The following is a 55,051-nucleotide window of genomic DNA, read 5'->3' on the forward strand; positions in this document are numbered from 1 at the left end:
CGCGCGAGGAGCCGGTGCCGTATTCCTTGCCGCCGAAGACCACCAGCGGCACGCCCTCGGCCTTGTACCTCATCGCCACCGTGTAGATCGGCGCGACCTCGCCGGACGGGTAGTGCTTGGAGACGCCGCCCTCGGTGCCCGGCACCATCTCGTTCTTGATGCGGATATTGGCGAAGGTGCCGCGCATCATGACCTGGTGGTTGCCGCGGCGGGCGCCGTAGCTGTTGAAGTCGTCCTGGCGGACCTGGTGTTCCATCAGGTACTCGCCGGCGGGGCTCGACTTGCGGATGTTGCCGGCGGGCGAGATGTGGTCGGTGGTGATGCTGTCGGCGAGCTCGGCCAGGATGCGGGCGCCGTGCACCGACGTCACCGGCGTCAGTTCGGCGGTCATGCCCTCGAAGTAGGGCGGGTTCTGCACGTAGGTGGAGCCCGAGTTCCAGCGGTAGGTGTCGCTGTCGGCGTCCACGCGGATCGCCTGCCACTGCGCCGGGCCCTTGAAGACGTCGCCGTACTTGTCGAGGAACATGGCGCGGGTGACGCAGTCGTGGACGGTGTCGTTCACCTCCTTCTGCGTCGGCCAGATGTCCTTGAGGTAGACCGGCTGGCCGTCCGAGCCATTGCCGATCGGCTCCTTCGTCAGGTCCTTGGTGACGCTGCCGGCGAGCGCATAGGCCACGACCAGCGGCGGCGAGGCCAGGTAGTTCGCCCGGACATTGGCGTGGACGCGGCCTTCGAAGTTGCGGTTGCCGGACAGCACGCCGGCGACCACCAGCTTCTCGTTCTCGATGGCGTCGACGATCGGCTCCGGCAGCGGGCCGGAGTTGCCGATGCAGGTGGTGCAGCCATAGCCGACGGTCTGGAAGCCGATGGCGTCGAGGTCGGCCTGCAGGCCCGAGGCCTCGTAGTATTCGGTGACCACCTGGCTGCCGGGGGCGAGCGAGGTCTTCACCCAGGGCTTCGGCATCAGCCCCTTGGCCCGCGCCTTCCGGGCGACGAGCCCGGCGGCGATCATGACATAGGGATTGGAGGTATTGGTGCAGGAAGTGATCGCGGCGATCACCACGTCGCCATGGCCGAGGTCGTAGTTGGCGCCCGCGACCGGGACGCGCTTGTTGGCCTGGTCGCCCGGGACGCCCATGGTGCCGGCGGCAAGGTCCTTGGCGAAGGATGCCGCGGTGCTGGCCAGCGCCACGCGGTCCTGCGGCCGCTTCGGCCCGGCCATGGACGGCTCGACCGAGCCCATGTCGAGCTCGAGCGTGTCGGTGAAGACCGGGTCGGGCGTGTTGGCATCGCGCCACATGCCCTGGGCCTTGCAGTAGTCCTCGACCAGCTTGACCCGGTGCTCGTCGCGGCCGGACAGGCGGAGGTAGCCGATGGTCATGGCATCGACCGGGAAGAAGCCGCAGGTCGCGCCGTATTCCGGGGCCATGTTGCCGATCGTCGCGCGGTCGGCCAGCGGCAGGTCGTCGAGGCCGGCGCCGAAGAATTCGACGAACTTGCCGACCACGCCCTTCTTGCGCAGCATCTGCGTCACGGTCAGCACCAGGTCGGTGGCGGTGACGCCCTCGCGCAGCTTGCCGGTCAGCTTGAAGCCGATGACGTCGGGGATCAGCATGGCGATCGGCTGGCCGAGCATGGCCGCCTCCGCCTCGATCCCACCGACGCCCCAGCCGAGCACGCCGAGGCCGTTCACCATGGTGGTGTGGCTGTCGGTGCCGTAGCAGCTGTCGGGGTAGACGAAGGTGTCGCCGGTGTCCTGCGCGGTCCAGACCACCTGCGCCAGGTATTCCAGGTTCACCTGGTGGCAGATGCCGGTGCCCGGCGGCACGACGCGGAAATTGTCGAAGGCCGACTGGCCCCAGCGGAGGAACTCGTAGCGCTCGCCGTTGCGCTCGAACTCGATGTCGACATTCTGCTTGAGGGCGGAGGCGGTGCCGGAGACGTCCACCATCACCGAGTGGTCGATGACCAGGTCGACCGGCAGCAGCGGGTTCACCTTGCGCGGGTCGCCGCCCAGCTTGATAATGCCGTCGCGCATCGCGGCGAGGTCCACCACCGCAGGCACGCCCGTGAAGTCCTGCAGCAGGATGCGGGCCGGGCGGAAAGGGACTTCCTTCTCGGAATGGCCGGCGGGCAGCCAGCCGGCGACCGCCTTGGCATCCTCCACCGTGTAGCTCGCGCCGTTCTCGTAGCGCAGCACGTTCTCAAGCAGCACCTTCAGGCTGTAGGGCAGCCGGCTGATGTCGCCGATGCTCTTGGCTGCCTCGGGCAGGCTGAAGTAATGGTAGGTCTTGCCGTCCACCGAAAGGGTACGGCGGGTCTTCAGGCTGTCCTGCCCGATCATCCGCATGATCCGGAACCTTCTCCGTTCGTCGCGCGCCGTTGCGGCGCACCACTGGGCCGGGTTTAAGCATGATGCCGCGGGATGGTCCACGGGGCGCGCAATTCCAAGGGGCTAGGTCGGATAATGCTGGAGGCGCGGGACCTCGCCTGCCTGCGGGGCGAGAGGGTGGTCTTCGCCGGCCTGTCCTTCCGGCTGGAGCCGGGCGGTGCCCTGCTGCTGGTCGGCGCCAATGGCGCGGGCAAGTCGACCCTGCTGCGGCTGCTGGCCGGGCTGCTGCGGCCCGAGGCCGGCGCGCTGCTGTGGGACGGCGCCGACGCGCTGGCCGACCGCGCGGCGCATGCCGCCCGCATCCGCTACCTCTCGCACCAGGATGCGCTGAAGCCGGCGCTGACGGCGCGGGAGAACCTGCTGTTCTTCGCCAGGCTCTGGGGCGGGGAGGTCGATGCGGCGCTGGCGGCGCTCGACCTGCTGCCGCTGGCGGAACTGCCGGCCCGCGTGCTGTCCTCCGGCCAGAAGCGGCGGCTGGCGCTGGCGCGGCTCGCGCTCGGCACGTCCCCGCTCTGGCTGCTGGACGAGCCGACGGTCGGGCTGGACACCGCCTCGGTGGCGCGGCTGGGCGCGCTGCTGGCGCGGCACCGGGCGGCCGGCGGGATGGTGCTGGCGGCGACCCACCTGCCGCTGCCCATGCCGGGCGCGCGGGAGTTGCGGCTGTGAAGCCCTGGATCGCGCTTCTCGCCCGCGAACTCCGCCTCGCGCTCCGCCACCCGGCCGATACCCTGGCCGCGGTGCTGTTCTTCGTCCTGGTCGCGGCCCTGTTCCCCTTCGGCGTCGGGCCGGCGCCGGAGACCCTGGCGCGGCTCGCCCCCGGCGCGCTGCTGGCCGCCGCCCTGCTGGCCGCGCTGCTGCCGCTGGACCGGCTGTTCGGCGCCGATGCCGAGGACGGCACGCTGGACCAGCTGCTGCTGTCCGGCCTCGGGCCCGCCGCCGTGGCGCTCGCCAAGGCGGCGGCGCATTGGCTGACCACCGGCCTGCCGCTGTTGCTGGCCACCCCGATTGCCGCCGCCATGCTGAACCTGCCGGTGGAGGCCTGGGGCGCGGCGATGGCGGCGCTCGGCCTGGCGACCGGGTTCCTGTCCCTGCTGGGCACCACGGGCGCCGCGCTGACGCTGGGCGCCCGGCGCGGCGGGGTGCTGCTGCCGCTGCTGGTGCTGCCTTTGGCGATCCCGGCCGTCATCTTCGGCGCCGCGGGGATCGAGGCGGCGGCGGCGGGGCTGGAGGTCAGGCCCTACCTGCTGCTGCTGGCGGCGCTGCTGGCCGCCGCCCTGCCGCTGGCGCCGCTGGCCGCCGGCGCGGCGCTGCGGGTGGAGTAGGGCTGGCGGCCCCGCTGCCCTGCGTCCAGGGTGGCGCCAACCAACCGGGAGGATGACCACCCCATGCTGCCCCAGGCCCTGCAATGGATCAGCGAGCACCGTACCGGGATGGTGATCCTCGTCGGCGTCATGGTCCTGACGATGCTGGCGAGACGGCGCTGACATCCCCCTTGGCCCTTGCCGGATCGCCGGGGCATGCTTCCCGAAAATCCCCGGGGAGCAGACGACCCATGCCCGAAGCCACGCCCCTCCACCCGTTGTTCGCCGCCCAGGTCACCGGGATCGACCTGCGCCGCGGCGTGACGGCCGAGGACGCCGTCTGGCTGCGCGCGGCGCTCGACCGCCACGCCGTGCTGGTGCTGCCGGGCCAGGCGATCGACGACGCGCAGCAGGTCGCCTTCGCCGAGGCCTTCGGGCCGTTGGAGGCGACGCGGCCGGGCGCGCGCGGCGCCGGCAGCCCGCTGATCGTGCTGAGCAACCTCGGCCCGGATGGCGATATCGTGCTGCCCAGCGACCGGCAGGTGCTGAACAACCTGGCCAACCGGCAGTGGCACCACGACAGCAGCTTCAAGCCGGTTGCCGCCCGGGCCTCGGCGCTGTCGGCCCGCGCCATTCCGGCCTGCGGCGGGGAGACCGAATTCGCCTGCATGCGCGCCGCCTGGGCCGCGCTGCCGGAGCCGCTGCGGGCGCAGGTGCGCGGCCGCGTCGCGCTGCACGACTTCGGCTGGTCGCGCAGCCGCGTGGCCCCGGACCTGGTGACCGATGCGGAGCGCATGCAGCACCCGCCGGTGCGCCAGGCGATGCTGCTGGCGGAGAACCCGCACGGGCCGGCGCTCTATCTCGGCGCCCATGCCCGCAGCGTGGAGGGCATGGACGAGGCCGCGGGGCGGGCGCTGATCGAGGCGCTGATGGATTTCGCCACCCAGCCGCGCTTCGTCTACCGGCATGCATGGACGCAGCATGACCTCGTCGTCTGGGACAACCGCGCGGTGCTGCACCGGGCGACGCCCTTCGACAGCCATGCCGAGCGGCGGGTGATGGTGCGGACGACCATCGCGGGCGAGCGGCCGACGCTGGCGGCGGCGGCGTAGCGCCGCCGCCCCGTAACCTACAGCGGCAGGATGCTGGCGTGCGCCAGGTTGGACAGCACGTCCATCCGCTGGTTGTGGAACAGCTCCGTCTGCCGGCAGTTCGAGAGATAGGCGAAGCTGACGCCGCTGGTCGGGTCCGCCCAGCAGTAGGAACTGCCCACGCCGCCATGGCCGAAGGTGCGCGGATGGGCGATGGCGCCCAAGCCCCGCACGACGGGGAACTCGCCGCGCGAATGCGGGCCGATGCCGCGGTTCATCGGCAGGCCCATGTATTCGTCGATGCGGTCGCCGGTGAAGTTGCGCGTCACGAACTCGATCATCCGCGGTGACAGCACGCGGGTGCCGCCCAACTGCCCGCCTTGGGCCAGCATCTGGTAGAAGGCCGCCATGCCGCGCGCGGTGCCGTAGCCGCCGCCGCCCGGGATGCCCGCGGCGCGGCCGGCCGGGGTGTTCTCCGGCATGCGGGCGGTGAATTTGCCGTCGACCGGTACGTCGTAGATATCCGCCGCGCGCGCCTGCTGCGCGTCCGGCAGCCCGACGAAGATCTCGTCCGCCAGGCCGAGCGGCGCGATGACCCGGTCGGTGATGAAGCGGCGGAAGTCCTGGCCGGTGATGGCCTCGATCAGCACCGCCGTGGTCCAGTGCGCCGAGGCCGGGTGGTACTGCACCTTGCTGCCGGGGGTCCATTCCAGGCTGAAGTCGGAGACCGTCCGGCGCAGCAGCGCATGGTCCGTCCAGCAGGCTTCCGGCACCACGGCGCCGGGGAAGCCGGCCTGGTGGGTCAGCAGCTGGAGCACGGTGATGCCGGCCTTGCCGTTCGCGGCGAATTCCGGGACGTGCTGGGCGATCGGGTCATGGAAGCGCAGCAGCCCGTCCTCCACCAGCATCCAGACCGCGGCGGCGGTGACGACCTTGGTGTTGGAATACATCAGGAAGACGCTGCGCGCGTCGGCCACGACATCGGGCGCCACGCGGGCGCGGCCGAAGCTGCGGAACAGCGCCAGCTTGCCGTGCCGGGCGATCGCCACCTGGGCGCCGGGATGGTGGCCCTCCGCCACATGCCGCTCGATGGTGGCGCAGAGCCGCTCCAGCGGGCGCGGGTCGAGGCCGAGGGCCTCCGGGTTGGATTCGGGCAGCGGGACGCTCATCGGACATCTCTCCCTTGGGTTGGTCAAGCAGCCTCGCGGTATTCTTCCGCCAGCGCCGGCATCACCTCGCGCGCGAACAGCGTGGCGGAACGCAGCATCTCGGGATGGCTCTGGTCGCCGAAGGCGAAGCGGCTGACCAGGTAGTTCACCCCCGTCGCCGCGACCTGCGCCCGCAGCGCGTCGCGCACCTGCGCCGGCGTGCCGGCGAAGGCCAGGCCGGCGACCTCGGCATCGGCGAAATCCTCGCTCATCACCGCATTGACCGGCGCCGCGCCGTGCTTGCGCCAGAGCCTGAGGAAGCTGACGGCATGCACCCGCCAGGCGCGCCGCGCGACGGCCTGCGCCTCCTCGGCCGTCTCGGCGAGGACCATGGCGCGCGACAGGCCGATGCAGGGCAGCGGTGCCGGCCGTGTCCATTCGGCGCGGAAGCGCGCGACGATCTGGGCGACGCGCGCCGTCGGCCCGTTGCAGACCGTGGCGAAGCCGCCCTGCGCGGCGCGCGCGGCGTGCTCCACCGTGGCGCTCGGCATCCAGAGCGGCGGGTGGGGGCGCTGCTTCGGGCGCAGCACGATGGGCACGTCGCGGCATTGCCAGAAGCGGCCCTCGAAGGTCACCTCGTCCTGCGTCAATGCGCGCAACAGCAAATCGAGTCCTTCGCGCAGCATCGCCGGGCTCTCCGCCGCGTCGACGCCGTGGTAGCCGAGTTCGAAGGGCGAGACGCCGCGGCCGACGCCCAGCTCGAACCGCCCTTGGCTGAGGTGGTCGAGCAGGCAGACCTCCTCCGCGATCTGCAGGGGATGCCGCAGCGGAAGGATATAGACCAGCGGGCCGAGCCTGATGCGCGCGGTGCGCTGCGCGACCGCGCTCAGCCAGGCGCCGGTGGCGGGCGTCGCCGACAGCGGCGTCGCATGGTGCTCGCTGACATGGTAGCGGTCGAAGCCGGCCTGGTCGTAGAAGGCGGCGAGCTGCAGGCGGGATTCGTAATGCGCGGTCAGGTCGGCCGCGCCGAGGTCGTTCTGGTCGAAGATGCCGAACTGCATGCCAGGCTCCTCCCGCCCTTTCGGGGGAGCCTAGCAGGTGGGGTGCCTACCGCTAGTCCGGCTGGATGCGGGCGCGGCGGACCACTTCGGCCCAGCGCTCGGCATCGGCGCGGATCACCTGGCCCAGCGCCTCGGGCGGCGCGTCCACCGGCTCCAGGCCGAGGGCGGCGACGCGTTCCGCCACCTCCGGCCGGCGCAGCACGCCGGACAGCGCCGCATTCACCCGCGCCAGGATCGCCGGATCGGTGCCCGCAGGGGCCACGATGCCGTGCCAGCCCACCGCCGTGGCGCCCGGCAACCCGGCCTCGCCGAGCGTCTGCACCTCGGGCAGCGCGGCGGTGCGCTGGCCGGAGGAGACGAACAGGCCGCGCATCCGCCCGACCTTCACATGGTCGGTCACCGCGCCGATGTTGATCAGCACGCCCTGCAGGGTGCCGCCCAGCAGGTCGTTCACCGCCAGCGCGCCGCCCTTGTAAGGCACATGGGTCCAGCGGATCTCGGCGGCGCCCTGGATCTGCTCGCCCAGCAGGTGTGCCAGGCTGCCGTTGCCCGGTGTGCCGACCGCGACCGGCCCGCGCCGCGCGAGCTCGACGAAATCCGCCAGGCTGCGGGCCGGGCTGTCGGCGCGCACCACCAGGATCTGCGGCACCCGCACGCCCTGCGCCACCGGGGCGAAGCCGGTCACGTCGAAGCCGAGCTTCGGGAACAGCGTCCTGTTGATCGACAGGCTGTCGGACCCGGCCAACAGGGTGTAGCCGTCCGGCTTCGCCCGGGAGACATGCTCGTAGCCGATATTGCTGCCGGCGCCTGGCATGTTCTCAACCAGCACGTTCTGGCCGAGCGCATCGGTCAGGTGCCGGGCGAACAGCCGGGCGACGATGTCCTGGCTGCCGCCGGGCGCCACCGGCACGACGTAGCGGATGGAACGCTCGGCCGGCCAGGCCTGGGCGAGCGCCGGGCGCGCCAGGATGGCGGCGCCGAGCGCGAGGAGGGAACGGCGGTGCATGTCAGACCCTTTCCAGCCGCCGGCGCCGCAGGCCGAGCGGCGCGCCGGCATCGAGCGCGGGCTGGTAGGCGATGTCGACGATATCGGCCGCCTGCGTCCAGACCGAAACATCGGCGCCGTCGGGCAGCTGCACCGTGCCGACGCCGCAGCGGCGCAGCATGCGGTACTGGTCGGGCAGCACATGGCCGGTGGCGCGGATCTCGCACCGGAAGCCGAGATGCTCCCGCAGCGCACGGGCCTGGGTGAAGGCGCGGCCGTCCTTCGACTTCGGCAGGGTCACGGTGATGAGCGACAACCGCGGCAGCAGGTCGGCGATCGCCTCCGGCTGCGTCGCCGGGTCGAGCGCCAGGCCGAGCGGGGCATTGCGGCCGGCCAAGTCCTCGGCCCGCAGCCGCGCGAGGCTCAGGATCGCCGGCGCATCGGGCAGCGGGGCGTCGTCGGCCACCGCCACCCAGTCGTCGGCGACCAGGCGGCCATCCTCAAGCAACGGCATAGAGCGCCTCCTTGAACGGCGCGAGGCCGATGCGGCGGTAGGTGTCGACGAAGCGCTCGCCCGCGCCGCGGCGCGCGACATAGGTGCGGAGGAGGGTCTCCACCGCATCCGTCACCTTCTCGTAGGGAAAGCCGGGACCGACCAGCTCGCCGATGGCGGCATCGTTGGTCGCGCTGCCGCCGAGGGTGATCTGATAGCTCTCGGCGCCGCGCTTATCGACGCCGAGGATGCCGATATGGCCGACATGGTGGTGGCCGCAGGCATTGATGCAGCCGGAGATGTTGATGAAGCACTCGCCGATCTCGAGCTGCCGGTCGAGGCTGGCGAAGCGTTCCGTGATCATCTGCGCGACGGGGATGCTGCGGGCCGTCGCCAGCGCGCAGTAGTCCATTCCCGGGCAGGCGATGATGTCGCTGAGCAGGCCGATATTGGGCGTCGCCAGCCCCACCGTGCGCAGGCCGTCCCAAACGGCGAACAGGTCTTCCTGGCGCACATGCGGCAGCACGAGGTTCTGCACATGGGTGACGCGGATCTCGCCGAAGGAATGCCGCTCCGCCAGCGCGGCCACGGCCTCCATCTGCTCGGCCGAGGCATCGCCCGGGATGCCGCCGATCGGCTTCAGCGAGATGGTGACCGAGGCATGGCCCGGCGCCTTGTGGGCGCGGACGCTCTGCTTCGCCCAGGCGGCGAATTCGGCGTTGCCGTCCAGCGCCTGCGCATAGGCCGGCGGGTTGTCCGGCAGAGCGGCGAAGGGCGGCGGGGCGAAGTGGCCGGCGATCTGCTCGACGATCTCCGGGTCCAGCCGGTACTTCCGCTTGGGCAGCCGGGCGAACTCGGCCTCGACCCGCTCGGCGAATTCGTCGCCGAGGTCGCGCACCAGGATCTTGATGCGGGCCCGGTAGATGTTGTCGCGGTTGCCGAGCGCGTTGTAGACGCGCAGCACCGCTTCCAGGTAGGCGAGGAACGCGTCCTCGGACACCCAGTCGCGGATCTTCCGCGCCAGTACCGGCGTGCGGCCGAGGCCGCCGCCGGCCCAGACCTCGAAGCCGGTCTCGCCGGCCGCGTTCCGCTTCACCACCACGCCGACGTCGTGCGCCTGCATCGCCACGCGGTCATGCGATGCGCCGGTGATGGCGATCTTGAACTTGCGCGGCAGCCAGGTGAATTCTGGGTGCAGGGTCGACCATTGCCGGATGATCTCGGCATAGACGCGCGGATCGGCGACCTCGTCGGGAGAGGCACCGGCATACTCGTCCGTGGTGGTGTTGCGGATGCAGTTGCCGCTGGTCTGGATGGCATGCATGTCGACATCCGCGAGCGCGCGCATGATGTCGGGCACGTCCTCCAGCTTCGTCCAGTTGAACTGGATGTTCTGCCGCGTGGTGAAATGGCCGAAGCCGCGATCCCAGCGGCGGGCGATCATCGCCAGTTGGCGCAGCTGCGTCGCGTTCAGGATGCCGTAGGGGATGGCGATCCGGTACATGTAGGCGTGCAGCTGCAGGTAGAGGCCGTTCATCAGCCGCAGCGGCTTGAACTCGTCCTCGGTCAGCGCGCCGGCCAGCCGGCGTTCCACCTGGCCGCTGAACTCGGCGATGCGCTCGGCCAGGAACTCGCGGTCCACCTCGTCGTAGCGGTAGGTCCGCGCATGCGGCGGGAAGGCCGGGGCAGGCAGGACGGTGACGTCGACATGGGCGTTCATCGGGCGGGGCGTCCGGTCAGGAGGCTAGGCGATAGGCAGGCGGCTCGGCGTCGATTGAGGGGCCCTGCGCGCGCAGCCGCTCGCGGAACTTCAGCGGGACCGGCTGACCGGCTTCCAGTGCCACGTCGATGCCGTAGGCGCCGACCACCTGCTGCGCACGCTCCCCCTGCTGGGCGAGGGCCAGGCCGGCCTCGGCCTCGGCGGGCGGGAAGACTCGGGCCTCGGCGACGGTGTCCGCCCAGCGGCCGGCCTCGGCCAACCAGACGACGCGGCCGTCGCGCAGGCGGTTGGCGGTGAAGACACGTGGCGCGGCAGCGGGCTTGGCCTTCACCGGGGTGCTCATCGGGTGGAATTCCTCAAGGCCGAGCGGTGCCTGCACGGCCGCCGCTGATGTGACCTGCGATTTAACGGTCTTTTATGGGGTATTCAAGGCCATCCACAGTCGAGAGTGTTTTCCACTCCGGCGCGGCGGTCGTCCGGAGGCGGAGTATCGAGAGGAAAGGAAGTGCCTGGCGAGGCACTTCGGTTACGCTCAGGCGATCATATCACATGATGTGAACGTGAAATATGCTTCTGGTGGCAGATCTCCCGCGCGCCGCACATTCGCGGCATGCGCAGGGGCTTGACCGCCCAGCGCGGCCGACGAGCGGTCGGGTTAATGACACTCCGCCGTTTGAATGCTATGGTTTCAATCCCATGGGAAAGCCGGCCGCTCCTGGCACAGGGCCTTTGGCGGAACCATATGCGAAGCTTCGGCATGGAACGCGAACCGGACAGGCCCTTATCCACCGGGCTGCTGGGGCCCTGGTGGATCGGCGGCCGGAAGGCCGGACGGCCACCGGGTTGCGACCTGCCGCAGGAGAAGCGTCCGGCATGAAGGCACAGGCTATCGGGAAGGGGACCGGCGGCAAGGGTTCGGGGTCGCGCAATGCCCCGGCGAAGCCGACCCCCAAGGCGGCGCGTCCGGTCGCCAAGCCCAAGCCGGGGGCGAAGCCGCCTGCCGCGAAACCGGTGATCCCGCCGGTGGCCAAGGCCGCGCCAAAGCCGGCGGCGAAGGCTGTCGCCAAGCCCGCCGTGCCCGAGACGGTTGCGTCCAGGTCCGGTGCCAAATCCGTGCAGAAGCCGGTGGCCAAGCCGGCCGTGACGGCCGCGCCGAAGCCTGTCGCCGTGACGCCGAAGCCTGCCGTCAGCAAGCCCACCCCCGCGAAGCCTGCCGCCGCGAAGCCCGTGGCGCCGCAGCACTCCGCCCCCATCCAGGCCGCGCCCCGGCCGCCGGTGCCGAAGGCCGCCGCCGCTGCCGCGAAGCCCGTCGCGCCGCCGGCCAAGGCACCGCCGCCAAAGCCCGCCGCCGCCAGCCGCGCCGCCGAGGCAGGCCGCGCCGCCCCCAGCATGACACGCTCCGATTTGCCCCCCCTGGCCCCGCCGGTGGCGGCGAAGCCTGCTCCCTCCGGTCTGGCCGAAGTGCAGGCATCCGCTCCTCTCCCCGCCCCCGTGCCGCCCGTCCATGCCCATGGCATGTCGGCCCGGCGCGACGGGCCCCATTCACCCCCTCCGAGACAGCCGTCGAAACACGTGGAATTCAAAGCTGGCGACCATGTCGTCTACCCGACCCACGGGGTCGGGACCGTGCAGGGCATCGAATCGATGTCGGCCGCGGGTCACACGCTGCAAGTCATTGTCGTCACCTTCGATGAGAACCGGATGACGCTGCGCGTCCCGGTCGGCAAGGCATCCTCCTCGGGCCTCCGCAAGCTCGCCTCGGAGGAGGCGATGAAGGAGGCGCTGGACACGCTGAAGGGCCGGGCGCGCATCAAGCGCACCATGTGGTCCCGCCGCGCCCAGGAATACGAGGCCAAGATCAACTCCGGCGACCCGGTGGCGATCGCGGAAGTCGTCCGCGACCTGCACCGCAACGCCGGCCAGCCGGACCAGTCCTTCTCCGAACGGCAGATCTACGAACAGGCAATGGATCGCCTGGCTGCCGAGCTCGCCGCCATCGACCGTACCGACAAGGCCGGCGCCACGGAAAAGCTGCTGCAGCACCTCAAGGCGGCCTGAACCAACCAACCTCCAGCGGCCGGCCCCGGGCAACCGGGCCGGCCGTTTGCAATTCAGCGCCGGCCCAACCTGACGCTCAGCGCCAGGATCCCCGCCGCGGCCAGCGCAAAGGCCGCCGGCGCGCCGAAGCCGCCGATCGCCAGCCCCACCAGCACCGGCCCGAAGGACTGCCCGCCGAAGAAATGGAAGGCGTGCAGGGCGACGGCCGAGCCGCGCGCCTCCGGCGCCACCTCGGTCACCCGGGTCTGGATCGAGTTGTGGATCATGTAGAAGCCGGTCCCCAGCAGCAGCCCGGCGGCGATGAAGATCGCGGCCATGGGGGCGAGGGCGAAGCCCAGCAGCGCCGCCGCCGCCAGCCCGCCGCCGAGCCGCACCATCCGCCCCTGGCCGAGCCGCTTGAGCAGGCCGCGCGCCATCGCCGCATAGACGAAGCCGCCGGCGCCGAAGGCGGCCACCGCCAGCCCGGCCTCGAGGCTTGCCCCGCCGCCGCTGCCGAGGCCGCGGGCCTGCAGCACCGGGGCGAGGTAGGGGAAGGTGCCGAAGACGAAGATGCCTTCCAGGAACACCGCGAGATACAGGATGCGCGCCGCCGGCAGCCCGAGGATCATCCGGTAGCGCCGCAGCGCCTGCACCGGCTCGAACCGCCGGCGCGGCTCGGCCGGGCCGCCGAAGGGGATGAGGAACAGCAGGACGGAGGCGACCGCCGCCACCCCGGCGCAAAGCCCCAGCACGCCGCGCCAGCCGAGGATCGGCGCCAGCACCCCGGCCATGGCGCCGCCGGCGATCTGCCCGGCGATGGCGAAGACCACCACCCGGCTGAGCGCCACCTGACGGTCCTGGATCGGCACCGCATCGGCCACCGTGGCGAGCGTCAGCGGCATGATGCCGCCGGCGGCGATGCCGGTCAGCGCCCGCAGCACCGCCAGCGTCCCGAGGTCGGGCGCCAGCGGTGCCAGCAGGGCGAAGAAGGACAGCAGCAGCAGCGCCACCCGGATGATCCGCCGCTTGCCCAGCGCATCGCCGACCGGTCCGAGGATCGGCTGGATCAGCGCGAAGGGTACCGCGAAGGCGGTCGCCAGCAGCGCCACCCGGTCGGTGGAGGCGGCGAATTCGGCCGCGATGGTCGGCACGAAGGGGTCGGTCGCGCGCACGCTGAGCGCGCCGGCGAAGGAGGCCAGGCCGAGCAGCAGGATGAGGCGGCGGGTCGATCCCGGCGCGGTGCCCGGAGTTGGCTCGGCGGGCGGACCGGCGGGGGAGGACGGCATCGGCTCGATATGCGCCGCGCTGCAGCATCCGGCAATCGCCCGGGCCGGCCGGGCGCGGGACCCGTGCAGCCGCCGCGGGCCGGACCCGAACTATCGGCATGGCAGGTCCGCAGCGGAACGGGGTAGCCGCGCGCTACCTTATTGTTCTAGAAGACGGCCATGAATGCTCGCAAGTACGACAATTTCAACGACCGGCTGACCACCCAGACGAAGGCGAAGCAGGCCCTCCTGGAACGCTTCAAGGCCCGCCCTGGGCTGGACGACCCTGCGGTCCGCGAGAAGCTGGAGCAGCAGAAGGCGATCGCCGAGGCGCGCGACGCCCGGATCGCCGAGCGCAAGGCCGCCCGCGAGGCCGAGGCCGCGCGCCTGGCCGAGGAAGCCCGCGCCCGTGCCGAAGCCGAGGCCGCCGCGGCCCGCGCGAAGGCCGCGCAGGAAGCCGAGGACGCGGCGAATGCCGCCCGCAGCGAGGCCGAGCAGCGCGAACGCGCCATCATCCTCGATGCCGAGAAGAAGGCCCGCACCCTGGCGCTGGCGGCCGAGCAGAAGGCGGCCCGCGATGCGCGCTACGCCGCCCGCAAGGCGCGCCAGCGCTGAGCCGAAGGCCCCCGCCGCGGCGGGGGCGACCGCTGGGTGCCGGTTGGCGGCCCGCCCTCGCGGCGGGCCGGTTTTGCGCCCTTGCTACCGCCGCTTCGGACCGCCGCCCATGCTGGCGAAGACCTTCGCGTCCAGGTTCTCCCGCATCAGCATGGTGAAGCCGGGGATGGTATCCAGCCCCAGCCCGCGCGGCAGACCGGTTTCCTCGTCGGCCTCGACCTTGGCATAGGCGGCGCCCGCGACCTTCTCCCACTTACCGGCCGGCTTCTTCACCTCGATGTTCACCACCGTCGCCTTCAGGTCCATCCGGACGATGGCCTCGGACGGCCGCGACGGCTTGGTCAGGCTGGGCATGCCGGCGATCATCTGCCAGCCATTGGCCAGCGCCCAAGCTTTCAGCTCCTCGGCGGTCATGCCTGGGTCTCCCTTGGCGAGGCGGGCTGCAGGGCTCGCGGCCGAAGGTGACCGCGGTACCGTTGCAGCGCCTGGTTTTCAGCACGGATCGCGTGCGGGCCCGCGCCCGCACGCGACCTGCGCCGGAGCATGAGGCGCTCGGCGTCGTCCGCGCATCATGCTCCGGCGCCTTTACGGTCGCAGGCATCAGGCTGCTCGGCGATTTCGCCTCCAGCCATCGTGCTTCAGCGGCGCGCCTTGCCCTTCTGGATCTCGCGCTCGATCGCGCTGCGTTCGCTCACGCCCAAACGGCGGATGATCTCCCGGATGATCGCCGGGGTCACGCGGTGGCGCTTGGCCAAATAGGCGACCTCCTCCTCGAGCGCGGCGGGGTCGATGGTCGGGGCGGTATCGGCTTTCGCCGGACTCTGTGCCACGGGAATGAATCCTGTCGGTCTGGCCCCGCTGCGGCGGGGCGCCTCATCGCGCCGCGATCGGGCGATCGCGGCGTCTCATCGTGTTGTATAGGCCCTATCTGGGGATGCCGCCCGGTATTTGCCGGCACCGCGGCCGCAAGGCGGCCCGCGCCCGACGCAGGGGTGTCATCCGCTGGCCTTATGGCTGGCTGCCTGCCGCGAACCCGATCCGGCGCGACCCGCTACGGCCCCGCACTCAGGACCCTCCGGCCGCAGAATGCGACGGGCGCGTGAGAATGTACACCGCGACGGCGGCCATGCAGGCACCGGCGATGCCTGATGCCAGCAGGTCGCGGAATATCACGGTCACCGTCAGCCAGCCCAGCGCCATGCCGAGCAGCGCCGCCCGCTTGGCGCGCGGCCCGATGCTGCCGTGGTCCTGCCAGTGCCGCAGCGATGGGCCGAAGCGCGGATGCGCCCGCAGCCTGGCGCGCAGCGCCGGGTTGGCGCGGCCGAAGGCCCAGGCGGCGACGATCAGGAAGATGGTGGTCGGCATCACCGGCAGCAGCACGCCGATGAAGGCGAGCGCCAGGCACAGGTAGCCCAGGCCGAGCAGCAGCAGCCGGTTCGGCCCGCGCGCCAGGGGGGCGGGCTCCTCGGGCTGGGGTGGCGCCAGGGTCAGGCTGCCGCCAGCCGGGCGGCGACGCGGGCGACCAGCGCCTCGCGTTCCGCCCGCATTCCGGCGCCGCGGGCCTGTGCCGCCGCCAGCACCGCAGCCGGGGCGGTGGCGGGGTCGCCGGCCTGGAAGGGCGGGGCGGGGGCGTACTCGATCTGCAACTGGATCGCCTGGGCCAGCTCCGGCCCGGCGATCTCGGCGACGATGGTGAGCGCGAAGTCGATCCCGGCGGTGACGCCCCCGCCGGTGACCAGATGGCCGTCCCGCACCACCCGCGCCTGCACCGGCACGGCGCCGAGCGCGGCGAGGAAGTCGTGGCTGGCCCAGTGCGTGGTGGCGCGGCGGCCCCGCAGCAGCCCGGCCGCGCCCAGGACCAGCGCGCCGGTGCAGACCGAGGTGACCCACTGCGCGCCCGGCGCCTGGGCACGCAGGAAATCGAGCACCTCCGCGTCTTCCATCAGCGGCGCTACGCCGGGCCCGCCAGGGATGCAGAGCACGTCGAGCTGCGGACAATCCGCCATGGCGGTATCGGCCAGCATGGTCAGCCCGGTGTCCGAGCGCACCGGCCCGGCCTGCTTCCAGATGGTCCGCACCGTGGCGCCGGGCAGCCGCGACAGCACCTCGAAGGGGCCGGTGAAGTCGAGCTGGGTGAGCCGCGGGAAGAGCAGGAAGCCGATGCTGAGGGGCTTGGTCATGGTCGGAATCCACCTTGGATCGCCGGGGAGTCTGCCACGGCCCGGCGCCGCGGCGAAGCCTCTCGGAACCGCGGCCAGGGGCCGGCGCCCCAGGGCCGGGGCAGGTTGTTGACCAGGTAGGCGGCGGCGAAAAGCACCGCCAGGCCCGGTAGCAGCGGCGCCAGCAGGAAGCCCGGCCCCGCCTGCTCGGCGAAGACCACGATCGGGTTGGCACCGGCCGGCGAATGGATGGTGCGCGTCGCCGCCATCACGGTCAGCGCGGCGCCGACCGCGGCGGCGCCCCAGAGCTCGATCGGTCCGCCGAAGGTCACGTAGCCGAAGCGGCAGGCCAGCCCGACCAGCGTTGCCAGGACATGCCCGCCGAGGAAGCTGCGCGGCTGCGCCATGACGCCGCGCGCCATGCCGAAGAGGATGACGCAGGACCCGCCGAGCGAGGGCAGCAGCCAGGGATGCTCGGTCAGCCGCAGCAGCGCGACGCAGCCGAGCAGCGCGCAGGTGGTGCCGAGGAAGCCGGCCAGCAGGCGCTGCGGCGGCGGGCGGCGGCGGCGCTTCGGGCGGCCGGCGGGCAAGGGAACCCGCTGGGCGAGGGGCGAGGGGGCGTCGGCGGGCTGGCGCATGCCGGGCGATGCTGCCCCGCCGCGCTGCCGGCGGCCATCCCCCTCGTGGCATTCGCCCTGGGGTTGTTACGCCCGGCGGTGCTGTGCGCCTGCGCACGAGTTTCCGGGATTCATTCCTTGCGTATCAATTGCCCGGGAAGGCACGGTTCGCCCTGCGAATGGTGCCCGGCTTGGGCAAGCCCGCGGGTAGGGAGATCCTCCATGTCGAACATCGCCGGCAAAGCCTACGCGATGAACGTGCTGACGCCGATCAAGCCGGGCATCAAGACCTGGTTGACGCAGCTCATCTTCTGGATTTCGCATTCGGCGCCGAGCCAGCTTGCCGGGCTGCTCGGGCTGAAATTCATCCACTTCGCCCGCTGGGTGGTGATCCGGCGCGAGCAGTGGCCGCATGTCAGCCCGGACCAGCCCAAGCCGGCGGCCGGCCTGCACAACGACTACCTGCTGTTCCTCAGCAACTTCAACGGCACCTGGGACCAGTACATCGACGCCTTCGCCGACGGCATCCCCACCGGGCTCGACTTCCTCTGGTACACCAGCACGAAATATCCGCACTCGATCCCGATCGCGGTGTTCAAGGACTACATCGCGGCCAACCAGCTGCAGACCAACTACTACTACAACGCGACGCCGGGCGCGGCGCAGCGCGACATCGTCCAGGCGCTGCAGCTGCGTGACGCGCTGGTGGCGCTGGCACGCGACCACGCGGCCTTCGACCCGGTCGGCTTCGCCACCAGGTACAACCAGATGCTGGCCGACCGGCAGAAGGCCTTCGGTGCCCAGGGCATCGCGCCCTCCGCCTCGCCGGCGACCGAGCGCGCGGAGGCGGCGCGCCGCCGCTACCTCGACCGCAGCCAGTGGCTCCCCAGCCCCGACCCACGTCCCAGCGAAGTTGCGCATTGAGGAGGCGGACCCATGCCGAATTATGATGGTGGCCACTACTTCCTGACGATGCTCGCCCCGGTGCGCAACGGCACGATGCCGGACCAGCACCGCTTCTCCTGGCGCCAGACGCTGCTCGCCAGGCTGGCGGAGATGCCGAACTCCCAGGTCGGCGTGACCACCCGGGACGACGAGGCAGCAAGCCCCTTCAGCCGCAACACCATGACACATCTGGCGCGCTTCGTGCTGATCGACGCGCCGCCCTACAACGGCCGCGAATCGGGCGATTCGCTGCTGGCCAAGATCCGCCAGGTCGACCCGACGGTGCACCAGCCGGTCGATGCCCTGCCGACGCCCTATCTGCTGTTCGCCGCCGATTTCGACGCGCCGGACGGCTCGGACCAGTCGCTCCGGGCCTTCACCGACACGCTCTGGTCGACGATGCGGCCGGAGCTGACGCGCATCTTCGCCTGCTGCTACGGCTTCGACGCGGCCACGATCACCACCGCCGAGGCCTTCTTCCGCTACGTGAAGGCCTGCCAGGTCGAGACCACCTTCCCCTTCAACGACTACTGGCGGCCGGCCGACCTGGCGCGGATGCCGGCCGACCTGCCGCTGCCGACCAAGGCGCTGGGCGTGATCGGCCGCTACGCCAAGCCGATCCTCGCGGTGCTCGGCATCTGGGTGCTGTGCTTCCTGTTCGCGGCCGTCGGCCACGACAGCCAGGCGCGGGACGCGGCGTCCTGGGTCGCCCGCCGCGGCGGGCTGGTGCTGCTGCTGATCCTGCTCGGCGTCGGCGGCTACCTCGTCTGGATCTACAACGCCTTCAAGGCGAAGGCGCAGGTCTCCTTCCCGCCCGGCGCCAAGCTGCCGGACGTGCTGAAGTCGATCTACCTGCAGCAGCGCTTCCTGGAATTCGTCATCGAGAACCAGGGCCGCGGTCCAGCCGAGCTGCACGCCGCCTTCGGCCGCTTCCTCCGCGACACCGACCCGGCCCGGGAGGCGGCGCCGACCCAGCCGCCCGGCGTCATTCGCACGCCGCCGCTCCAGGCGGTGCCCGCCCCAGCCCCCGCACCCGTCACGCCCGCCAAGACCGAGGGAGTCGTGGCATGAGCACGCTCGACCTGCATGACATCCAGGGCAACATCCACCGCCCCTATGGCCGCTACGGCTTCCCCTATGCGCGGTACTTCCTGTTCCACGTCAACCGGGACCGGCAGGACCCGCGCCGCCCGGACAGCGAGATCGGCCGCTGGCTGGTCGACCAGATCCGCCCGGCGGTGACCACCGCGGAGCCCTGGCGCAACGCCGACACGCCGAAGGACGCGCCGGTGCGCGACAAGCCGAAGGTGACGGTGAATATCGCCTTCACCTGGGCCGGGCTGGCGGCGCTGGAATTGCCGACCGCGACGATGCGACTGATGCCGGACGAGTTCATCGAGGGCATGGCGGCGCGCAACACCGTGCTCGGCGACCTCGAGGCCAGCGCGCCGGAGAACTGGGACACCGTCTGGCGCGATTCGTCGCGCGACGACGCCAAGGCGATCCATGTCTGGGTCTCGCTCAATGCCCAGCCGGAGCCGTCCACCGGCCTGCCGGTGCCCGAGCTGGATGTCTGGACGCGCTGGCTGATCGGCCTGACCGAGCACCCCTTCGCCCGGGGGCGGCTCACGCTGCTCGGCGGCCATGGCCGGCGGCCGGACGGCAGCGCGCCGGCGGAGGACCGCTGGCAGGATTCCGGCACCATCATGGTGACCGGCCCGGGCGGCGTGCTGATCCCGACGCCGAAGGAGCCCTTTGGTTTTACCGATGGCATCTCCGACCCGGTCTTCACCGGCCAGGACGTGCTGGCCGAGGACCCGATGGCGGCGATCGGCTCGGGCAAGATCCGGCCCGGCCCGTTCGACGCGAAGGCCAGCTGGTCGCCGCTCTCGGCCGGCGAATTCCTGCTCGGCCAGGCCAGCGAGGGGCAGGAGCTGCCGGTGGCGTCGGTGCCCAACCACTTCATGCGCAACGGCACCTTCATGGCGCTGCGCAAGCTGCACCAGAACACCGCCAGCTTCGAAGCCGCCATGGCGCAGCATGCGGAAGCCTTCGGCCGCACCGCCGGCATCGCCGACCCCGCGGTGGCGCGGGAGACGCTGATGGCCAAGATGGTCGGCCGCTGGCCGAGCGGCGTGCCGCTGGCGCTTGCGCCCACCAAGGAGGCCGAACAGGCCTTCATCGCCCCCTACGTCCCGGTGCTGCTGAAATCCGCTGCGCGGATGCCGCTGGACGATGCCGAGAAGGCGCAATACGCCGAGTTCGGCGCCAGGCTGCGCAACTACCGCTACACCGAGGACCCGGACGGGGTGAAGTGCCCGCTGGGCTCGCATGTGCGGCGGGTCAACCCGCGCGACATGCTCGACCCCGACCACAAGCTTGGCGAGGCCTCGACCCAGCTCACCAACCGGCGCCGCATCCTGCGCCGCGGCCTGCCCTATGGCGACACCTCGCCGGCCGCCATGGCGGACGACAAGGCGGAGCACGGCGTCTTCATCATGGCGCTCTGCACCAGCCTGTTCCGCCAGTTCGAGTTCATCCAGCAGCAATGGCTGCATTACGGGCTCGACCTCGACAGCGGCAACGACGCCTGCCCGATCACCGGCCGGCGCGACCCGGACAACCCGATGGCCAACAAGTTCGTCGTGCAGTCCGACCCGAAATCCGGCCGCCCGCCCTACATCGCCGCCAACCTGCCGCTCTTCGTCGAGACCCATGGCGGCGAGTACTTCTTCATCCCGAGCATCACCGCGCTGCGGATGATGGCGATGGGGTCCGTCGACCCGACCTGAATTCCAGCCCGAGGAGATGCGCGCATGCCGGATGGGGTCAACATGGCGGAGGCCGTCCAGGCCCCGAGCACCGGCCAGCGCATCTTCGGCTGGCTGAAGGACCACATGGACCTGATGTTCCGCATCGCGCGAACCCTGGTCCCGATCCTGGTGGTGCGCTTCCAGGGGCGCACCTGGGCGCTGGTCACCCGCTACGACGACGTCGAGGAGGTGCTGACCCGGCCGAACGTCTTCGACGTCACCTATGCGCCGAAGATCGCCGCCATCATGGATGGCGACAACATCTTCCTCGGCATGAAGGACGAGGAGCGCTTCACCCGCGACAAGACCAACATGCGGATGACGGCGCCGCGCGGCGAGGCGGTGGCGCGCGTCGCCCCCGAGACTGCCCGGCTGACCGCCGAGGTGCTCGACCGGGCGCGGCCGGCGGGCCGGGTCGACCTGGCGATGGAGCTGACCCAGGACGTCACCACGCGGCTGTTCGGTGCTTATTTCGGCATCCCCGGACGCAGCGTGAAGGCCTTCTCGGACGAGGCGCGCGGGCTGTTCGGCTTCATGTTCGCCGACCTGTTCAACGACCCGGCGCGGCGCACGGCGGTCGAGCCGCTGGCGGCAAGCATGCGCGCCCAGGTCGAGGCGACGATCGCCGCCCGCAAGCTGGCGCGCGGCCAGCATGACGACATCCTGGAACGCTGCCTGCAATTCCAGGACCTCGGCCTGCCCGGCTTCTCCGACCGGGAGATCCGCAACAACATGATCGGCCTGATCGTCGGCGCCCTGCCGCAGCCGCCGATGGTGATCCCGCAGCTCTTCGACGTGCTGCTCGACCGGCCCCGCGAGCTGGCCGAGGCGCAGGCGGCGGCGCTGGGCGACGACGACGCGCTGGTGGCGCGCTACGTCTTCGAGGCCTCGCGCTTCTACCCGCTGACGCCGGGCCTGTTCCGCAACTGCGTCACGCCCTACCGGGTTGCCGCCGGGACCTGGCGGGCGAAGACCATCCCGGCCGGCGCCTTCGTCATGGCGGCGACGCGGTCGGCGATGTTCGACGGGCGCAAGCTGCCGGATGCGCGCGCCTTCCGCATCGACCGGCCGGCGGATGCCTACATGCATTTCGGCCATGGCATGCACGAATGCTTCGGCGTCTACATGAACCGGGTGATGATCCCCGAGATCTGCAAGGCGGTCCTCAAGCTGCCGAAGCTGCGCCGGGCGGCCGGGCCGGCAGGCAAGCTGCGGCTCGACGACGAGTTCGACCTCTTCGCGATGAACCTGACCGTCGAATTCGGCTGAGTGCGCATCGGCCGGAAGGGTCGGACGACCTTCCCGGCCGGCGGCTCAGGCCGCCTTAGCGGTCACCCCCGGCACCGTGCCGGTCCGTGCCACCGCGGCGACGATGCCGGCGACCTGCCGCGGCACGGCATAGTGCACCATGTGCCCGGCGCCCTGGACGATGTGCAGGACGCTGCTCGGCAGCGCCGCATGCAGCCGCTCCGCCATGTCGCTGAACACCACCTTGTCCGCCGCCCCGGCCAGGATGACCGTGGGCAGCCGCAGACCGTCGAGCTCGCCTTGGAGCTGCACGGCGCCCGGGATCATCAGCGCGCCGTCGTCCGATGTGGCGCGGATCTGCGAGGGCCGCAGCGCCATGGCGTCCGAATAATCCTTCCGGAACCGCGCCGGCACCGGCAAGGGCGAGAACATCCCCCGCTTCACAAGCGGCATCAGCAGCCGGCCGAGCAGCGGCGACACGGTGTAGCGCAGGATGTCCCCCACCACCGGCAGGGCGCCGAGCGTCACCGGCAGCACGTCCGGCCGCAGGGTCCAGAAGTAGTAGCCCGAGAGCAGCACCACCCCCGCGGTGTCGGCCTGGTGCCGCGCCGCCAGGGCCAGGGCGACGATGGCGCCCCAGGAATGCCCAACCACCACCGGCCGCTCGATGCCGATTTGCGGCAGCGCCCGGTGCAGCAGGTCGGCCTGCGCCGCCGCTGTCCAGAGCCGGCCGCGCGGCCGGTCGCTGTGGCCGAAGCCGGGGCGGTCGAAGGCGATGACGCGATGGCCCGAGTCCAGCAGCAGCGGGGCGACGCCGCTGGTGTCCCAGTCCTGGGCGCTGACGACGTTGCCGTGGATCAGCACCACCGGCTTGCCGGTGCCGCGGTCGGTGTAGTGCAACCGGACGCCGTCGACCTCGACGAAGCGGCCCTGCGGCGGATGCCGGCGCTCGGCCAGGCGGGCAGCGACGCCGTTCAGCACCGCGAGGGCACCGAGGACGGCGGCGCCGATCAGCGGCGCGCGCAGGGCAGCAGGGGTCGTGGTGTTCGGGATCAGGGTCAAACGGGTGGGTCCTCCGGAGGCGCTATGTTGCAATGCAGCACGACTTGAACGGCCGCAGGTGCGGGCAGTTCCTTCCGGGCGGATCAGCGGGTGGTGGGGGCCGTGGCCGGCCCCGCATTCTCCGCCCGCCGACGCTCGATCTCCCGCCAGCGGGCGACGTTGCGGTTGTGCTCCTCCAGCGTCCGGGCGAAAGCATGGCCGCCGCTGCCGTCGGCGACGAAATAGAGCTCATCCGTCGTCGCCGGCCGGGTCACCGCGCGGAGGGACGCCATCCCCGGCGCGGCGATCGGCCCCGGCGGCAGGCCGCGGATGCGGTAGGTGTTGAAGGGGTGGTCGCGGTCCAGGTCGGCCCGGCTCAGCGGCCGGTCCAGCGCCCCGCCCGAGGCCGCGGCATAGGCGACCGTCGGGTCGGACTGCAGCGGCATGCCGCGCTTCAGCCGGTTCAGGAAGGCGGCGGCGATGCGCGGCCGCTCCTCCGGCAGCGCCGTCTCGCGCTCGACGATCGAGGCCAGCACCAGCGCCTCGCGCGGGGTGGCCAGCGGCAGACCCTCGGCGCGCTCGGTCCAGGCGGTGTTGAGTGCGACCAGCATGGCGCCTTCCGCCCGGCGCAGCAGCGCGGCGCGGTCGTCGCCCCGCTGGAAGGCGTACGTCTCCGGCAGCACGGCACCTTCCTCGGGCGCCGTGACCTCGCCGACCAGGCCGGGGGTTTCCCGCAGCAGGGCGGCGATCTGCCGTGCGGTCAGGCCTTCCGGGATGGTCAGCCGATGCTGCACCGGCCGGCCGGTGCGCAGCACGCCCAGCACCTGTTCGAGCGAGGCGCCGGGCGGGAAGGCGAATTCGGCGGCGCGCAGCGGCCCGGCGCCGCGGGTGGCCCAGGCGGCGGCGGCGAAGCTGCGGGCGTCCTCGATGACGCCGGCCTGCAGCAGGGCGCCGGCGATCACTTCGGTCCCGCCGCGCGGCACCACCACCTGCGCCGGCGCGACGAGCGGCCCGGGCGTCTGGTAGAGGCGCAGCGCCTGCCAGCCGGCCAGGCCGGTGAGAAGGCCGAGCACAAGCAGCACCGCGCCGAGTCGGCGCAGTGTCCTAGCCATGGGAGGAATCCAGGAAGTTCGGCATCGTCATTCCGCGCGAACGCAGGAGAAGCCGGGGCGTACCCGGCCGGGGCAGCAGGATCGGGGAGGAAAAAAGTACTTCCTCCCCGTTGGACGCATGCGTCCAACCCACAGAAAGCAGTGGGGGTCCGGGGGAATGCCTTCCCCCGGCCTTCCTTCAGGGCGCCGCGCGGAAGACGATGCTGGCGTTGGTGCCGCCGAAGCCGAAGCTGTTCGACAGCGCCACCTCGATCGGCCGTTCCTGCGCCACCTTGGCGACGCGGTCGATGTTGCTCTCGCGCGAGGGGTTCTCGAGGTTCAGCGTCGGCGGTGCAACGCGGTCGCGGATCGCCAGGACCGAGAAGATACCTTCCACCGCGCCGGCCGCGCCCAGCAGGTGGCCGATCGCCGACTTGGTGGACGACATCGCCAGATGCCGGCCATCCTCGCCCCAAAGCCGCTCCACCGCGCCGAGCTCGAGATCGTCGCCGAGCGGCGTCGAGGTGCCGTGGGCGTTGACATACTGCACCGCGGACGGGGCGACCCCGGCGCTGCGCAGCGCCGCGCGCATCGAGCGGAAGGCGCCGTCGCCGGTATCGGACGGGGCGGTGATGTGGTGCGCATCGCCCGACATGCCGTAGCCGATGACCTCGCCATAGATCTTGGCGCCGCGGGCCTTCGCGTGGTCGAGCGCTTCCAGCACCATGACGCCGGCGCCCTCGCCCATGACGAAGCCGTCGCGGCCCTCGTCCCAGGGGCGCGAGCCCTGCTGCGGGGTGTCGTTGTAGGCGGTGGACAGCGCGCGAGAGGCGCAGAAGCCCGCCATGCCGATCTCGGAGACCGCGGCCTCGGCCCCGCCGGCGACCATCACATCCGCATCGCCGAAGGCGATGAGGCGGGCCGCGTCGCCCAGCGCGTGCACGCCGGTGGCACAGGCGGTGACCACCGAGTGGTTCGGGCCCTTGAAGCCATAGCGGATCGAGACGTGGCCGGAAGCCAGGTTGATCAGCGCGGAGGGGATGAAGAAGGGCGAGATCCGCTTGGTGCGGCCGGCGGCGATATGCTGCGAGGCCTCATGGATCGTCTGCAGGCCGCCGATGCCGGAGCCGATCATCACGCCGGTGGCGCAGCGGTCCGCCTCGTCCTCCGGCATCCAGCCGGAATCCTCGACCGCTTCCACCGCCGCCACGAGGGCGAGCTGGATGAAGCGGTCCATCTTCTTCTGGTCCTTGACCGGGATCCACTCGTTCAGGTCGAGCTTGCCCTCGGCCTTGGACCCGACCGGAACCTGGCCGGCAATCTTCGCCGGCAGGTCCTTGGTATCGAATGACTGGATGGCGGAGATGCCGCTGTCGCCCGCGATCAGCCGCTTCCAGACATGCTCGACGCCGAGGCCGAGCGGGCAGGCGATGCCCATCCCGGTGATGACGACACGCCGCGGCGCGCCTAGATTCGCGAACACGCTTGGCCTCTCCGTCCCTTGTCCTGTCGGCTTCAGGCCGCCTTGTGCTCGTCGATATAGGCGATCGCGTCCTTCACGGTCGTGATCTTCTCGGCGGCATCGTCGGGGATCTCCACGCCGAAGGCCTCCTCGAAGGCCATGACCAGCTCGACGGTGTCGAGGCTGTCGGCGCCCAGGTCGTCGATGAAGGAGGCGTCGTTCGTCACCTTGGCCTCTTCCACGCCCAGGTGCTCGACAACGATCTTCTTAACCTTCTCGGCGGTATCGCTCATCGCCTGGTGTTCTCCTGATAACGGCGCGTGACTGCACCCTGGCGGCCCCGGGACGGGGCTCCCCAAAGAGCCGGGGGGCTTAACACGGAACCCGGAGCGGGCCTAGGCGGTGTTTGCCGGGATGGCAAGCCCCCACCTCCAAGCCTCGCGCCGCCCAGACCCGTGGAATCCAGGGCGCCGGTCCTGGCGCTGTCTAGCGTGGCGGCGGCGCCACCGCCAGGGCCAGCCGGGCGATGCCCAGCATCGCCTCGATCGCCGCACCGGGGGTGGCCAGGCAGGCCAGCGCGGCGAGCAACGCCACCTGGAGGGTGCCGCCCTGGCCGAGCACTGCGAGCGGCGCCGCGGCCGAGGCGGCGGCGAGCAGCCACCAGGGCCCGTCCGGCCAGCCGCCGGCGGGAAAAGGAGGGCTGGAAAACCGGGGCTTGTCCACGCGCGCCATCCGCCGCCTCGCCTGCTGGGGGAGAAAGCGGGCGAGCCTAGCCGAGGTTGCCTCGCGGAAGCCCGAACATTCAGGCGATGAGCGACCTGGCGCGCTACAGCGCCCGGTTGGCCCGGGCCACGACCGCCTCGAACAGCACCTGGCAGCCGGCCGCGGCCTCCTCCGGCTCGATGCTCTCGGCCTCGTTGTGCGACAGCCCGTCCTTGCAGGGGGTGAAGATCATCGCGGTCGGCACGCTGCGGGCGACATAGACCGCATCGTGCCCGGCGCCCGAGACGATCTCCCGCGCCGCCAGGCCGAGCCGCGCCGCGGCCTGACGGACGAGATCCACGCAGGCAGGATCGAAGGGCTGGGCGGGCAGGCGGAACAGCTCGGTCAGTTGCAGGGGCGTGCCGCAGTCGCGGGCGATGAAGCCGGCCTCGCGCGGGAATTGCGCCGCCAGCTTCTCGATCTCGGCGAAATCGGGGTGGCGGAATTCGACGCTGAAGCGGACCTCGCCGGGGACCACGTTGCGGCTGTTGGGCAGCACATGCAGCTGGCCGACGGTGCCGCGGCCGTCCTCGCCGCGCGCCCGCATCATGCGGTCCACCAGGTCGATGATCCGTGCGGCGCAGACCAGCGCGTCGCGCCGCGCGGCGGGCGGGGTGGTGCCGGCATGGGCGTCCTGGCCGGTGACCACCGCGTCGTACCAGACCTGCGCCTGGGCACCGGTGACGATGCCGATCGCCTTGCCCTCCTGCTCCAGGATCGGGCCCTGCTCGATATGCAGCTCGAAATAGGCATCGGCCGGGAAGGGGGCGGCCGGCACCGCGCCCTTGTAGCCGATGGCGGTCAGCGCCTGCTCGACCGTGACCCCATCGACGTCGGCCAGGCCATAGACCTTCTCCAGGGGATAGACCCCGGCCCAGGCGCCGCTGCCCATCAGCGAATGGCCGAAGCGGCTGCCTTCCTCGTCGGTCCAGTTGACCAGCTCGATCGGCGCCTCGGTCTGGATGCCGAGATCGTGCAGGCTGCGCATCACTTCGAGCCCGGCGATGACGCCGAGCGCGCCGTCGAATTTGCCGCCCGAGGGCTGGCTGTCGAGGTGGCTGCCCATGAGGACGGGCGGGCGGGAGGGGTCGCGCCCTTCCCGCCGGGCGAACATGTTGCCGATGGCGTCCACCCGTATCGTCAGGCCCAGCGCCTCGCACCAGCCGGCAAACCTTTCACGGCCGGCGCGGTCGACCTCGGTCAGGGTGAGCCGCTTGACGCCGCCCTTCGGCGTGGCGCCGATCTCGGCCATGGCCATCAGGCTGTCCCACAGCCGCTTGCCGTCGATGCGCTGGTTGGTGCCGCTCATGCCGGTCGTGTCCCCTCGGGGCCTCCTCGAAGGTCGCGGGTCTAGGGCAAACGACGCCTTCGCGGAACCGCGAAGGCGTCGAAATCCGCCCATGGGTCATGCGGTGGCTTCGGCGGACTACGCCTTCACCAGCGGGCAGCCGCCCTGGGCCAGCGGCCGGAAGGCGTCGTCCGCCGCGGTGGTCTGCAGCAGCTTGTAGTAGTCAAACGGCCCCTTCGATTCCTCCGGCCGCTTGACCTCGAACAGGAAGGCCGGGTGCAGCTTGCGGCCGTCCTCGCGGATGCGGCCCGCACCGAAGGCGTCGTCGTCGGTCGGCATCGCCTTCATCCGCGCCACCGCCTCGGCACCGCTGGCCTTGGCCGCCGGCACGCCCATGTCCTGCACCGCCTTCAGGTAGTGCAGCGCCGCGGCATAGGTGCCGGCATGGGTGGAGGCGATGCCCGGCGCCGGGCCGACCTGCTGGCGCAGCCGCCCGGTGAAGGCCCGCGTCCGGTCGTTGAGGTCCCAGTAGAAGCTCTCGGTCACGATCAGCCCGGCGGCGGTGCGCAGGCCGAGCGAATGGACCTCGGTGATGAACAGCAGCAGGGAGGCGAGCTTGATGCCCTTGGCGGTCAGGCCGAACTCCGCCGCCTGCTTGACGCAGTTGATGGTGTCCGTGCCGGCATTCGCCAGGCCGATGACCTTGGCCTTGCTCGCCTGCGCCTGCAGCAGGAAGGAGGAAAAGTCCTGCGTGCCGGGGAAGGGCGTGCGCACGCTGCCGAGGATCTTGCCGCCCGCCGCGCGGATGAAGCCGCCGGTGTCGCGTTCCAGCGCATGGCCGAAGGCATAGTCGGCGACGACGAAGAACCAGGTGTCGCCGCCCGCCCGTACCGTGGCGCCGCCGACCGAATTGGCCAGCATCCAGGTGTCGTAGGTCCAGTGCACCATGTTGGGCGAGCAGCCCTTGCCGGTCAGGTCGGAACTGGCCGCCGAGCTGTTCAGGTGGACCTTGTTCTTGTCCCGCACCAGGTCGTTGACCGCCAGGGCGACGGAGGATGTGGCGACGTCGACCAGGCAGTCGACGCCGTCGCGGTCGAACCAGGCGCGGGCGATGCTGACGCCGACATCCGGCTTGTTCTGGTGGTCGGCGGAGACGATCTCCACGGTGAAGCCGCGCGGGCCGAAATCCTGCACCGCCTGGCGGACCGCGGCGACCGAGGTCTGGCCGGTGACGTCGCGGTACATGCCGGACATGTCCACCGGCACGCCAAGCTTGATGACGTTGGCCGCCTGGGCGCGGGCACTGCGGAAGGGCAGCCCGCCCAGCGCCGGCAGCGCGGCCGCCTTGATCAATGTCCTGCGGTCGAGATCAGCCATCGTCCTGCCTCCCTGGGGTGGCGGTGTCTGTCGCACCGCCTGCCGGGGCAGGGTAATGGATCGGCCGCGCCGAGCGGAAGCCCCAACGCAACCGGCCGGGTTACCCGCGCCGGAACCAGGCGCCGGAGGCGATGACCGATACGATCAGCGTGCCATAGGCGACCAGGGCCAGGGCCAGCGCGGCGAAGACCCAGGCCAGCGAGCCGCCCAGCACCAGCGCCGCATAGCCGCCGCCCACCGCGATCACCAGCCGCAGCAGCCCGGCCAGCAGCGGCCACAGCAGCCGACCGGCCCCCTGCGAGGCGAAATAGAGCGACAGGCCAAGGCCGAAGAAGCCATAGGTCGGCCCGACGATGCGCAGGTAGGCGGCACCTGTCTCCAGCATCGCCGGGTCGGTGCCGAACAGGCCGAGCCAGGCCATCGGCCAGATCGCCGCGGCCAGACCCACCGCCTCGGTCAGGGCGAAGGCGATGGCGCCGCCGGTGAGTGCGATGCGCAGCGCCCGCGCCCCCTGCCCGGCGCCGATATTGGTGCCGACGAGCGCCACCATCGGTGCGCCGAGGCCGAAGACCAGCGGGATCAGCAGGTATTCCAGCCGGTTGCCGGTGCCGTAGCCGGCGATCGCGTCCGGCCCGGCGGCGGCGGCGACCAGCGCCGTGGTCAGCGCCACCGTCGCCGTGGTCTGGAAGGTGCTGACCGAGGCGACCGCGCCGACCTTGAGGATATCGGCGAACATGGGCCAGCGCAGCTTCGCCCAGCGCAGGCGGGCGATGCTGCGGCCGGAGATCACCGCCCAGCCGAGCAGCGCCGTGGTCAGCGCCGAGGTGATCACCACCGCCCAGCCCGCTCCGGCCACGCCCAGCGCGGGGACCGGCCCGAAGCCGAAGATGAGCACCGGCGAAAGCGGGATCAGCAGCGCGACGCCGGCCACGACGGCGATGGCGGGCAGCATCATGTTGCCGGTGCCCCGCAACACGCTGGCGAAGCCGTTGTAGAGCCAGACCAGCACCGCGCCGGCGAAGACCACGTCTGAATAGGCCAGCGCGGCGTCGAGCGAGGCGCCCTCCCCACCGAGCGCGCGGTAGATCGAGGGGCCGAAGCCGATGAAGAGGCCGGAGAACAGCAGGCCGAGCGCGCCGTTGATGACCAGCGCGTGGAGCACCAGCGCATCCGCGTCGTCCCGCCGCCCGGCACCCAGCGCCCGGGCGATGGCCGAGGAGATGCCGCCGCCCATGGCCCCGCCCGAGAGCATCTGCATCATCATGAAGCCGGGGAAGACCAGCGCCATGCCGGCCAGCGCCGCGGTGCCCAGGTGGCCGACCCACCAGGTCTCGATCAGCCCGACCGAGGCCTGGGCCAGCATCACCAGCGTGGTCGGCCAGGCCAGCCGCAGCAGGGTCGTCACGATAGGACCCTGCAGCAGCATCCGGGTGCGCGGGTTCATCGCGCTGGCGGCGGGCGGCACAGGCACGGCGGCGGTGACGGCGGTCATGACGCGTCCTTTGAAGCATCCGGCTGGCGGCGGGCGTAGCGGCGCCGCGTCGCCTCGCCGGCCGCGGGGCCGGGGGCGACGACGAAATCGGGGCCGATGATCGGGCGGCCCGAGGCGCGGTCGACCAGCACCGGGTCGGCCGGCGCGCCGGTGCGGGCATCGACGACCTGTACGGAGGCGCCTTCCGGGGCGAAGTGGCGGTTCCCCCAGGCCATCATCGCCAGCAGCACCGGGCGGAAGTCGCGGCCGCGCTCGGTCAGGTGGTAGGCGTGCCGCGGCGGGCGGGTGGAGTAGGGCCGGCGCTCCAGCAGCCCGTCCTCGACCAGGGCGGCCAGCCGCCGGGTCAGCATGTTGGGGGCGATGCCGAGGCTGTCCTGGAATTCCTCGAACCGGGTCAGCCCGGCGAAGGCATCCCGCAGGATGAGGATGCTCCACCATTCGCCCACCCGTTCGAGCGAGCGGGCGATGGGACAGGGCATGGCATCGAAGCTGGTGCGGCGCATGCCGGCAGGCTAGGCGCAGAAACTATCATCATGCAAGTAACTTCATGCAGGCGGCGCGGCGTCCGCGAAGCAGCATCGCGGGCAGGAATCCGCCGCCCTGGCCGGCTGGATCGCCCCGCCCTTCAGCGCGGCGCGTCCTCCACCACCCGGCCATCCTCCATCCGCACCACCCGGCCGCACCGCGCCGCCAGGGCCTCGTCATGGGTGATCAGCAGCAGCGTGGTGCCCAGCCGCGCCTGCAGCCCGAAGAGCAGGTCCATCACCGCCGTGCCGGTGCCGCGGTCGAGGTTGCCGGTCGGCTCGTCCGCCAGCAGCAGCGGTGGCTCGGCCACCGTGGCGCGGGCCAGTGCCACCCGCTGCTGCTCGCCGCCCGAGAGCTGTCCGGGATAGTGGCCGGTGCGATGCGCCAGGCCGACCGCCTCCAGCGCCATCCGGGCGCGGTCGAAGGCGTCGCGCCGCCCGGCGAACTCCAGCGGGATGGCCACGTTCTCCAGCGCCGTCATGGTCGGGACCAGATGGAAGGCCTGGAAGACGATGCCCACCGTCTCCCGCCGGAAGCGCGCCAGCGCGTCTTCGTCCATCCCGCCGAGGTCGCGGCCGGCGACGCGCAGCGTCCCGCCCGTCGGCTTCTCCAGCCCCGCCAGCAGCATGAGGAGAGACGTCTTGCCCGAACCCGAAGGCCCGACCAGCCCGACCGCCTCGCCGCGCCGGATGGTCAGGTCCACCCCGCGGAGAATGTTGACCTCGCCGGCCGCCCCCGCCACCCTGAACCGCAGGTCCCTGGCCGCGATGAGCGAATCGGCTGTGTCGTCTCCGGCTAAGGGGCGGGGCAGGGGTCGGGAGTGGCTTGCGATGCTGTCCATGGCGCCTTCTGGTTTCCGGGCTGCCGCTGGATATGGCCGTCGCGCCGCGTTGGTAACAGCCCTGGCCGGTATCGGAGTGTTTCGCCCGGCCCATGCGGCAGCCCAGCCGGTGCGCCTGCTGGCGCTGGGCGACAGCCTGACCGCCGGCTACGGCCTGCCGCAAGGCCAGGGCTTCGTGCCCCGGCTGCAGGCCGAACTTGCGGCGCGCGGCCGGGCGGTGCGGGTGATCGATGCCGGCGTCTCCGGCGACACCACGGCGGGCGGCCTCGCGCGGCTCGACTGGGCGCTGGCCGAGAACCCGCAGGCGGCGATCGTGGCGCTCGGCGGCAATGACGGCCTGCGCGCCCTGCCGCCGGCGCAGAGCCGCGCCAGCCTGGCCGCCATCCTCGACAGGCTGAAGGCGCGCGGCATCCCGGTGCTGCTGGTCGGGATGCTGGCGCCGCCCAACCTGGGCGCGGAATACGGCCGCGAATTCGCCGCCGTCTTCAGCGACCTGGCGCGGCAGCGGCCGGAATTGGTCTTCTTCTCCTTTTTCCTGGAAGGCGTGGCGGGCGATCCGGCGTTCAACCAGCCGGACGGCATCCACCCGAACGAGAAGGGCGTGGCGGAAATTCTTCGCCGCATGCTTCCCGCGGTCGAGACCTTGCTGGAGCGGGTGCCTCACCCGCCCGCCGGATGAGGAGACAGCCTGGTGACAGACGTCTCGCCAAGTCCTGGCCTGCGGCCGCCGCAGGCGGCAGGGCACCCGCATGGGCGTCGCGGCCGGTGCCGCGCAAGCCAGCCCGCGGAGCGGCGCCGGCCTCCGAGGCATGACGTGCGGCAGCACGTCATGAGCCCGGCATGATACGCCTCTTTGTCGCGCTCGCCTTGCCGGCCGCCATCAAGGCGCAGCTGGCCCTGCTCTCGGGCGGCATCCCCGGCGCCCGCTGGGTGCCGCCGGAGAACTACCACCTGACGCTCCGCTTCATCGGCGAGGTGGAATCCTGGCGGGCCGAGGAGGTGGACGAGGCGCTGGCCGCCATCCGCGCCCGGCCCTTCGAGTTGTCGCTCCGCGGCGTCGGCCTGTTCGAGAAGGCCGGGCGGATCGGCAGCCTCTGGGTCGGCGTCGAGAAGACCGAGCAGCTCGGCTTCCTGCAATCCAAGGTGGAGACCGCCCTGCAGCGGATCGGGCTGGAGCCGGAGCGCAAGCGCTTCGCCCCGCACGTGACCCTGGCGCGCACCGACCGGGCGGCGCCGGAGAAGCTGGTGGCCTATGTCCAAGCGCATAACCTGTTCCGCCTGCCGCCGATGGCGGTCGAGCACTTCACGCTGTATTCCTCCCGCCTCGGCAAGGAAGCGGCGGTCTATGTGCCGGAGGTGGAATACGAGCTGGCGTGAGGGCGGCCCGGTGGTCGGAGCGGCGCATGCCCCGCCGGCCTGAACCGGCGCGCCTGCAACGCTGCCTGGCGCGGGCGCTGCTCGCGCTGGCCTTGCTGCTCGGCCCGCTGGCGGGCCGGCAGGCGGCGCCGGCGGCGACCATCCCCGTCTGCACCGCCGAGGGCGGGACGCGGCAGCTGCCCGATCCGCTGGCGCCCGCCGTCCCGGCGCATGTCCATTGCGACGCCTGCCTGGTCGCGCCGCCCGCCCTGCCGGTGCCGGCGGCCGGGCTGGCTGCGCCTCGCTCCATCACCCTGGCCTGGGCCGCGGCGGCGGCCCGGCATGCGGCGCCCGCCGCGCTGCCGCCGGAACAGGCCCGCGCCCCGCCTGCCGCCTGAGCGTTCCCGGCTTCGAACCCTCAGGAGACTTCCATGCATATCCCCACCGCCATCCTGGCCGCGGGCGCCCTCTGCGCTCCGCCGGCCCTTGCCCACATCACCCTCGACCCCGCCTCGGCGCCGGCCGGCAGCTATGTCCGCGCCGCGCTCCGCGTGCCGCATGGCTGCAACGGCGCCGCCACCACCCGGATCAGCCTCGACCTGCCGGAGGGAATCTATGCCGCCAAGCCGATGCCGAAGCCCGGCTGGCGGCTGACCATCGAGCGCCGCCGGCTGGCCCAGGCGGTGCGCAGCCCGCATGGCCGCGAGCTGGAGGAGGAGGTCGGCCGCATCACCTGGGAGGGCGGCCCGCTGCCGGACGCGCAGTACGAGGAATTCGTCGTCCTGCTGCAGGCGCCGAACGAGCCGGGCGGGATGCTGTACCTGCCGGTATCGCAGGGCTGCGAGGGCGGCCAGTCCGACAACTGGGTGGAAAAGCCGGCCCCCGGCCAGCACCCGCACGACCTGTCCCGGCCGGCGCCCGCGCTGCGCCTGGCCCCGCGGTGAGGACCTCGACGATGCGCCGCCTCCTTCTCCTCGCCCCCGTCCTGTTCGCGCTGCCCGCAATGGCCCAGCAGCAGGGCGACATCGCCGTCACCGCCCCCTGGACCCGCGCCGCCGGGCAGAACGGCACCGGCGCCGGCTTCCTCGCCATCGCCAACCGCGGCGCCGCGGCGGACAGGCTCGTCGGCGCCAGCACCCCGGTCGCCCGGATCACCGAGATCCACACCCATATCCGCGAGGGCGACATCCTGCGCATGCGCCCGGTCGCGGCGATCGACCTGCCGCCGGGCGGGACCGTGACGCTGCAGCCAGGCGGCTTCCACCTGATGCTGATCGGGCTGAAGGATCCGCTGATCCAGGGCCAGGCGGTACCGGTCTCCCTGCGCTTCGAGCGCGCCGGGGAGGTCCAGGTGATGCTGGCGGTGCAGCCGGCCGGGGCGCGCGGGCCGATGGCGCACGGGCACTGAAAAGGTGCGGGAGAAGGCCCTTCGGCAACGGGCTGGCGGGGACGTCCGGTGATCCCGGATGGCCTTGTCCCGCAGGCGTGGTTCCCGCACGAAACCCGGGGCGGGCGGTGAGGCCGCCTGTTCCCGGGCCGCAAGGATCGCCGCCAGGCTCGGGGCATGCGCCTCGCCGTCCTCCTCCCGGCCACCGCGCCGCGCCTGGTCCTGCCTGTCCAGAGCCGGGACCCGCCGCCCACCAACCCGCCGCGGCCGCGCCAGCCGCCGCCAATCTCCTGAGGCGGCTGGCGCTCGGCCTGCTCGCCGCGTTGCTGCCGGCGCTGGCCGCGGCGCAGCCGGTGCCGGACCGGCCGCGGCTGCCCGGCATCGGCGCCGCCGATCCGCGCCGGCCGGTCGATCTCGACCAGCCGCCCTGGCGCGGCTTCGGGCGTGTGCAGCAGGAGCTCGGCAAGCGCTGCTCCGGCGCCCTGGTCGGGCCGCGCCTGGTGCTGACCGCGGCGCATTGCCTGGTGGCGCCGCGCAGCGGCAGGCTGGTGCAGCCGGAGACGCTGCATTTCCTGCTCGGCTACGACCGTGGCCGCTTCGCAGGCCACGGCCGGGCGGTGTCCTACCGCGTCGCGCCCGGCTATCGCCCGGATGGCCAGGGCCCGCGCGAGGCCGACTGGGCGTTGCTGACCCTCGATGCCGCACTCGGCACCCCGGACCGGGTGATGCCGCTGCTGGAGGCGCCGCCACCGCCGCGCACCGCGCTGATGCTCGGTGGCTACCAGCGGGACCGGCCGGAAGTGCTGCAGGCCGATACTGGCTGCCGCGCCATCGGCACCGCGCAGGGCGGCAGCCTGCTGCTGCACGATTGCGCCGGCACGCATGGTGCCAGCGGCGCGCCGGTGCTGGCGCAGGCGCCGGACGGGCGCTGGGCGGTGGCCGGCGTCACTTCGGGCGGGATGGCCAATGTGGCGATGGGCGTCGCCGTCGCGGCCCAGGGCTTTGCCGCCGCGCTGCGCTGACGCCGCTTCGGAACCATCGCGGTGACCGGCCGCTGCTGCCGGAGCAGCCGCGTCCCTGCCGGCTGCCGTTGGAGGCGCGGCTGTTTTCCCTGTTCGACATCGCGGCGATGCTGCTCGTGCTCGCGGCCGGCTTCGCCTGGCTGAACCACCGGATGTTCCACCTGCCGAGTTCGATCGGGTTGCTGTCCATGGGGCTGGTCGCCTCCCTGGCGCTGGTGCTGCTGGACGTGCTGGTGCCGCAGCAGGCGCTGTACCGGAACGTCACGCAGGTGCTGCGGGAGATCGACTTCTCGGCGACCGTGATGGACGGCCTCCTCGCCTTCCTGCTGTTCGCCGGGGCGCTGCATTTCGATATCGGCGCGCTGCGCGGCCGGGCGGTGCCGGTGGCGCTGATGGCGACGCTGGGCACGCTGGTCTCGACCGCGGTGATTGGCTTCGCGGTCTGGGGGCTGTCGGGCCCGCTCGGCCATCCGGTGCCGCTCGCCTGGGCGCTGGTCTTCGGCGCGCTGATCAGCCCGACCGACCCGGTCGCGGTGATCGGCACCCTGCAGGCGGTGCAGGTGCCGGCTGCGCTCGAGACCGACATGAAGGGCGAATCGCTGTTCAACGACGGCGTCGGCGTCGTGGTCTTCACCCTGCTGCTGGCGGTGGCGCAGGGGCGGGAGGCGAGCGTCGCCGGTGTCGCCGAGCTCTTCGCACGGGAGGCGCTGGGCGGCGCTGCGCTCGGCGCCCTCACCGGCTGGGTCGGCTATGCCATGACCCGGCAGGTGGACGAGTATGCGGTCGAGGTGATGCTCTCCCTCGGCCTTGCCACAGGGACCTACGCGCTGGCCCAGGGCCTGGGATCGAGCGGGCCGATCGCGGTCGTCGTGGCCGGCCTCGTGCTCGGCAACCGCGGCGCCCGGTTGGGCATGAGCGAGCGGACCCGCCGCTACGTCTTCGGCTTCTGGGACGTGATCGACCAGGTGCTGAATGCGGTGCTGTTCCTGCTGATCGGGCTGGAGGTGCTGGTGATGCGCTTCGACGGCGCCTTCCTGCCGCTGGCCCTGGCCTCGGTGCCGCTGGCCCTGCTCGGCCGGCTGGTTGCGGTCGCGGGCAGCGTCACCCTGCTGCGGCGCTTCGTCGACTTCGTCGGCGGCACCATCCCGGTGCTGGTCTGGGGCGGGCTGCGCGGCGGCATCTCGGTAGCCCTGGCGCTCGGCCTGCCGGAACGGCCGGAGAAACCGGGCATCCTGGCGGCGACCTATGCGGTCGCGGTGTTCAGCATCTTGGTGCAGGGCGGCAGCCTTGGCCCGGTCGCCCGGCGCAGCACGCGGCGCCCGGCGCCGGCGGGATAAGGCGGATGGCCGCAGCGCGTCAGCCGTCCTCGCCCTCCAGCCGTTCGATATCCGCGTCGGACAGGCCGAAATGGTGGCCGATCTCGTGGATCAGCACGTTGCGCACCAGGCCGAACAGCTCCTCCCCGGTCTCGATCCATTCCAGCAGGATCGGCTCGCGGAACAGCAGGATGGTGTCGGGCGCCTGCGGCACGTCCAGCCCGCTCTTCTGGGTCAGCGGCACGCCGCGGTAGAGGCCGGTGAGGTCCCAGGGATTGTCGATCCCCATCTCCGCGAGCGTGTCGTCGTCCGGCGTCTCCTCCACCACGATGGCGGTGCCGCGCACCAGGTCGCGCAGCGGGGCGGGGATGGCGCCGAGCGCCGCCTCCGCCATATCCAGGATGTCTTCGAGGCTGGGCGGGGTGCCATGGCGCATGCGGCAACCGAAGGCCGCGGCGGCGCCGGCGTCAAGCGCGATCCGCGCGCGGACGGGATAGAGGAGGCAGGCGATGATCGAAGGCTTGGATGCGACGGCACGGGCGGGGCTGGCGGCCGCGTTGCCGGACTGGACCCTTGCGGCGGGGCGGGACGCGATCCACCGCGGATTCCGCTTCCGCGACTTCTCCGAGGCCTGGGGCTTCATGGCCCGGGTGGCGCTGCTGGCGGAGGCGCAGGACCATCATCCCGAATGGTCCAATGTCTGGAACCGGGTGGAGATCCTGCTGACCACGCACGACGCCGGTGGGCTTTCGGCCCGCGACGTCCGGCTGGCGCAGGCGATCGACGGGCTGGTGTCCTAGCGGGTTCGCCCGGCCAGCGGGCTCCGCGCCGAGGCGGGAAGACCCGGCAACCCGAGCAGCGGGCGGGACGCCCGACGGGCTATTCCGCGACCGCCCGCTCGTCGCGCTCGCCCAGGCCTTCCGCGAGCTGGGCGATGGTGGTCCGGCCGAAATCGGCCATCAGCGCGGATTCCGCCTGGTCGAAGCGGTGGCGCAGCAGCTCGGGCATCTGGCGGCCGATCGGGCATTCGGCATTGGTCTTCTTGTGAATTCCAAGCAGTTTCTCCTTCTCGGGGTGGATCGCCCGCCAGACGTCCCGCAGGGTGATCTGCGTCGCTGGGCGGGAGAGCGAGGCACCTCCGGGACCGCGTTGGACGGCGATTAGACCCGCCCGCGACAGTTGACCGGCGATGCGACGCACCACCACAGGGTTGGTTCCGATGCTCCAGGCCAGCCGCGCACTGGTGGAATCGCCGTCTGAATCGTCGGCGATGAGGAGCAAGATATGAAGAGCGACGGAGAAGCGTGTTGCAATCATGTCCAGGAATGTACGGCTTGTGACATTTGACAGCTTCCCTGGAGAAAGAACAGGGGCCACGTCATGCGCGGGACAGTTTTAAATGAACAATTGGATCACCCGTGGCGCGCCGGCCGCACCCGCCGAGCGTACCTTGGCGATCTGCCGCGCCACGACCCGCTTCTGCGCCCTGCGCGGCTGGGTTCCGGTGCCGGAGATGCCGCTGCCGAACGGGCGGCGGGCGGATATCCTGGCGCTGCTGCCGGATGGTGACTTCGCGATCATCGAGGTCAAATCCTGTGCCCGGGACTACCTCTCGGATGGCAAGTGGCCGGGATACCGGGAGTTCTGCGACCGTCTCTACTTCGCAGTGGACCTGGAGTTCCCGCAGCACCTGATCCCCGCCGATACCGGGCTGGTGGTGGCCGAGGGGCTGGAGACCGCCCTGCTGCGCGAGGCGCCGGCGCATCCGCTGGCCCCGGCCCGGCGCAAGGCGCTGCTGCAGCGCTATGCCCGGGTGGCGGCCGGCCGGTTGGCGGCGCTGTGCGACCCCGAGGCGCATGCCGAATTGCGCGCCGCGCTGCGGGTCGAATAGGCCGCCGCCCAAGGGAGGAAGGGGCGCGGCGGAACGCTTTCTTCATCCCCCGGGCGCAGTCTGGCGCCATGGCCGCCCCCGAGACCCTGCCCTGGCTCGCCCGCTACGATGCCGGGAAATACCAGCCGGTCACCTTCCTCGAACGCGGGGTGGTGCTGCCCTTCACCACGCCCACCTTGCTGGGCGGCCGCATCCGCCCGGGCGAGCGCAAGTCGCCGGAACTGGTGCTGGCCAACCCGGCCGGGGCGGAAGGCGTCTATATCCTGCCCTGGTCCGGCATGCCGGATGTCTGCACCCCCACCCTGCACGACCGCGCGCTCTGGGGCCGCGTCGCCCAGCTGGCGATCCTGACCCCGCGCACCGTCCGCCAGGCGACCCGGGCGGTGGCGGCGGAAGGCCTGGCCGGCCGCGCCGCCGCCCGCGCCGCAGCCGAGGCCGAGAAGGCGACCAAGGACGCCTGCACCTATACGCACTACCACCTGCTGCTGGAACTGGTCCGCCAGGGCGATCCGGACGGCCAGGCCGCGCCGCTGCGACCCGGCGACCTGGCGGCGCTGGAACAGCGGGCCCGCGCCGTGCTGATCGCCCGCCGCACCGAGGGCAGCCTCAGCCCCGCCTCGGCCTTCGAGGCGCTGGCCGAGCTGGCCGAGGTGCTCGAGCCCTGCGGCCTGCCCGGCGACCCGACCCGGGCGCGGCTGCCCTACCTGGCCGGGGAGATCGCCGCGGTGATCCAGGATCTGACGCGTTGGTCGGAACTGGCCGGCCCGGCCGAGCGCAGCTGCATCCGCCTGCTGTCCGACGGCGCCGCGCTCACCCATCGCTGCTTCCGCACCGCGCTGCAGGAATTGCACGACCAACTCGGCGACCTCTGGACCCTGGTGCAACGTTGGCGCCTGGCGCCGGAGGCGGTCTCGGCGCTCGCCGCCCGGCCGGAATGGCTGCTCGACGGCTGGGAGCTGATCTGCGGCCTCTGGCGCGCCGCCGGGGAAAGCCAGCGCGGCGCCGCGCTGCTCGACATGGCGGGGCTGGTGCCGATGATCCCGGGCGAGGTCGGCGACTGGATGGGCTTCGACGCGCCAGGGACGATGGAGGGGCACCGCGCCGGCCTCAGGCAGTGGCGGCGGACGGTGCAGCCGAACCAGGATTGGATGAGCGGCCGCATGCTGGACCTGACCGCGCGCAACGAGGGCCTGCGGGCGCAATGCGCATGAAGGGGTGGGGCGCATGAGCGGGGCGATGCGCGAACTGCGCCAGCTCGGCCAGGCCGCCGCCGGGGCGGACGACGCCGCACTGGCCCGGCTGGTCGCCATGCTGGACCGGCTGCCCGACCGCGGCGAGGTGGACCGGGTGCTGGACCCGGTGCGGCCGCGGCTGCGGGCGCTCGGCCTGCCGCGGCCGCTCGGCCTGCCGCGGCTGCTCTTCCTGCCGCTCGACGGCGCCATCCTACCGCCGGCCCGCTGGGCCCGCGGCGCCGCGGCGGTGCCGCGCAGCGCGCTGATGGTGCTGGCCGGCACGGTGCAGGCGGCGCTGGGGCCGGAACGCGCGGCGATCGCCGCGGCCTGCGCGCCGCTTTCGACCAACGACCTCGGCGCCATCGCCGCGCTGGGGGAACGGCTCTGGCCGGCGGCGGCCGAGGCCCTGCCGGCCGCAGCGCCGGCCAACTGGGGCACGACCGGGCTGGCGCCGGCCGACTATGCGCCGATCGCCGCGCTGTGCCGGCCAGTCTGGCAGGCCGGGCCGGCGATCTGGGCGGCGCTGGCCACCGCCGTCGCCGGACCGCCGGAGGAGCTGGCGCGCGCCGCGCTGCGGGCGGTGGCGCCGGCCGGTCCGAGCCCGCTGGCGGCGACGCTGGCCACCTTGCTGCTGCGGGCGAGCGAGCCGGGCGCGCTGGCGCAGCTGGCGGCCGGGATCGACCCGGCGGCGCGGGCCGTGGCGGTGCAGGCGCTGGACCAGGTGCTGGCGGCACCACCGCCGCCCTTCGCCACGCTCGACCCGCAGGCCGCGGCCGAACTGGCCCTGCTGACCGCGCACCGGCTGGAGGACCTGGAGAACTGCGCTTTGCTCGGCAGCGACCGGCAGCGCCAGGTGCAGGCCTGCCGCCGTGCCGCCGACGAGGCCTGCCGCGCCGGCTTCCTTGCCGCGGCCGAGCGGCAGCTGGTGGCGCCCGCGCTGCGGCTGGCCGAGGCGCCGGTGGTCACCGATGCCGAGGTCGAGGGGATGGAGGCGGGTGCGCGGCGGCTGCGGGCGCTGGAGGGCGCCGGCCGCAGGCTGGGCGGCGCGCCGGCCTATGACCGGGCCTTGCGCGACCTCACCGCCAGCCTCGGCGCGCTGGGCGGCCGGGCGCGGCACCCGGCGGGGCTGCAGCCGGTCGACCTGGCCCGCAGCGTCGAGATCCTGGCCGGGCCGGACGCCGCGGCGGCGCTGCTGCGCGCCTAGCCTTCGACCGGCACGCCGCGCGGGTCGCCGCTGCCGGCCCGGTAGCGGTGGGTGGAGGCGCCGAAGGCGACCAGCGTGCCGGTCGCGTCGAACACCTCGGTCCGGCAGAAGAAGACGTTGCGGCCGGCGGTGACCACGCGGCCCTCGGCGGTCAGCCGGCCGCCGACTGCGGCCTGGCCGATGAAGCGGCAATCGAGGTCGAGGGTGACCGCGCGCCGCACCCGGGCCGGGTCGGCGCAGAACAGCCCGGCAAAGGCCGCCGCCTGGTCGATCATCGACAGCAGCACGCCGCCATGGACGATGCCGGACCGGTTGGCGTGGTGCGCCTGCGTGTCGCAGACCAGCTTGGCATAGCCGTCGCGCCATGCGGCGACATGCACGCCGAGATGGGCGTGGAAGGGCGAGTGCGAATGCGGAAAATCCATGCTGGCTGCCTGTGTCAGTGGCGGTCCGGTCACAGGCCGAGCTATCTGCATCGGTTGTGATCGGCTCGGGTCGGCGGAAGCGGGAAGAAGCGCGTGCATGTGGACGCCCGAGCATCAGGCCGAAGTACGACCGTAGCAAGCTGCCCTACCCGAGTGATCTGACCGACGAGGGTTGAAGGCACTGCCTTCAAAGCGATCATCGGCCCGCTGATCCCCTCCGCCAAGCGCGGCGGCAAGAAGCGGAAAGGCGACGTGCGCGCGGTGCTGAACGGGGTGATGCACATCCTGAGCACCGGCTGCCAGTGAGCGGCGCGTCCGTTGGACCTGCCGCCGAGGAGCACGGTGAACGACTACCTGCGGCGCTGGGACGAGGACCGCACGCTCGATCGCATGTACCATGCGCTCTGCGTGCTGTGCTGGAAGCAGGCTGGGCGCGAGGCCAGCCCGACGGCGGCGATCATCGACAGCCAGGGCGTGACGAGCGCGGAGAAGGGCGGCCTGTATCCCAACCCTCGGGCTACGACGCGGGCAGGAAGATCGAGGGCAATAGGCGCCAAGTCCCGGTCGACACCCAAGGCCTGCTGATGCAGGCCATCATCCACGCCGCCGACATCCAGGACCGCGATGGTGGTTTGCTGCTGATGGGCGCGCTGTTCGGCCTCGATCCCTTCCTGCTGAAGCGCTACGCCGCGGCGGGTACCAGGGCGCCAACTTCCAGGCCGGACTGCGCAACACCTGCCGCCAGATCAACCTCGAGATCGTCAAGCGATCCGAGCTACGCAAATTTGTCGTGCTGCCGAAGCGCTGGACCGTCGAGCGCACCATCGCCTGGCTCAACCGGTGCCGACGATTGACCAAGGATCGGGAGTGCCTGAACCGGCGCGCTTGTCTTTCTGCGGTGGGCCTCCGTCCGCCGCATGCTCCGAAGACTATGTCAGAAAACCAGATGATCTCGACTGGGCTCTCAGATTTTCCGCGACGCGGCTCCGCTCAAGGTCATCCAGCTGGAGCAGGAGCTGCTCGCGGCAGCGCCGCGATCTACACCTCGGTACAGACCTCGGATTCGAGTTGAACTCCTCATTGCGGGTGTCCAACATAGCTTCCGTTCTGCACCATGCTCCGGATTATCCTCATCCTCCTGCTACTGCTCGGTGCTGCGGCCTGCGCCGCGCCCCGCAAGCCGCCGCAAGACGTCGGCACGATCCCGCCGCTCGCCCGCGTGGCGCTAGCGGAATGGGAGGCTTGGGGCGGCATCGTGGTGGTCGGCTGGCCCGAGGCACGGCCTCCCGACACGATCGCGACGCCGGAGCGCTTCGCCCGCCTCCTGGCGTACTGGACGGCGGTCCCCGGCGGCGCCGGTGTCGCCCATCGGCTCTCCAGCCTGCGCTCCGCCATCCTCGCCGCAGCGTCCGGGCACATCGTCGCCGAGGCGCAGGATGGGGATGGCGAGGGCATGGCCATCATGGCAGTTGCGGCGTCAGGGCCGGAGGACATGAGCCTCTATGCCTTTCCCGCCTGGTCGGCCGCCTTCGTCTCCGCGATCGCGCGCCGTGCCGGTATCTCCGAGGACGACCTGCCGGCCGCCGACAGGCATGCCCGCTACATCGACGCGCTGCTCGCCCGTGCGATTGCGGCTCCGGACGACGCCCGCTTCCTTCCTTACGCGCCGGCGGACCGGGCGCCGAGGGCCGGCGACCTGCTCTGCGCCGACCGCTCGGCGGCGCCGCTGTCGCACTGGTCGATGCGCCTTGCCGAAGCAGGCCACCCCCGGCCCATGCATTGCGACATCGTGGTCGGCACCGGCCCGGGCACCATCGCAGCGGTGGGCGGCAACGTGCAGGATCTCGTCGTGTTGCGACGCCTCCCCGCTGACGCCGACGGACGGGTGCTGCCTGCCCCGCCGGGGCAGCCACCCTTCGTCCTGGTGCTCGCGGCCCAGGCCGGCGGTTGAGCGCGGATGCCGCTGATGCGGCCGCCAGGGTTTCGCCAGCGGCACCGGGACCCGAGAGGGACGCAAGGCTGCTCAGCGGAACGGCTCGGGCCGGTACTCAAATGCATGGCGTCGTAGTGGATCCGCTTGCCGCCCCGGATGAAGCGGCCGGCCCCAAGGGCCTCGACGATCTCCCACGGCGGGCGGGGACAACCGTATCGAAGGCCGCGCGATCGCGCCCGGTCCAGCACTCGGAACCCCAGGCGTCAAGGTCGATCGCCGCACCGCACGCGCATGCTGGCGCGGTCGGCCGACGAGGCCTGCGGATGGTGGAAACAAGATGGCCTGACAGCCAACCGGCGTGCTGGAATCCCGAATACACGAATGGCGCTCGACGCCACGCGATTTAGCAGGACCAGGACGTGCGGATCTCCGTCTTGTCCAAGGCTATGCCCTGGGAGCGGGTACGTTTGCGTGGACTTACCGGACCAGGTCGTACAATCGCTTGCAGATGGAGCGGGCCATAGGTTGCGTGCCGGACTCGGGGGAGGGTCCGAACCCTGCTTTACGCTGTTTCACGCAACACGTTGACCAAGCCCTTTCGCACCGCAGTCTTCAATGCGGCATGATCACGCTCTGGCTGGTCCGCATAGGCGATCGCTGTATGCGGACAACCACGGCAGGTGAGATGCCGGCTAGGTGAGTTGGGGCGACGCCATTGTCGCCCAGCATGAATAGGGACACCCTTCGCAAGAGCATTGACGGTGCGCTTCGTTGCCGCCGCGGCTGCGGCGACATCCCGCAATGCCGCTGAACCATGCGCCTTGGGGCCAAGCAAATTTCTTTCCGACCCTCAACGCACGGATTCTCGATACGCAACATGCAAGGGCCGTGGGGCACTCTAGGTTATCCTCCCCGTCGGAGTTCGGAGGAAAAACGAGATGAACCGGCGGACAACACTGCTGGGCGTGCTGACGCTTCCGCTGCTCGCCTCCTGCCGATCGGTGGATGCAGAGCAGACGACCACCCTCAACGCCGTTGTCGAAACCGTGGACCCTTCATCGCGCGAGCTGCTGCTGCGAGGAGCGGGCGGCGCGCAGTCGGGCAGCCTGTTGAGCATGATCGTCAGCCCGCGCGTGCAACGCTTGAACCAGATACGCCCAGGCGATCGGGTGACCGTGCAGTACTACCAGGCGCTCGCAGCTCAAGCGGTCACTCCGCTTTCGCGCAGCAGCCAGCCATTTGAGAACGTGGCGGTCGATCGCCGCGAAACCGCTGGGCGGCCGGGTGGGGAAGTCACTCGGGTGCGTCGCGGCCGCGTCACCGTCACAGCTGTCGATCCGGGGACGAATACCATCAGCTTCGTCGGGCCCAACAACGTCCCGCGCACCGTGGTCGCGCAGAATGCCGAAGTTCAGGCCTTCATCCGCAGGCTGCGCGTCGGCGATCAGGTCGACCTGGTCTATGAGGAAGCACTGGCGATCTCGGTCGAGCCGATGAGGATGAGTGGCCGCGGCAACGCCGGCATGGTCAGCCCGGCCTAGGCTCCAGACCTTGTCGGTGTCTTCTGAGTAGGATGTGACGGCCGGCTGATGCCTGCCTGCAGGGCGGGCCGACGCGCTGGTGGGCCCGGGCCGTCGCTAGTTCGGCGGCTGCTCGACCCAGAGATTGCCCTGCCATGCGCCAAAGGCGCCATTCTCACCGCCGCCCCAGATTCAAAGCAGGTCCAGCTCCGGCAAGGGTGCCGCGGGCGGCGGACGGCAGCGGCGAACCCGTGCCGAAGCGCGGCCTATCCCGCGGCCTCGAGCGGGAGGAAGCGCTCGTTCGGCAAGCCCAGCACCGTCGCCGCGCTGGTGCGACCGCGTGGGACAGCGGCAAGCCGCATCGAAAGGCAGCAGGCCGGACGGCTGGCCGCGAGCGTGCCGGAGACGGCAAGGCCCGGTGGCGCGGAATGCGTGCCCGTGGGCGTGCATTGCCCATGCAGCCCGTCATTCACCCGGCACCTTCAGGTCGAGGTGCTTGTCCAGTGTGTCCGTCCGGCGGCCTGATCCGGACTTCACGCGCTCCCGCACCCATTGGAATACGACATAAAGGACGGGGATCATGAAGATGCCGATCGTCGACGCCGCCAACATGCCCCAGAAGACCGGTGTGCCGACCGCGCGACGACTGATCTCCGAGGCGCCCGACGCCACGACCAACGGATAGAGGCCAAGGATGAAGGCGAAGCTCGTCATCATGACGGCACGGAAGCGGAGTTTCGCCCCGAGCACCGCAGCTTCCTGAATGCTCTTCCCGTGCTCCCGCTGCTCCTTGGCGAACTCGATGATCAGGATGCCGTTCTTCGCAGCCAGCGCGATCAGCACCACGATCCCGACCTGGGCGTAGAGGTCGAGTGCGAGGCCCGAGGCGCCGACGGCGGCGATGGACCCGAGCACGCCGACGGTGACGGAGAGCAACACCGGCACGGGAATCGTCCAGCTCTCGTACAGCCCGACCAGGAACAGGAAGGCGAACAAGACCGCCAGGCCCAGGATCATGATGGTCTGCCCGCCCGCAGCCTTTTCCTGGTAGGCGGTTCCGGTCCATTGAAAGCTGTAGCCGCGCGGCAGCGTGTCCCGGCTCAGGCGTTCCATCGCGGCCAGGGCTTCGCCGCTGCTGCGGCCGGCCGCCGGTTCGCCATTGATGGTCAAGCTGCGGACGTTGTTGTAACGAATCACGGTCTGCGGCCCGAACTCAATCCGTGCCTCGGCGAGGGCGCGGACCGGCACCATGTCGCCGGCCGCGCTGCGGACGTGGACGCGGTAGATGTCCGTGATCGCCAGCCTGTCGCGCGCCTCGGCCTGGATGTTCACCTGCCAGGTCCGGCCGAACAGATTGAAGTCGTTCACATAGGCGCTGCCGAGCGAGGCTTGCAGCGCAGCGAAGATGCTGTCGATCGGCACGCCGAGGACCTGGGCCTTCTCGCGGTCGATGGTCAGGAAGACCGTCGGCGTGTTCGCGGCGAAGGTCGAGAAGACACGTTGCAGGGCGGGGTCCTGGTTGGCGGCCAGGACCAATGCCCGCATGACCCCGGCCATCTCGGAGGCTGGCCGCCCCTCGATGTTCTGCAACTGGTACTCGAAGCCGCCGGCGGTGCCGAGGCCGATGATGGGCGGGAGGTTGAAGGGGATCACCTGTGCGGCCACATCGGCCGTCTCCCGCTGCACGCCCGCCAGCAGGCCGTTCACCTTGGCTTCGGCCGCCTTGCGTTGCTCGAACGGGGCCAGCGTCACGATGAAGAACGCGCTGTTCGACTGCGCCAGCGCGCTCAGCTGGCTGAAACCGCTGACCGTGCTGACATATTGGATTCCGGGCAGGCGTCCGATTGCCTCCTCGACCTGCAGGGCGACTTCGCGCGTGCGATTGAGCGAGGCGCCCTCCGGCAGCTTGAGCTCGACGAAGAAGGCACCCTGGTCCTCCTGCGGCAGGAAGCCGGTCGGGGTGCGGCTGCCCACCGCGACGATTCCGTACAGGACGACGGCCAGCAGCACGAGGCCGAGCACGGCGACACGGACCAGCCGCGCCACCACCGCCGCATAGCCGTCACGCACCCGGTCGATGCCGCGGGAGACATAGCCCATCACCCCGCGCTTTGCGCCGTGGTGGCGCTTCAGCATGACGCCGCAGAGCGCGGGCGAGAGCGTCAGCGCGTTGACCGCCGAGAGCAGCATCGAGACGCTGATGGTGACGGCGAACTGGCGGAACAGCGTGCCGGATATGCCGGGGATGAAGGCGAGCGGAACGAAGACCGAGAGCAGGACGAGCGTGATGGCGATGATCGGCGCGGTGATCGTCTCCATCGCCTTCTTCGTCGCCTCCGCCGGCGTCAACGTCGGGTCTTCCTCCATCGTCGCCTCGACTGCCTCGACCACCACGATGGCGTCGTCGACGACGATGCCGATCGCCAGCACCATGGCGAGCAGGGAGATGGTGTTCGCCGAATAGCCCATGGCCAGCAGCACTGCGAAGGTCCCGATCAGGCTGACCGGCACGGCGATCAGCGGAATGACGGTCGCGCGGACGCTTCCGAGGAAGAGGAACACGACAATGACGACCAGCACGAAGGCCTCGATCAGGGTGTGTATCACCTCCTCGATCGTCAGCTCGACGAAGACGGTCGTGTCGTAGACTACTTGGTATTCCAGCCCCTCCGGGAAGCGCCCGGCAAGTTCCGCCATGGTGTGCTTGATCTGCTCGGCGACGCCGACGGCATTGGCGCCCGGCGCCAGATAGGTGGCGATGAGGATGGCGGGCTTGCCGTTGGTCCGCGTCTCGACATCCAGGATCTGCGCCCCGAGCTCGAACCGCGCCACGTCACGCACCCGCAGGACCGAGCCGTCCTGGTTGGCGCGGACGATGATGGCGCCGAACTCCTCCGGGTCCACCAGCCGGCCCTGAGCCTGGATGCTGAGCTGGAAGGAGGAATCCTTGCTGATCGGCTGCGCGCCGATCCGGCCGACCGGCGCGACGCGGTTCTGCTTCTGGATCGCCGCGACGATGTCGGCCGGCGTGAGGCTCATGCCGGTCAACCGATCCACCTCGAACCAGATCCGCATCGAGTAGTCGAGCGGGCCGAGCATCAGCGCATCCCCGACGCCGCTGATCCGCTTGAGCTCATCGAGGATGTTGATCGTCGCATAGTTGCTGATGAACAGGGGGTCCTGGGCGCCGGAGGTCGACCGCAGCGAGATGACCTGCAGCATCGCCGAGGATTTTTTCTTGATCGACAGGCCCTGCTGCTGGACCTCGGCCGGCAGCCGCGGCACCGCGAGCTGCACCCGGTTGTTGACGTTGACCGTGTTCTGGTCCGGATCGGTGCCGAGCGCGAAGCTGACCAGCAGGGTGTAGCTGCCGTCGTTGCCGCTGGTCGACTTCATGTAGATCATCTTGTCGACGCCGACAACCTTGCTTTCCAGCAGCTGGCCGACGGTGGCCTCCACCACCTCGGCCGAGGCGCCGGGGAAGCGCGCCGTGACCTCGACCTGTGGCGGGACGATATCGGGGAACTGCGCCAGCGGAATCTGCTTCAGCGAGATCGCGCCGGCGATGACCATGACGATGGCGATGACGACCGCAAGGCGCGGCCGGTCGACGAAGACCTTGGAGATCATGCCGCCTTACCCCGCCGGAACCACGATGGGCCCGGCTGGCGGCAGGTCGGCCGCCGGCTTGGGCACGACCTGGGCGCCTGGCCGTGCCCGCTGTGCCCCCTCGGTGATGACCAGGGTGCCGGGGTCGAGGCCGTTTTCGACGACCGCCTGCCCGGCCGGCCCGCGCCCGAGTTTCACCCGGCGCTGCTCGACCTTGTTGTCCTTGGCGACGACCAGGACAAAGGTCCCGGCCTGGTCGATCTGCACCGCGGATTGCGGGATGACCAGTGCCTGCTGTGGCTCCTCGCCTTCCACCGAGAGGCCGATGAACTGGCCGTCCGAGAGGATGCCGGCCGGGTTGGGGATCTGCGCCTGCACCAGGGCGGTGTCGGTCGCCTTGTCGGTCTGCACGTCGATGAAGTTGATCCGTCCCACCTGGTCGTAGGCCGAGCCGTTTGGCAGCCGCACCCGCACCCGCAGGAACTCCGGTCCACGACCCCGGGCATCCTTGCGCATGTCCAGCAGCTGGCGCTGGCTGACGGGGAAGGTGGCCCGGATCGGGTCCTCCCGCACCACGACCGTCAGCACGCCGGAATCGGGACCGACGACGTTGCCGCGGGTTATGGCGGCGCGGCCGACCCGCCCGTCGATCGGGCTGCGGATCTCGGTATAGCCGAGGTTGACCTCGACCAGCCGCAGATCGGCCTTGGCGCCGGAGAGCGTTGCCGCCGCGACGCCTTGCTCGGCGATGCGCTGGTCAAGCGTCGCGCGCGGGATGGCGTTGGTCCGCACCAGCTCGCGCCCACGATCCACCTGGTAGCTGGCATAGGTGAGCGCAGCTTCCGCGCTCTCGATCTTCGCCTGCTTGACCCCGGCCTCGGCCTCGAAGGGCTCGCGCTCGATGGTGAAGAGGAGGTCGCCCGCCTTCACGGCCTGGCCCTCCTGGAAATGCCGGTCACGCAGGAAGCCGCTGACGCGGGCGCGGATATCGACCTTCTCCAGCGCCTCCACCCGCCCGACGAATCCGACCGATTGCGTGACCGCCTGCTGTTCGACCGGGGCAACGACCACCGTCGGGGATGCGGCCGGCGTGACCGCCGACGCTGACGTCTCCTTCTCGTTGCAGCCGAGCAGAAGGAGCGCGATCAGGATGCCGCCCAGGCCTCGCCCTGCCGGCACCCGGAGGGCCTGCCTCCGATCCGGGCGCCAGGCCGTCGCGGTGTCTGTCGATCGTCTCGGCATCCGTTCCTGGTCCCCGCTTACGCTCCGACCTGCCGCGCGCTGACCGGGATGCTTTTCCGGGGTGAGGACGATGCGGCCAGGTCTCGTGGCGTCGCCCCGCGTCCGCGGTCGAATGCGGGAGGCGGGGACGAAATCGGGGGGTAGACTAGGCTCAGCCCGGGGGGCGGGTGGCGTGAAGCCCTATCGAAAAAACCGGTCTTCAAGGCGCCCGGCGATGACGCAGAATTCTGACATCTTTCGCGCGTGCATGCCGGAGGCCGCCTCCTATCCTGCGTGCAATCGACCAAGCAAGCCGCGCGGCGCCAGGATCCGGGTTGAGCCCATGCGACGGCGAGCCAGGAGGACGCAGCATGGTCATGACGGTGGAACATGGTCGCCTCGCCCAATGCCGTGACGGCGATGCCGCCTGGCGCCGCTGGGGTCCCTACCTGTCGGAGCGGCAATGGGGCACGGTGCGGGAAGACTACAGCGCCGGCGGCGATGCCTGGAACTACTTCACGCACGACCAAGCGCGATCGAGGGCCTATCGTTGGGGCGAGGACGGGCTCGGCGGCATCAGCGACGACCGGCAGATCCTTTGCTTCGCGCTCGCCCTTTGGAACGGCAAGGACCCGATCCTGAAGGAACGGCTGTTCGGCCTGACCAATTCGGAGGGGAATCACGGCGAGGATGTGAAGGAGTATTATTTCTACCTCGACAGCACGCCGACGCATTCCTGGATGCGCTTCCTCTACAAATACCCGCAGGCAGCTTATCCCTATGACGGTCTGGTGGCGGAGAACCGCCGCCGCGGCCGGCAGGACTACGAGTACGAGTTGCTGAACACCGGCGTGTTCGACGAGGACCGCTACTTCGACGTCGTCGTCGACTACGCCAAGGCGGCGGAAGACGACGTGCTGATCCGGATAACGGCGCACAACCGCGGGCCGGATCCGGCGACGCTGCACCTGCTGCCGACGCTCTGGTTCCGCAACACCTGGTCCTGGCCAGGGGGAACGGAGAAGCCCAGCCTGCGCGCTGCCGAGAAGCGCGGCGCGACCGGGCTCGAGGCGGAGCACGCGCTCCTCGGGCGCAAGGTGCTGCTCTGCGAGCGGGAGGACCTGCCGGTCCTCGTCGTCGAGAATGAGACGAACGAGGCGCGGATCTTCGGCCGCGCGGGCGGCACGCCGTTCCCGAAGGACGGCATCAACGACTGCGTGGTGCGAGGCCGCCAGGCCGCGGTGAACCCCGAACGGGTCGGTACCAAGGGCGCCCTGCACTGGGAGGTCACCATCCCGCCCGGCGGCTGCTCGGTGCTGCGGCTCCGGCTGCGCGACGCGGATGTGGGCACCGCCCCCTTCGGCGCCGAATTCGCACGCTGCTTCGAGGCACGCCAGGCCGAGGCGGATGCCTTCTACCGTTCGGTTTCGCCGGCCGCCTTCACCGAGGACGAGGCGCGGGTCTACCGCCAGGCGCTCGCCGGCATGCTTTGGAGCAAGCAGTACTACCAGTACGACGTGCGGCAGTGGATGGCGGAGCGCGGCAGCGCACCGCGCAATGCCGACTGGTCGCACATGGACAATGCCGACATCTTCTCCATGCCGGACAAATGGGAATATCCTTGGTATGCAGCCTGGGATCTCGCCTTCCACACGCTGGCGCTCGGCTTGGTCGATCCAGACTTTGCCAAGGACCAGCTCAAGCTCACGCTACGCGAGCAGTACCTGCATCCAAACGGCCAGATGCCTGCCTATGAATGGAATTTCGGCGACGTGAACCCGCCGGTTCATGCCTGGGCGACCGCCTTCCTCTACCAGCTCGACCGGGCGCAGCGCAGCGGCGAAGGTGACCGGCGTTGGCTCGCTTACCAGTTCAACAAACTCTCGCTGAACTTCAGCTGGTGGATCAACCGCAAGGACCGCTCCGGCCGCAACCTGTTCGAGGGTGGGTTCCTCGGCCTCGACAATATCGGCGTCTTCGACCGCTCCGCCCCGCTGCCGACCGGCGGCTACCTGGAACAGGCGGACGGCACCGCCTGGATGGCGGTGTTCTGCCAGCACATGGTGCAGATCGCCGCCGAGCTGTCGCGTGACGACCCGCTCTACGAGGACATGGTGCTCCGCTTCGCCACGCATTTCCTCTCGATCGGCTCGGCCATGCTGCACCATGGCCAGGACGGCATGTGGGACGAGCAGGACGGCTTCTTCTACGACGTGCTGCGCCGGCCGGACGGCAGCGCGGAGCGGCTGAAGGTGCGGTCCGTCGTCGGCCTGCTGCCGATCTGCGCCGCGGCGGTGTTCGAGCCGACCTTCGGCACGCTGCTGCCGGAGGTTGCCCTGCGGGTGCACCGGCTGCTGGAGGAGCGACCCGAGCTCCTGCATTTCGTGCACCCGCTGGACCAGGCCGGGTGCAATGGCCGGCACCTGCTGTCGATCGTCGATGCGGCCCGGCTCCGCCGCATCCTGACGGTGATGCTGGACGAGGCGGAGTTCCTGGGCCCGCACGGCATCCGCTCGCTGTCCCGCCGGCATGCGGCGGAACCCTATGTGCTGCAGGCGGGCGGCCAGGAATTCCGCGTGGGCTACCTTCCGGCGGAATCCGATAGCGGGATGTTCGGCGGCAATTCGAACTGGCGGGGCCCGGTCTGGATGCCGGTGAACGTCATGCTGGTGCGCGCCCTGCTGATGCACTACGCCTTCCATGGCGACGATTTCCGCGTGGAATGCCCGACCGGCTCGGGCCGGATGCTGACCCTGTTCGAGGTGGCGCGGGAGATCACCCGCCGGCTCGCCGGCATCTTCCTCCGCAATGCCGCGGGGGAGCGGCCGGCCTTCGGCGGATCGAGGAAATTCCAGGACGATCCCCATTGGCGGGACTGCCTGCTCTTCCACGAGTATTTCCACGGCGACAACGGCGCCGGGCTGGGCGCCAGCCACCAGACCGGCTGGACCGGCACCGTCGCCACGCTGATGCACCTGTTCGCCACGGTGACGCCGGAAGCGTTCCTGGCCGAGGGCGGCGTGGCCACCTTCGCCGGCTTGGCCCAGCCCGCCCCGAGCCCCGCCCGGCCCGCAACGACGGTGCCGGCCGGCTGACTCGCGCTGGCTTCCGGTGAGGGACACATCCATGCCTGACATCGCATCGACACCCGGCCCGATCGACGCCGCATCGGGTCGGCTGCCGCCGCTGCCGCTCTACCCGGCGCTCTTCCAGATCAACACGCGCCTGCGCCTGCGTGAGCTGGAAGCGGGGCTTGGCCGCCCGGCCACGCTGGACGACCTGCCGGATGCCGAGCTCGACCACATCGCCGGACAGGGCTTCGACTGGCTCTACTGCCTCGGCGTCTGGAGCACGGGGGAGGCGGGACGGCGGGTCTCCCGTGGCAATCCCGAATGGCGGCACGAGTTCGAGGCGCTGCTGCCGGACCTCGAGGAGCGCGACATCTGCGGGTCGAGCTTCGCCATCACCGCCTATGCCGTGCACCCGGCGCTGGGCGGCAATCCTGCGCTGGCCCGGCTGCGCGACCGGCTGCATGGGCGCGGCCTGCGGCTGATGCTGGACTTCGTCCCCAACCACATGGCGCCGGACCACCCCTGGGCGCAGGACCGGCCCGGTATGTTCGTCCATGGCAGCCAGGCGGCGCTGGCGCGGGAGCCAGGCAACTACATGGCCGTCGAGACGGCGGAGGGCCCGGCGATCCTGGCGCATGGCCGCGATCCCTATTTCCCCGGCTGGCCGGATACGCTGCAACTCGACTACGGCAACCCGGCGACGCAGGCGGCGATGCGCGGCGAGCTGCTGGCCGCCGCCTCGCTCTGCGACGGCCTGCGCTGCGACATGGCGATGCTGATCCTGCCCGAGGTGTTCCAGCGAACCTGGGGGATCGCGGCCCAGCCCTTCTGGCCCGACGCCATCCAGGCGGTCCGGACGACGCGGCCCGGCTTCGTCTTCATGGCGGAGGTCTATTGGGACCTCGAATGGACCATGATGCAGCAGGGCTTCGACTACGCCTACGACAAGACGCTGTACGACCGCGCGGTCGGCCATGATGGCCGCGGCATCCGCGAACACCTGTGCGCGGGGCTCGACTACCAGCGACACTTGGTCCGCTTCCTCGAGAACCACGATGAGCCGCGCGCCGCCGGCACCTTCCACTGGGAGGTGCACCAGGCCGCGGCTGCCCTGGCCTTCCTGACGCCGGGCCTGCGCTTCTTCCACCAGGGCCAGTTCGAGGGACGCCGCAAGCGTGTCCCGATCCATCTTGACCGCGCGCCGGCCGAGCCGCCGGACCCGACCGTCGGCGCCTTCTACGCCAAGCTGCTGGCGGTCCTGCAGGACCCGGCGCTGCGCGATGGCGCCTGGCGCTTGCTGGAGCCGGCCGAGGCCTGGCCAGGCAATGGAAGCTGGGACGGCTTCGTCTGCTTCGCCTGGGAGGGCCCGGGCGAGGCACGCCTGCTGGGCGCGGTGAACTTCCAGCCGCATCAGGCGCAATGCTATGTCCGGCTGCCCATCCCGGCCCTCGGCGGGCGGATGCAGGCCGTGGTCGACCTGCTTGGTCCCGCGCGCTACCGCCGCGAGGGCGACGCGCTGGTCGGGCGCGGCCTCTACCTCGACCTGCCGGCCTGGGGCTACCACCTGTTCCGGTTGGATCCGGATTAGGGCGCGGCGGGGTGGCTGCCCGCCCTCGCCGGCTGCTGCTCTTGCCCTTGCTCGCCTTGGCGGGCTGCGCCTCGATCGGCCCGGCCACCGTTCCACGCGACCGCATCGGCTACCTGGCGGCAGTCGGCGAGTCCTGGAAGGAGCAGACGTTGCTCAACATCGTGCGGCTGCGCTACGGCGATGCGCCGACCTTCCTCGATGTATCATCGATTATCAGTGGGTACGGGCTGCAGGGGCAGCTTTCCGCTGGCGGACAGGTCAGCTCCGACCGAACCAACACCATTCCATCCGCGCTGGCGACCCTTGGGGCCACCGGCTCCTATCTCGATCGACCGACCATCTCCTATACGCCGCTGAGCGGCCAGAAATTCACCACCAGCCTGCTGCGGCCGATCCCGCCGACCGCGGTCTTCGAGTTGATCCAGGCCGGCTATCCCGCGGACTTCATCCTCCTGGTGACGACCCGGGCGGTGAACGGCGTGTTCAACCGTTCCAGCATGGGTGGGG

Annotated in this window: 53 protein-coding genes and 1 pseudogene (2 of these 54 only partly in view); 26 read left to right on the forward strand and 28 right to left on the reverse strand. The window is 71.2% G+C overall.

Features of this window, described 5'->3' with window-relative positions; genetic code table 11:
- Positions 1–2,350, reverse strand: partial view of an aconitate hydratase AcnA gene (acnA, locus tag ACFQS7_RS15245; RefSeq protein ID WP_380067941.1) — the 5' portion only. 347 nt of this gene lie to the left of the window's left edge; 2,350 of the gene's 2,697 nt are visible here — the first part of the coding sequence; the start codon lies at positions 2,348–2,350; the stop codon falls past the left edge of the window.
- A gap of 117 nt (positions 2,351–2,467) precedes the next feature.
- Between acnA and ccmA the strand changes: the two genes are divergently transcribed.
- The 3 genes from ccmA (at position 2,468) to ACFQS7_RS15260 (ending at position 4,805) form a co-directional block, all read left to right on the forward strand.
- Positions 2,468–3,058 (forward strand): heme ABC exporter ATP-binding protein CcmA, encoded by a 591-nt coding sequence (ccmA, locus tag ACFQS7_RS15250; protein WP_380067942.1) that lies wholly within the window; start codon positions 2,468–2,470, stop codon positions 3,056–3,058.
- Entirely contained in the window at positions 3,055–3,714 is a 660-nt protein-coding gene (gene ccmB / locus ACFQS7_RS15255; protein ID WP_380067943.1) for a heme exporter protein CcmB, read from the forward strand. Before ccmA ends, ccmB begins: the two co-directional genes overlap by 4 nt.
- Positions 3,715–3,944: 230 nt before the next feature.
- On the forward strand, positions 3,945–4,805 hold the full coding sequence (locus ACFQS7_RS15260) for a TauD/TfdA dioxygenase family protein (protein ID WP_380067944.1): 861 nt from the start codon (positions 3,945–3,947) through the stop codon (positions 4,803–4,805).
- Between the two features lie 17 nt (positions 4,806–4,822).
- Here the strand turns inward: ACFQS7_RS15260 and ACFQS7_RS15265 are convergent, their stop codons facing one another.
- Genes ACFQS7_RS15265 through ACFQS7_RS15290 form a run of 6 tightly spaced genes read right to left on the reverse strand, consistent with a single transcriptional unit; the run spans position 4,823 to position 10,570 of the window.
- Positions 4,823–5,953 (reverse strand): serine hydrolase domain-containing protein, encoded by a 1,131-nt coding sequence (locus ACFQS7_RS15265; protein ID WP_380067945.1) that lies wholly within the window; start codon positions 5,951–5,953, stop codon positions 4,823–4,825.
- Between the two features lie 23 nt (positions 5,954–5,976).
- The gene (locus ACFQS7_RS15270; protein ID WP_380067946.1) at positions 5,977–6,993 is read right to left on the reverse strand and encodes an LLM class flavin-dependent oxidoreductase; all 1,017 of its coding nucleotides are present in this window, start codon (positions 6,991–6,993) and stop codon (positions 5,977–5,979) included.
- Positions 6,994–7,045: 52 nt separating this feature from the next.
- Positions 7,046–7,999, reverse strand: a complete 954-nt coding sequence (locus tag ACFQS7_RS15275) for a Bug family tripartite tricarboxylate transporter substrate binding protein (protein WP_380067947.1) — start codon at positions 7,997–7,999, stop codon at positions 7,046–7,048.
- Between the two features lies 1 nt (position 8,000).
- Positions 8,001–8,492, reverse strand: a complete 492-nt coding sequence (locus ACFQS7_RS15280; RefSeq protein WP_380067948.1) for a DUF934 domain-containing protein — start codon at positions 8,490–8,492, stop codon at positions 8,001–8,003.
- A complete protein-coding gene (locus ACFQS7_RS15285) occupies positions 8,479–10,191 on the reverse strand; it encodes a nitrite/sulfite reductase (RefSeq protein ID WP_380067949.1) in 1,713 nt (570 codons plus the stop codon). The genes ACFQS7_RS15280 and ACFQS7_RS15285 overlap by 14 nt, the downstream gene beginning before the upstream one ends.
- A 16-nt stretch (positions 10,192–10,207) precedes the next feature.
- The gene (locus tag ACFQS7_RS15290; RefSeq protein ID WP_380067950.1) at positions 10,208–10,570 is read right to left on the reverse strand and encodes a DUF2849 domain-containing protein; all 363 of its coding nucleotides are present in this window, start codon (positions 10,568–10,570) and stop codon (positions 10,208–10,210) included.
- Between the two features lie 494 nt (positions 10,571–11,064).
- Here ACFQS7_RS15290 and ACFQS7_RS15295 point away from each other — a divergent pair, with 494 nt between their 5' ends.
- The gene (locus ACFQS7_RS15295; protein ID WP_380067951.1) at positions 11,065–12,249 is read left to right on the forward strand and encodes a CarD family transcriptional regulator; all 1,185 of its coding nucleotides are present in this window, start codon (positions 11,065–11,067) and stop codon (positions 12,247–12,249) included.
- A gap of 53 nt (positions 12,250–12,302) precedes the next feature.
- Here the strand turns inward: ACFQS7_RS15295 and ACFQS7_RS15300 are convergent, their stop codons facing one another.
- Positions 12,303–13,514, reverse strand: coding sequence for an MFS transporter (locus tag ACFQS7_RS15300; protein WP_380067952.1), 1,212 nt, complete (start codon positions 13,512–13,514; stop codon positions 12,303–12,305).
- Positions 13,515–13,673: 159 nt separating this feature from the next.
- Between ACFQS7_RS15300 and ACFQS7_RS15305 the strand changes: the two genes are divergently transcribed.
- The gene (locus ACFQS7_RS15305) at positions 13,674–14,108 is read left to right on the forward strand and encodes a DUF6481 family protein (protein ID WP_380067953.1); all 435 of its coding nucleotides are present in this window, start codon (positions 13,674–13,676) and stop codon (positions 14,106–14,108) included.
- A gap of 84 nt (positions 14,109–14,192) precedes the next feature.
- On the opposite strand, the gene ACFQS7_RS15310 is transcribed toward ACFQS7_RS15305, so the two are convergent.
- The 5 genes from ACFQS7_RS15310 to ACFQS7_RS15330 form a co-directional block, all read right to left on the reverse strand.
- Positions 14,193–14,522, reverse strand: a complete 330-nt coding sequence (locus ACFQS7_RS15310; protein WP_380067954.1) for a hypothetical protein — start codon at positions 14,520–14,522, stop codon at positions 14,193–14,195.
- A gap of 224 nt (positions 14,523–14,746) precedes the next feature.
- Positions 14,747–14,938, reverse strand: coding sequence for a hypothetical protein (locus tag ACFQS7_RS15315; RefSeq protein ID WP_380067955.1), 192 nt, complete (start codon positions 14,936–14,938; stop codon positions 14,747–14,749).
- Positions 14,939–15,173: 235 nt separating this feature from the next.
- On the reverse strand, positions 15,174–15,599 hold the full coding sequence (locus ACFQS7_RS15320; protein ID WP_380068026.1) for a YbaN family protein: 426 nt from the start codon (positions 15,597–15,599) through the stop codon (positions 15,174–15,176).
- Positions 15,596–16,288 (reverse strand): DJ-1/PfpI family protein, encoded by a 693-nt coding sequence (locus ACFQS7_RS15325; protein WP_380067956.1) that lies wholly within the window; start codon positions 16,286–16,288, stop codon positions 15,596–15,598. The genes ACFQS7_RS15320 and ACFQS7_RS15325 overlap by 4 nt, the downstream gene beginning before the upstream one ends.
- Positions 16,285–16,905 carry an HPP family protein gene (locus ACFQS7_RS15330; RefSeq protein ID WP_380067957.1) on the reverse strand — a complete coding sequence of 207 codons (621 nt, stop codon included), beginning with the start codon at positions 16,903–16,905 and terminating at the stop codon, positions 16,285–16,287. The genes ACFQS7_RS15325 and ACFQS7_RS15330 overlap by 4 nt, the downstream gene beginning before the upstream one ends.
- A gap of 201 nt (positions 16,906–17,106) precedes the next feature.
- On the opposite strand from ACFQS7_RS15330, the gene ACFQS7_RS15335 reads away from it, so the two are divergent.
- From ACFQS7_RS15335 to ACFQS7_RS15350, 4 genes are read left to right on the forward strand one after another with little or no spacing between them, the layout of a single operon-like run.
- A complete protein-coding gene (locus tag ACFQS7_RS15335; protein ID WP_380067958.1) occupies positions 17,107–17,808 on the forward strand; it encodes a hypothetical protein in 702 nt (233 codons plus the stop codon).
- A 12-nt stretch (positions 17,809–17,820) separates the two neighbouring features.
- On the forward strand, positions 17,821–18,900 hold the full coding sequence (locus tag ACFQS7_RS15340) for a hypothetical protein (protein ID WP_380067959.1): 1,080 nt from the start codon (positions 17,821–17,823) through the stop codon (positions 18,898–18,900).
- Positions 18,897–20,621 (forward strand): Dyp-type peroxidase, encoded by a 1,725-nt coding sequence (locus ACFQS7_RS15345; protein WP_380067960.1) that lies wholly within the window; start codon positions 18,897–18,899, stop codon positions 20,619–20,621. Before ACFQS7_RS15340 ends, ACFQS7_RS15345 begins: the two co-directional genes overlap by 4 nt.
- A gap of 24 nt (positions 20,622–20,645) precedes the next feature.
- Positions 20,646–21,911, forward strand: coding sequence for a hypothetical protein (locus ACFQS7_RS15350; RefSeq protein WP_380067961.1), 1,266 nt, complete (start codon positions 20,646–20,648; stop codon positions 21,909–21,911).
- A gap of 45 nt (positions 21,912–21,956) precedes the next feature.
- Here ACFQS7_RS15350 and ACFQS7_RS15355 read toward each other — a convergent pair whose 3' ends face one another.
- From ACFQS7_RS15355 to ACFQS7_RS15400, 10 genes are all read right to left on the reverse strand, one after another.
- Positions 21,957–22,952: an alpha/beta fold hydrolase gene (locus tag ACFQS7_RS15355; protein WP_380067962.1), complete on the reverse strand. Its 996-nt coding sequence runs from the start codon at positions 22,950–22,952 to the stop codon at positions 21,957–21,959.
- Between the two features lie 83 nt (positions 22,953–23,035).
- On the reverse strand, positions 23,036–24,043 hold the full coding sequence (gene mltG / locus ACFQS7_RS15360; RefSeq protein WP_380067963.1) for an endolytic transglycosylase MltG: 1,008 nt from the start codon (positions 24,041–24,043) through the stop codon (positions 23,036–23,038).
- A 178-nt stretch (positions 24,044–24,221) separates the two neighbouring features.
- Complete coding sequence (gene fabF, locus ACFQS7_RS15365; RefSeq protein WP_380067964.1) at positions 24,222–25,505, reverse strand: beta-ketoacyl-ACP synthase II; 1,284 nt, start codon at positions 25,503–25,505, stop codon at positions 24,222–24,224.
- 32 nt (positions 25,506–25,537) lie between these two features.
- Positions 25,538–25,777, reverse strand: coding sequence for an acyl carrier protein (locus ACFQS7_RS15370; RefSeq protein WP_133292000.1), 240 nt, complete (start codon positions 25,775–25,777; stop codon positions 25,538–25,540).
- Positions 25,778–25,970: 193 nt separating this feature from the next.
- Positions 25,971–26,207 (reverse strand): hypothetical protein, encoded by a 237-nt coding sequence (locus ACFQS7_RS15375; protein ID WP_380067965.1) that lies wholly within the window; start codon positions 26,205–26,207, stop codon positions 25,971–25,973.
- A 103-nt stretch (positions 26,208–26,310) separates the two neighbouring features.
- Positions 26,311–27,555, reverse strand: coding sequence for a Zn-dependent hydrolase (locus ACFQS7_RS15380; protein ID WP_380067966.1), 1,245 nt, complete (start codon positions 27,553–27,555; stop codon positions 26,311–26,313).
- A gap of 117 nt (positions 27,556–27,672) precedes the next feature.
- Entirely contained in the window at positions 27,673–28,911 is a 1,239-nt protein-coding gene (locus ACFQS7_RS15385; RefSeq protein ID WP_380067967.1) for an ABC transporter substrate-binding protein, read from the reverse strand.
- A gap of 100 nt (positions 28,912–29,011) precedes the next feature.
- Positions 29,012–30,403 (reverse strand): MATE family efflux transporter, encoded by a 1,392-nt coding sequence (locus ACFQS7_RS15390; protein ID WP_380067968.1) that lies wholly within the window; start codon positions 30,401–30,403, stop codon positions 29,012–29,014.
- Positions 30,400–30,906: a winged helix-turn-helix transcriptional regulator gene (locus ACFQS7_RS15395; RefSeq protein ID WP_380067969.1), complete on the reverse strand. Its 507-nt coding sequence runs from the start codon at positions 30,904–30,906 to the stop codon at positions 30,400–30,402. The genes ACFQS7_RS15390 and ACFQS7_RS15395 overlap by 4 nt, the downstream gene beginning before the upstream one ends.
- Positions 30,907–31,028: 122 nt before the next feature.
- Positions 31,029–31,670, reverse strand: a complete 642-nt coding sequence (locus ACFQS7_RS15400; protein ID WP_380067970.1) for an ABC transporter ATP-binding protein — start codon at positions 31,668–31,670, stop codon at positions 31,029–31,031.
- Positions 31,671–31,767: 97 nt separating this feature from the next.
- On the opposite strand from ACFQS7_RS15400, the gene ACFQS7_RS15405 reads away from it, so the two are divergent.
- From ACFQS7_RS15405 to ACFQS7_RS15435, 7 genes are all read left to right on the forward strand, one after another.
- Complete coding sequence (locus tag ACFQS7_RS15405) at positions 31,768–32,448, forward strand: arylesterase (protein WP_380068027.1); 681 nt, start codon at positions 31,768–31,770, stop codon at positions 32,446–32,448.
- Positions 32,449–32,609: 161 nt separating this feature from the next.
- Entirely contained in the window at positions 32,610–33,146 is a 537-nt protein-coding gene (thpR, locus tag ACFQS7_RS15410; RefSeq protein WP_380067971.1) for an RNA 2',3'-cyclic phosphodiesterase, read from the forward strand.
- A gap of 26 nt (positions 33,147–33,172) precedes the next feature.
- Positions 33,173–33,523 carry a hypothetical protein gene (locus ACFQS7_RS15415; RefSeq protein WP_380067972.1) on the forward strand — a complete coding sequence of 117 codons (351 nt, stop codon included), beginning with the start codon at positions 33,173–33,175 and terminating at the stop codon, positions 33,521–33,523.
- A gap of 33 nt (positions 33,524–33,556) precedes the next feature.
- On the forward strand, positions 33,557–34,069 hold the full coding sequence (locus ACFQS7_RS15420) for a YcnI family protein (protein ID WP_380067973.1): 513 nt from the start codon (positions 33,557–33,559) through the stop codon (positions 34,067–34,069).
- A gap of 11 nt (positions 34,070–34,080) precedes the next feature.
- Positions 34,081–34,533 carry a copper chaperone PCu(A)C gene (locus ACFQS7_RS15425; protein WP_380067974.1) on the forward strand — a complete coding sequence of 151 codons (453 nt, stop codon included), beginning with the start codon at positions 34,081–34,083 and terminating at the stop codon, positions 34,531–34,533.
- 302 nt (positions 34,534–34,835) lie between these two features.
- A complete protein-coding gene (locus ACFQS7_RS15430) occupies positions 34,836–35,534 on the forward strand; it encodes a trypsin-like serine peptidase (RefSeq protein ID WP_380067975.1) in 699 nt (232 codons plus the stop codon).
- A 68-nt stretch (positions 35,535–35,602) separates the two neighbouring features.
- Positions 35,603–36,871: a cation:proton antiporter gene (locus ACFQS7_RS15435; RefSeq protein WP_380067976.1), complete on the forward strand. Its 1,269-nt coding sequence runs from the start codon at positions 35,603–35,605 to the stop codon at positions 36,869–36,871.
- Positions 36,872–36,890: 19 nt separating this feature from the next.
- On the opposite strand, the gene ACFQS7_RS15440 is transcribed toward ACFQS7_RS15435, so the two are convergent.
- Positions 36,891–37,286, reverse strand: a complete 396-nt coding sequence (locus tag ACFQS7_RS15440; RefSeq protein ID WP_380067977.1) for a metallopeptidase family protein — start codon at positions 37,284–37,286, stop codon at positions 36,891–36,893.
- A 73-nt stretch (positions 37,287–37,359) separates the two neighbouring features.
- Between ACFQS7_RS15440 and ACFQS7_RS15445 the strand changes: the two genes are divergently transcribed.
- A complete protein-coding gene (locus tag ACFQS7_RS15445) occupies positions 37,360–37,650 on the forward strand; it encodes a 4a-hydroxytetrahydrobiopterin dehydratase (RefSeq protein WP_380067978.1) in 291 nt (96 codons plus the stop codon).
- Between the two features lie 79 nt (positions 37,651–37,729).
- On the opposite strand, the gene ACFQS7_RS15450 is transcribed toward ACFQS7_RS15445, so the two are convergent.
- A complete protein-coding gene (locus tag ACFQS7_RS15450; RefSeq protein WP_380067979.1) occupies positions 37,730–38,167 on the reverse strand; it encodes an Rrf2 family transcriptional regulator in 438 nt (145 codons plus the stop codon).
- 82 nt (positions 38,168–38,249) lie between these two features.
- On the opposite strand from ACFQS7_RS15450, the gene ACFQS7_RS15455 reads away from it, so the two are divergent.
- The 3 genes from ACFQS7_RS15455 to ACFQS7_RS15465 all read left to right on the forward strand — a co-directional run bounded on the left by ACFQS7_RS15455 (position 38,250) and on the right by ACFQS7_RS15465 (position 41,177).
- Positions 38,250–38,741 carry an MmcB family DNA repair protein gene (locus ACFQS7_RS15455; RefSeq protein WP_380067980.1) on the forward strand — a complete coding sequence of 164 codons (492 nt, stop codon included), beginning with the start codon at positions 38,250–38,252 and terminating at the stop codon, positions 38,739–38,741.
- Between the two features lie 68 nt (positions 38,742–38,809).
- Positions 38,810–39,952 (forward strand): hypothetical protein, encoded by a 1,143-nt coding sequence (locus tag ACFQS7_RS15460; RefSeq protein ID WP_380067981.1) that lies wholly within the window; start codon positions 38,810–38,812, stop codon positions 39,950–39,952.
- A 13-nt stretch (positions 39,953–39,965) separates the two neighbouring features.
- A complete protein-coding gene (locus ACFQS7_RS15465) occupies positions 39,966–41,177 on the forward strand; it encodes a hypothetical protein (RefSeq protein WP_380067982.1) in 1,212 nt (403 codons plus the stop codon).
- Here the strand turns inward: ACFQS7_RS15465 and ACFQS7_RS15470 are convergent.
- Positions 41,174–41,602 carry a PaaI family thioesterase gene (locus tag ACFQS7_RS15470; protein WP_380067983.1) on the reverse strand — a complete coding sequence of 143 codons (429 nt, stop codon included), beginning with the start codon at positions 41,600–41,602 and terminating at the stop codon, positions 41,174–41,176. The two genes, ACFQS7_RS15465 and ACFQS7_RS15470, sit on opposite strands and share 4 nt — an antisense overlap.
- A gap of 97 nt (positions 41,603–41,699) precedes the next feature.
- Here ACFQS7_RS15470 and ACFQS7_RS15475 point away from each other — a divergent pair.
- The 3 genes and pseudogenes from ACFQS7_RS15475 to ACFQS7_RS15485 all read left to right on the forward strand — a co-directional run bounded on the left by ACFQS7_RS15475 (position 41,700) and on the right by ACFQS7_RS15485 (position 45,076).
- Positions 41,700–42,552 (forward strand): annotated as a pseudogene (locus ACFQS7_RS15475) (IS5 family transposase).
- Between the two features lie 164 nt (positions 42,553–42,716).
- The gene (locus ACFQS7_RS15480) at positions 42,717–43,553 is read left to right on the forward strand and encodes a DUF2272 domain-containing protein (RefSeq protein ID WP_380067984.1); all 837 of its coding nucleotides are present in this window, start codon (positions 42,717–42,719) and stop codon (positions 43,551–43,553) included.
- Positions 43,554–44,473: 920 nt separating this feature from the next.
- Positions 44,474–45,076, forward strand: a complete 603-nt coding sequence (locus ACFQS7_RS15485; RefSeq protein ID WP_380067985.1) for a hypothetical protein — start codon at positions 44,474–44,476, stop codon at positions 45,074–45,076.
- A 444-nt stretch (positions 45,077–45,520) separates the two neighbouring features.
- Here ACFQS7_RS15485 and ACFQS7_RS15490 read toward each other — a convergent pair whose 3' ends face one another.
- Positions 45,521–48,685 (reverse strand): efflux RND transporter permease subunit, encoded by a 3,165-nt coding sequence (locus ACFQS7_RS15490; RefSeq protein ID WP_380067986.1) that lies wholly within the window; start codon positions 48,683–48,685, stop codon positions 45,521–45,523.
- 6 nt (positions 48,686–48,691) lie between these two features.
- Positions 48,692–49,843: an efflux RND transporter periplasmic adaptor subunit gene (locus tag ACFQS7_RS15495; RefSeq protein WP_380067987.1), complete on the reverse strand. Its 1,152-nt coding sequence runs from the start codon at positions 49,841–49,843 to the stop codon at positions 48,692–48,694.
- Between the two features lie 413 nt (positions 49,844–50,256).
- Between ACFQS7_RS15495 and ACFQS7_RS15500 the strand changes: the two genes are divergently transcribed.
- The 3 genes in view from ACFQS7_RS15500 to ACFQS7_RS15510 are tightly spaced (at most 41 nt apart) and all read left to right on the forward strand, a layout consistent with a single transcriptional unit that may run on beyond the window.
- Complete coding sequence (locus ACFQS7_RS15500; RefSeq protein WP_380067988.1) at positions 50,257–52,980, forward strand: MGH1-like glycoside hydrolase domain-containing protein; 2,724 nt, start codon at positions 50,257–50,259, stop codon at positions 52,978–52,980.
- A gap of 31 nt (positions 52,981–53,011) precedes the next feature.
- On the forward strand, positions 53,012–54,544 hold the full coding sequence (locus tag ACFQS7_RS15505) for an alpha-amylase family glycosyl hydrolase (RefSeq protein WP_380067989.1): 1,533 nt from the start codon (positions 53,012–53,014) through the stop codon (positions 54,542–54,544).
- Between the two features lie 41 nt (positions 54,545–54,585).
- Positions 54,586–55,051, forward strand: the beginning of a protein-coding gene (locus ACFQS7_RS15510) for a hypothetical protein (RefSeq protein WP_380067990.1). The gene runs 587 nt beyond the window's last position; the window shows 466 of its 1,053 coding nt (coding positions 1–466); the start codon lies at positions 54,586–54,588; its stop codon lies beyond the right edge, outside the window.

This window comes from Dankookia sp. GCM10030260, assembly GCF_042666655.1.
In the GTDB taxonomy this organism is placed as follows: domain Bacteria; phylum Pseudomonadota; class Alphaproteobacteria; order Acetobacterales; family Acetobacteraceae; genus Paracraurococcus.

Excerpts from the sequence above, each read along its gene's own strand:
- ACFQS7_RS15380 (WP_380067966.1), bottom strand. The coding sequence starts at position 27,555 with ATGAGCGGCACCAACCAGCGCATCGACGGCAAGCGGCTGTGGGACAGC.
- ACFQS7_RS15285 (WP_380067949.1), bottom strand. The coding sequence starts at position 10,191 with ATGAACGCCCATGTCGACGTCACCGTCCTGCCTGCCCCGGCCTTCCCG.
- ACFQS7_RS15280 (WP_380067948.1), bottom strand. The coding sequence starts at position 8,492 with ATGCCGTTGCTTGAGGATGGCCGCCTGGTCGCCGACGACTGGGTGGCG.
- ACFQS7_RS15480 (WP_380067984.1), top strand. The coding sequence starts at position 42,717 with ATGCTCCGGATTATCCTCATCCTCCTGCTACTGCTCGGTGCTGCGGCC.
- ACFQS7_RS15270 (WP_380067946.1), bottom strand. The coding sequence starts at position 6,993 with ATGCAGTTCGGCATCTTCGACCAGAACGACCTCGGCGCGGCCGACCTG.
- ACFQS7_RS15450 (WP_380067979.1), bottom strand. The coding sequence starts at position 38,167 with ATGATTGCAACACGCTTCTCCGTCGCTCTTCATATCTTGCTCCTCATC.
- ACFQS7_RS15455 (WP_380067980.1), top strand. The coding sequence starts at position 38,250 with ATGAACAATTGGATCACCCGTGGCGCGCCGGCCGCACCCGCCGAGCGT.
- ACFQS7_RS15300 (WP_380067952.1), bottom strand. The coding sequence starts at position 13,514 with ATGCCGTCCTCCCCCGCCGGTCCGCCCGCCGAGCCAACTCCGGGCACC.
- ACFQS7_RS15370 (WP_133292000.1), bottom strand. The coding sequence starts at position 25,777 with ATGAGCGATACCGCCGAGAAGGTTAAGAAGATCGTTGTCGAGCACCTG.
- ACFQS7_RS15470 (WP_380067983.1), bottom strand. The coding sequence starts at position 41,602 with ATGGATTTTCCGCATTCGCACTCGCCCTTCCACGCCCATCTCGGCGTG.
- ACFQS7_RS15425 (WP_380067974.1), top strand. The coding sequence starts at position 34,081 with ATGCGCCGCCTCCTTCTCCTCGCCCCCGTCCTGTTCGCGCTGCCCGCA.
- ACFQS7_RS15465 (WP_380067982.1), top strand. The coding sequence starts at position 39,966 with ATGAGCGGGGCGATGCGCGAACTGCGCCAGCTCGGCCAGGCCGCCGCC.
- ACFQS7_RS15415 (WP_380067972.1), top strand. The coding sequence starts at position 33,173 with ATGCCCCGCCGGCCTGAACCGGCGCGCCTGCAACGCTGCCTGGCGCGG.
- ACFQS7_RS15420 (WP_380067973.1), top strand. The coding sequence starts at position 33,557 with ATGCATATCCCCACCGCCATCCTGGCCGCGGGCGCCCTCTGCGCTCCG.
- ACFQS7_RS15335 (WP_380067958.1), top strand. The coding sequence starts at position 17,107 with ATGTCGAACATCGCCGGCAAAGCCTACGCGATGAACGTGCTGACGCCG.
- thpR (WP_380067971.1), top strand. The coding sequence starts at position 32,610 with ATGATACGCCTCTTTGTCGCGCTCGCCTTGCCGGCCGCCATCAAGGCG.
- ACFQS7_RS15385 (WP_380067967.1), bottom strand. The coding sequence starts at position 28,911 with ATGGCTGATCTCGACCGCAGGACATTGATCAAGGCGGCCGCGCTGCCG.
- ACFQS7_RS15310 (WP_380067954.1), bottom strand. The coding sequence starts at position 14,522 with ATGACCGCCGAGGAGCTGAAAGCTTGGGCGCTGGCCAATGGCTGGCAG.
- ACFQS7_RS15445 (WP_380067978.1), top strand. The coding sequence starts at position 37,360 with ATGATCGAAGGCTTGGATGCGACGGCACGGGCGGGGCTGGCGGCCGCG.
- ACFQS7_RS15330 (WP_380067957.1), bottom strand. The coding sequence starts at position 16,905 with ATGCGCCAGCCCGCCGACGCCCCCTCGCCCCTCGCCCAGCGGGTTCCC.
- ACFQS7_RS15490 (WP_380067986.1), bottom strand. The coding sequence starts at position 48,685 with ATGATCTCCAAGGTCTTCGTCGACCGGCCGCGCCTTGCGGTCGTCATC.
- ACFQS7_RS15390 (WP_380067968.1), bottom strand. The coding sequence starts at position 30,403 with ATGACCGCCGTCACCGCCGCCGTGCCTGTGCCGCCCGCCGCCAGCGCG.
- ACFQS7_RS15485 (WP_380067985.1), top strand. The coding sequence starts at position 44,474 with ATGAACCGGCGGACAACACTGCTGGGCGTGCTGACGCTTCCGCTGCTC.
- ACFQS7_RS15440 (WP_380067977.1), bottom strand. The coding sequence starts at position 37,286 with ATGCGCCATGGCACCCCGCCCAGCCTCGAAGACATCCTGGATATGGCG.
- ACFQS7_RS15305 (WP_380067953.1), top strand. The coding sequence starts at position 13,674 with ATGAATGCTCGCAAGTACGACAATTTCAACGACCGGCTGACCACCCAG.
- ACFQS7_RS15340 (WP_380067959.1), top strand. The coding sequence starts at position 17,821 with ATGCCGAATTATGATGGTGGCCACTACTTCCTGACGATGCTCGCCCCG.
- ACFQS7_RS15265 (WP_380067945.1), bottom strand. The coding sequence starts at position 5,953 with ATGAGCGTCCCGCTGCCCGAATCCAACCCGGAGGCCCTCGGCCTCGAC.
- ACFQS7_RS15395 (WP_380067969.1), bottom strand. The coding sequence starts at position 30,906 with ATGCGCCGCACCAGCTTCGATGCCATGCCCTGTCCCATCGCCCGCTCG.
- ACFQS7_RS15350 (WP_380067961.1), top strand. The coding sequence starts at position 20,646 with ATGCCGGATGGGGTCAACATGGCGGAGGCCGTCCAGGCCCCGAGCACC.
- ACFQS7_RS15500 (WP_380067988.1), top strand. The coding sequence starts at position 50,257 with ATGGTCATGACGGTGGAACATGGTCGCCTCGCCCAATGCCGTGACGGC.
- ACFQS7_RS15345 (WP_380067960.1), top strand. The coding sequence starts at position 18,897 with ATGAGCACGCTCGACCTGCATGACATCCAGGGCAACATCCACCGCCCC.
- ACFQS7_RS15460 (WP_380067981.1), top strand. The coding sequence starts at position 38,810 with ATGGCCGCCCCCGAGACCCTGCCCTGGCTCGCCCGCTACGATGCCGGG.
- mltG (WP_380067963.1), bottom strand. The coding sequence starts at position 24,043 with ATGGCTAGGACACTGCGCCGACTCGGCGCGGTGCTGCTTGTGCTCGGC.
- ACFQS7_RS15295 (WP_380067951.1), top strand. The coding sequence starts at position 11,065 with ATGAAGGCACAGGCTATCGGGAAGGGGACCGGCGGCAAGGGTTCGGGG.
- ACFQS7_RS15325 (WP_380067956.1), bottom strand. The coding sequence starts at position 16,288 with ATGACCAAGCCCCTCAGCATCGGCTTCCTGCTCTTCCCGCGGCTCACC.
- ACFQS7_RS15405 (WP_380068027.1), top strand. The coding sequence starts at position 31,768 with ATGGCGCCTTCTGGTTTCCGGGCTGCCGCTGGATATGGCCGTCGCGCC.
- ACFQS7_RS15505 (WP_380067989.1), top strand. The coding sequence starts at position 53,012 with ATGCCTGACATCGCATCGACACCCGGCCCGATCGACGCCGCATCGGGT.
- ccmA (WP_380067942.1), top strand. The coding sequence starts at position 2,468 with ATGCTGGAGGCGCGGGACCTCGCCTGCCTGCGGGGCGAGAGGGTGGTC.
- ACFQS7_RS15275 (WP_380067947.1), bottom strand. The coding sequence starts at position 7,999 with ATGCACCGCCGTTCCCTCCTCGCGCTCGGCGCCGCCATCCTGGCGCGC.
- ACFQS7_RS15260 (WP_380067944.1), top strand. The coding sequence starts at position 3,945 with ATGCCCGAAGCCACGCCCCTCCACCCGTTGTTCGCCGCCCAGGTCACC.